This is a genomic window from Olsenella uli (assembly GCF_016899935.1).
In the GTDB taxonomy this organism is placed as follows: Bacteria; Actinomycetota; Coriobacteriia; order Coriobacteriales; family Atopobiaceae; genus Thermophilibacter; species Thermophilibacter uli_B.
In genome coordinates this window covers 1-57671 of record NZ_JACJJK010000008.1, presented here as the reverse complement: position 1 = coordinate 57671, position 57671 = coordinate 1, and the positions used below count along the sequence as shown (strand labels likewise).

Here is a 57671-nt window from a genome sequence, read left to right as displayed (position 1 = left end):
TCATGGCCCCGTACAAGGGAACGCTCCTCGCCATCCTCGTGGCGGCTCTCTGCGACATGACCGGCATGCTCTTCATCCCCACGCAGCTCTCGGCCATGGTCAACGTGGCCGTGAACACTCGTGACATGAGCGCCCTCATGGGTCACGGCGTCGCCATGCTGATCGCTGCGTTCGTGGGCTCCGGCGGCTACCTCACGACGGTCTACCTCACCTCGCGCCTATGCGCCAAGATCGGCCGCGACCTGCGCACGCGCGTCTACGAGGCGTCGCTTGCCTTCTCGGCGTCGGACTTCAACGCCTTCGGCACGGGCTCCATGATCACGCGCACCCTCTCGGACGCCAACGTGGTCCAGCAGACGCTCCTCATGTCGATCCTCATGATCTTCCCGGTGCCCATCGCCTGCGTGATCGCGGTGGCGTTGGCCTTCTCCACGGACGTGGTGATGGGCTGGGTCCTGCTTGCCGTCACGCTCGCGGTCGTCGCGATCTGCGTGGCGGCCGTGGCCAAGTCCGCGCCCATCTTCACGCGCCTGCAGGGCTTCATCGACAACATGAACACGCGCCTGCGCGAGTCGATCACTGGCGTGCGCGTGATTCGCGCCTTTGGCAAGGAGGCCCACGAGCGCGGCCGGCTGGACGAGACGTTCGCCGACTTCGCCACCAACGCCATCCGCGTGAACGTGGTCTTTGCGCTCACCGACTCCGTCACGTTCTTCCTGATGAACGCCGTCGAGGCCGCGATCATGTGGGTCGGCGCGGACCGCGTGGGTGCCCACGCCATGCAGATCGGATCGATCTCGGCGCTGGTGGAGTACGCGATGCTCATCATGATGTTCCTCATGATGGCGCAGTTCGCGATCCTGCAGGTGCCGCGCGCGCTGGCCTGCCTCACACGCGCCGCCGAGGTGCTGGGCGTGGACCCGGAGATCGCCGACGACCCCGCGCCGCGCTCGCTCGCCTCGGGCGAGAAGAACGCCGAGGTCGCGCGCTTTGACCACGTGAGCATGCGCTTCCCCGACGCCGACGAGGAAACCCTGCACGACCTCACGTTCTCCCTGCGTCGTGGCGAGGTCACCGCGATCATCGGCAACACGGGCTCCGGCAAGTCCACGATCGCGCGGATGCTCCTGCGCTTCAACGACGCCACGGGCGGTAGTCTGAGCTTCGGCGGCGTGGACGTGCGCCGGCTCACTCAGGCCGACCTGCGCCGCCGCATCGCGTACGTGCCGCAGAAGGCGTGGCTCTTCTCGGGCACCATCGCCGAGAACCTGCGCCACGGTGACGCCGCCGCCCCCGACGAGCGCCTCTGGCACGCGCTCGACGTGGCCCAGGGCGGCTTCGTGCGCGAGCTGCCCGACGCGCTCGGCACGCGCGTGGCCCAGGGCGGCACCAACTTCTCGGGCGGGCAGCGCCAGCGCCTGGCCATCGCCCGCGCCCTCGTGCGCGAGGCGGACCTCTACGTCTTTGACGACTCGTTCTCCGCGCTCGACTACAAGACCGACGCGGCGCTGCGCCACGCGCTCGCCGGCGAGCTCACGGGCGCGGCGACGCTCATCATCGCCCAGCGCGTGAGCACGATTCACGACGCGGACCAGATCGTGGTTCTGAAGGACGGCGAGGTCGTGGGCCTGGGGCGCCACGACGAGCTCATGCGGAGCTGCCCCACCTACCGGGAGATCGCGGACTCGCAGACGAGAGGGGGCGCCGCCCATGAGTAGCGAGAAGAACCAGGAGCTCGACCAGGCCGCCGAGCTCGAGCGCGGGGAGGCCGCCCTGCCGCCCGAGGAGGAGCTCGAGGTCCCGACCGACGCCCTCGGCACCGCCCGGCGCCTCTGGGACGCCGCGCGCGGGCAGCGCTGGCGCCTCGTCGTGGCGGCGCTCTGCTCGGTGCTCTACGTCGCCGGCTCGCTCGGCGCCACCGCCTACAGCGCCCACCTGATCGACCTGCTCTGGGCCAACATCCAGGCCGCCTTCGCGGAAGGGGAGAGCTTCGTGGCCGCCATCGGCAACGGCGGCGAGGAGATCCTCGCGTTTCTCGGCATCTGGACGGCCGCGTGGCTCTTCTACACCGTGCAGGTGCTCGTCATGGCGAGCTTTGCGGAGCGGCTGAACCTGGGCCTGCGCCGTCGCATCGGCGAGAAGTGCGCCCGCCTGCCGCTCGCCTACTACGACGCCCACCAGCCCGGCGACACCATCAGCCGCGTGACCAACGACCTCGACAAGGTCTCCGAGGTGCTGCAGCGCGGGCTCCTCCAGCTGCTGATCGCCGTCACCATGGTCGGCGGCGCGATCGTGATGATGAGCACCTACAACCTCATGCTCACGGGCGTCTTCGTGACGTTCGCGCTGGTGGCGAGCGTCGTCACCAAGGTCGTGACCGGTGCCACGCTCAGGGTCGCCGCCGCGCGCCAGGCCGCGCTCGGCGAGCTCACCGGGCGCGTCGAGGAGGCCTACTCGGGCCGCGCCGTGATCAAGGCGTTCGGACGCGAGGAGGCGAGCCTCACCGACGTCCGCGCGGCCGCCGAGCGCCTCGCGCAGACGTCCGGCACCGCCGACTTCGTGACCAACGCGATCGCGCCCGCCATCCGCTTCCTCATGCGCCTCTGCCAGGTGACCGTGGGGCTTCTCGCCGGCGGGATGCTCGTCATGGGACAGATCTCCGTGGGCGTCTTCCAGGCGTTCTTCCAGTACGTGATGCAGGCCTCCGAGCCCTTCACGCAGCTCTCGCTCACGGTGAACATGCTTCAGGGGGCGCTCGCCGCCGCCGAGCGCGTGTTCCGCCTGCTGGACGAGGCCGAGGTCGTGCCGGACCCGGCCGAGCCGGCGGCGCTGCCGGAGCCGGTGCGCGGGCGCGTTGCCTTCGAGCACGTGCGCTTTGGCTACGCGCCCGACCGCCCGCTCATGCGCGACGTGTCGCTCGTCGCGGAGCCGGGGCAGAAGGTGGCCATCGTCGGCGCAACGGGCGCGGGCAAGACGACGCTCATCAATTTGCTCATGCGCTTCTACGAGGTGGACGGCGGCCGCATCACGCTCGACGGTGTGGACACCCGCGAGCTCACGCGCGCGGAGCTGCGCCGCCAGTTTGGCATGGTGCTGCAGGACGCGTGGCTCTTCGAGGGCACCATCGCAGAGAACATCGCCTACGGCAAGCCTGGCGCCACGCGCGAGGAGGTGGAGGCGTCCGCCCGCGCGGCGCGCGTGGACTTCTTCGTGCGCACGCTGCCGCACGGCTACGATACGCTGCTCGTGAACGACGCCGAGAACATCTCCCAGGGCCAGCGCCAGCTGCTCACCATCGCGCGCGCGATGCTCACCGACCCGGCGATCCTCATCCTCGACGAGGCCACATCGAGCGTGGACACCCGCACCGAGCAGGCCATCGTTCGCGCGATGGAGGCCATCATGGAGAACCGCACGAGCTTCGTGATCGCGCACCGCCTCTCCACGATCGTGGACGCGGACCTGATCCTGGTGATGGAGGCGGGCACGATCGTGGAGCAGGGCACCCACGAGGAGCTGCTCGCCGCCGGCGGCGCCTACGCCGAGCTCTACCGCAGCCAGTTCGCGTAGCGCCGCCGCTGCGCCGTCCTTCTCGCCCGTCGCCCTTCTCGCCCGCCCTTTTCGCCGAGACGGAGCGTTTGCAGAAAACCATCTAGAAATTGGCGATGTTTTCCGCAGATGCTCCGTCTCGGTGCACAGCTGCGCAGACGGGCGAGAAGAACCTCAGACGTGGGCTCTCGCGCGGACGATGCGCAGCTGGCCCGTGGCGTAGTCGAGTCGCGAGCTGCGCGTGACAACCTCTGGGGCGACGGTCGGCCAGCTGTTTGGGTCGCGCGGCACGTCGAAGCGCTCAAGCAGCGCGCCCAGCCGCGCCGGGTCGCGCGCGTCATCGTACGAGAAGCGCAGGATCGCCGGGTGGAGCGCCGTGAGGTGCGACTCGCGCAGCCGTTCGTCCTGCATGACGCGCAGCGCGTCGCGGCCGCCCATGAGCTCGGGGCGTTTCGTCTTCTGGCGCCCGTCCAGCTCGCCGATGATCAGGCGCCCGTCCTCGGTGAGCCACAGGAAGTCCACGCGGAACCACCTCCCGGGCTCCACGGGGTCCTCGATCCAGACCTGCAGCTCCGGCATCGCAAAGCCGAGCTGGTACATGTTGGCCCGGGCGATCGACTCGCCGCCGCTCTCGGCGCGCGCGTCGGCGAGCACGGCGGCGCGAATCGCCGCGCGGACGCCGCGACGGCCCCGATACTCCTCTCCGAGAAAGCTGGCCAGCCTTCGGGCCGTGGTATGCCCCGTCTGCAGCGCCGCATCCGCTATGGCGAGCGCGTCAGGGAACTCAAACGACGCCAGGCAGTCAAACACCGTGCGCCAGAACGGCACGAGCGGCAGGTCGTCATGCACCTGGACGGTGTCGTCGGCAATGTGGTGGCGGACGATTCCGGGGCACGAGCGGTAGCTTGCGCCCGAGGGGGTCGCCACGTGCACGTCGGAGAGCAGGTCCCACGTTACGGGCAGCCCGTAGGCAACGGCCGCCGACGCGCCGCAGAAGCGCCGCGTGGGGTGGAGGGGCGCGAGGGCACGCATCAGGTGCAGGGTCTTCTCGGGCGGCTCGAGGCGCTCCCAGGCTTCGCGCCACAGGAAGAGACCCCGGACGGGCTCCACGATCTCGGCGCTGCGGTACCGCATGGCGTCGCGCAGGGAGCGGCTGTCCGGGGAGCAGCAGCGTCCCTCTCGCTGGGCCTCGTCCAGCAGCGCGACCACGCGATCGTTGATAGACGTTCCCATAGGTTGCCTCCTTCATATGAGACATTATCACATATGAAGTTTAAAGCAACCAAACAAGTAATTGCATAAACTCTACGAGACGTTGCTCCGCCTCGATAGATAAATCGCCGAGGCGGAGCAAATGCAGAAAACCGTCTAGAAATCGGCGACGTTTTCTGCAAATGCTCCGTCTCGGCGAAAAGGGACGATTATGTGGGCGGTTTAGCGCCGGCGCGCGGGGCGGGCGAGAAGAACGCCTAGTCGCAGGCGCCGCAGGACTCGCACTTCTCGCTCTTGGGTGCCGCGCCCGTGCCGCGCTGGTCGGTGTTGTAGAAGCCGGAGCCCTTGAAGACGATGCCGGACGGGTCGAAGACGCGCTCCGCCTCGCGGCCGCAGCTGGGGCAGCTCACCGTGGGGTGGGCGCTCATCGGGTGCTCCACCTCGAACGTGATCCCGCAGTCTGGGCAGTGATAGTCGTAGCGTGCCATGGTACCCTCCGAACGTGACGCGTGTTCAAACGTCTGATACTTTACCCAACCTTGTGGCGATTTCATCCGGGATTGCCGAACTCAGAACTATGATGTGCTTCGTGAGCGAAGGGGAGCCGAAGGGAGAGCGATGGAGATAGCGGGTGCGATCTTTGACTGCGACGGCACGCTCGTCGACTCGATGGCCATGTGGACGAGGTGCTTCGCCTGGCTGTGCGAGCGTCACGGGGTGAGCGAGGTCCCGCAGGATCGCGTGGAGGCGCTGTCGCTGCGTGACGGGTGCGCGCTGCTGCACGACGAGTACGGCGTGCGCGCGTCCGTCGACGAGCTCTACGAGGAGATCTGCGCGCACGTGCGCGACGGCTACGAGCACGAGGTCACCCTCATGCCGGGGGCCCGGGAGTTTCTGGACGAGCTCGCCGCTGCCGGCGTGCCGATGGTCCTGGCGAGCTCCACGCCCGTGCGCGAGCTGCGCAGCTGCCTGGCGACCCACGGCCTGACGGGCTACTTCCAGGACGTGGTGAGCACCGAGGACGTGGGCGGGCGCGACAAGGAGTTCCCGGACGTCTACCTGGAGGCGGCACGCCGGCTGGGCACGCCGCGCGAGAGCACGTGGGTCTTCGAGGACGCGCCCTTCGGCGTGCGGACGGCGCGCCGGGCCGGCTTTGCCGTGGTGGGGCTCATGAACGACCACGACGGCCGGCGCGAGGAGGACGTGCGCCCGTGGTGCGACGTCTTCGCCCACGGCTTCGCGGAGCTCTCGGTGCCGCTGCTGCGCGACTACGAGCGCCCGGCGGCCGAGCACGGGGCGCCGATGCGCGCGCTCGTCGTGGCGGGCTCGCCCGAGCCGAGCTCGCCGGCGCTTCTCGCCCGCCTGGCCGACGAGGCGGACTACGTGGTCGTGGCCGACGGCGGCGCGGACGCGTGCCGCGCGGCCGGCGTGGCCCCCGACCTCTTCTGCGGCGACGGCGACTCGGCCTCCGGCGAGGGGGCGGCCTGGGCCCGGGCCGCGGCCCGCGCGACGGTGAGCTTCCCTTCCGAGAAGTACGCCACGGACCTCGCGCTCGCGCTCGACTGTGCCCGCCACGAGGCGGCCCGCCGGGAGGCCCCGCTCGCCCTCACGCTCACCTGCGCCGCCGGCGGCCGTCCCGACCACGCGCTCGCCGTGGTGGGCCAGCTCGCGGGCGCGGGCGCGGCCTCGGCGCGGCTCGTCGAGGACGGCTTCGAGATGCGGATCGTCTCGGCGGCGGGGGAGCGACGCTGGGAGCTCGGGCCGGACGCGGTCGACCGCACGTTCTCGGCCATTGCCGTCGCGCCGGACACGCGCATCGACGAGCGCGGCATGCGCTGGGAGCTCACCGATAAGCCGATGGAGCTTCTCGGCGACCTGGGCGTCTCCAACGTCGTTACCGCCCCGGACGCGAGCGTCACCTGCCGCTCCGGCGCCGTCGCGGCGTTCCTGCTGCACGACGTCCCCCAACACCTTGCGCGCGCCGACACAAACGCCACAAATGCTTGAGGTTTTGCGTTGCGGTCGCGCGAGCGTGTGCTATAGTTGGCGAGCTGTGTAAAAGCGGGCGCGAGAAGAGCGCCGCGCCCCCGAGGAGGTACGCATGTCCAAGGTCTGTGAGTTCTGCGGCAAGCACGCCGTCGCCGGTCGTTCCATCAGCCACTCCCACCGCGTGGTGAACCGCACGTTCAAGCCCAACATCCAGCGCGTCACCGTGGTCGTCGACGGTCACCGTCGCAAGGCCAACGTGTGCTCCCGCTGCCTCAAGTCCGGCAAGATCGCCCGCAGCTAGCCGGCGCGACACCGCACGTGCAGGGGCCGTCCTCGGACGGCCCCTTTTTCTATGCCGCCGCGAGCGCACGTTCACGCCGGCCCGCCTGCGCTATAATCGTCACATTGAGACAGCTCTCCCTACTCGAGAGGAGTTCGCATGTCAGGTGTTGTTCCGGGTACGCTCAGGGTCTCCAACGACTGCATCGCCGACCTCGCCGGCTACGCCGCGCTCGAGTGCTACGGCGTCGTGGGCATGGCCGAGATCGACGAGCAGGCCGGCGTCGCGCGCCTCCTGCCGTCCTTCCGCCTGCGCAAGGGCATCGACGTCGCCGCCTCCGCGGGCCGCGTCACGGTGGACCTCCACGTAATCGTGGAGCAAGGGGTCAACATGTCCTCCGTCGTCGGCAACCTCACGAGCTCCGTCAAGTTCCTGCTCAAGCAGATCGCCGAGCTCGAGAACGTGGACGTGAGGGTCCACATCGAGGGCCTGCGCAACGCGCGCTAGCACCTCCCGCACCGTAGGCCCGAAAGAGAAAAGGTCCTCGAAGATGATTTCGTCTGTCGTCCGCACGTGCTTCCCCGTCGCCGCCAAGGTCGTGGCCGACCGCGCCGAGGAGATCAACAAGCTCAACGTCTTCCCCGTCCCCGACGGCGACACCGGCACCAACATGTCGCTCACGCTGGGCACGGTCGTCCGCGAGGTGGAGGCGCTGCCGGCCGACGCCTCGATGGAGGACGTCTCCAAGGCCATCACGCACGGCTCGCTCATGGGCGCGCGCGGCAACTCCGGCGTCATCACGAGCCAGATCTTGCGCGGCATCGCCGAGGGCCTCTGCGACGCCAAGAACCCCGAGCACGCCACGCCGGGCGACGTAGCCCACGCCTTCCGTCGCGGCGTGAAGGTCGCCTTCAAGGCCGTGCGCAAGCCGGTCGAGGGCACGATTCTCACCGTCCTGCGTGACGTCTCCGCCAAGGCGGACCAGCTCGAGAAGAACCGCGACCTCGCCACGCGCGACATGCTCGATGCCCTCGTCGTCGAGGCCTACGAGTCCGTGGCGCGCACGCCGGAGCTCCTGCCCGTCCTCAAGGAGAACGGCGTCGTGGACTCCGGTGCCTTTGGCTTCGCGGTCTTCATGGAGGCCTTCGTCAACGCCGCCACCGGCAAGGCCGGCGAGCTCACCGACTTCAAGACCACCGTCGACGCCAAGGCCGACGTCTCCGCCAAGGTCCAGATCGAGCTCAACGACGACTGGGAGGGCTCGGAGTTCCGCTACTGCAACGAGTTCCTCTTCAAGGCCGAGAAGCCCTTCGACGTTGACAAGTCCCTCGCCTACCTCGCCACGCTCGGCGACTGCGAGCTTATCGTGGGCGCCTACCCCGACTTCAAGGTCCACGTGCACTCCAACGAGCCCAACCGCGTGCTCGAGTACATGCTCCAGTTCGGTCAGGTCTACGAGGTCTTCATCCACAACATGGACATGGAGTCCCACGACCGCACCGCCAAGATCGCGGCCGACCAGGCCGAGGCGGCGGGCGAGAAGAACGCCGGGCCGCGCAAGAAGCTCGGCTTCGTCGCCGTGGCGGCCGGCTCGGGCGAGGAGGAGATCCTGCGCTCGCTGGGCGTGGACGTGGTCGTCTCCGGCGGCCAGACCATGAACCCCTCCACGGCCGACATCCTCGCCGCCATCGAGGAGGCCAACGCCGAGAGCGTCATCGTGCTGCCGGGCAACGGCAACATCCGCATGGCCGCCGAGGCTGCGGCCTCGGCCTGCGAGGACGCGCACGTGGCCGTGGTCCCCACCAAGACCGTGCCGCAGGGCTTCTCGGCCATGTTCGCCGTGGACCCGGAGGCCACGCTCGAGGACAACGTGGCGGCCATGACCGAGGCCATCCAGGACGTCCGCGGCGGCGAGGTCACGACCGCCGTGCGCGACTCCCAGGCCGCCGACGGCAGCCCCATCCACGCCGGCGACGTCATGGGCATCCAGGACGACTCGATCGACGTCGTGGGCTCCGACGTGGCCGAGGTCACGCTCGAGCTCATCAACAAGATGCAGGACGAGGAGGAGGGCGACTCGCTCACCATCCTCGCCGGCCAGGACATGGACGACGAGGCCTTCGAGGCGCTCGTCGCCCGCATCGAGGAGGCCCAGCCGGACCTGGAGGTCGACCCGCACCGCGGCGAGCAGCCCCTCTACCCCGTGATCTTCTCGATCGAGTAGGCAGTGGGGGAGCGCCCCGCCATAGCGACCGCAGCGGAGAGGGTGCAGCGAACCTGCGCCCTCTCTGACTCTGTGGAGCGCCTGCGCTACGTCAAGGGCGCCCGCGCGGAGGCCCTCGCGCGCCTCGGCATCCGCCGCGTGCGCGATCTGCTGCTCCACGTGCCCCATCGCTACCTGGACTTCACGCGCGTCGAGAAGATCGCCCGCGCCGACGTGGGCACCGACGCCACCGTCGTGGCCCGGGTGGACCGCGTGCAGACCAAGCGCCCGAGGCCGCGCCTGCAGATCGTGGAGCTCTCGGTGATGGACGAGACGGGCGTGCTCGTGGCCACGTTCTTCCGTCAGCCGTGGGTCGCCGAGCAGGTGAGAGAGGGCGACGTGGTCGCGCTCTCGGGCAAGGTCACCTTCGGCTACGGCTTCAAGCAGATGAAGGGCCCGTTCTACGAGGTCGTCACCGGCGGCGGCTCCGGCGACTACGCGCGCGTGCTGCCGGTCCACCCCGTGACCGAGGGCCTCTCGGCGAGCTGGATGCGCCGGATTGTGGCGGCGGCGCTCGCCGACGCGGGCGACGTCTGTGACTGGCTGCCCGCCCCGCTCGCCGCCCGCCGCGGCCTCATGACGCTCGGCCGGGCCCTGCGTGACGTGCACTTCCCGCCCTCCGTGGCCCAGGGGAACCTCGCCCGTCGGCGGCTCGCCTACAACGAGCTGCTCTGCCTGCAGCTCGCCCTTCTTACGCGCCGCCAGATCGAGCTCGCCGGCGTGGAGCCGACGGCGCACGTGACCGACGGCCCCCACGTCGAGGCGCTTCTCGCCGCGCTGCCCTTCTCGCTCACCGATGAGCAGGACGCCGCCGTGCGGGAGATCCTCGCGGACATGGCCACCCCGCGCGTCATGAACCGCCTGCTTCTGGGTGACGTGGGCACCGGCAAGACCGCCGTGGCCGCCGTGGCGCTCGCCGCCTGCGCCGACACCGGGACCCAGGCCGCCGTCATGGCGCCGACCTCGGTGCTCGCGCGCCAGTACGCGGAGAAGCTCGGCCCCGTGCTCGACGCCGCGCACGTGAGCTGGGCCCTCGTCACGGGGGCCACGCCCGCCGCAGAGCGCTCGCTGACCGAGCGCGCGGCCGCCGCCGGCGAGCTGACGGTGGTCTTTGGCACGACGGCCCTGCTCTCCGACGCGCTCGAGTTCTCGACGCTCTCGCTCGTGGTGATCGACGAGCAGCACCGCTTCGGCGTGGGGGAGCGCGCGGCGCTTCGGCGCAAGGGGGCGGGCGCGGACCTGCTGGCCATGACGGCCACGCCGATCCCGCGCACGCTCGCGCTCTCGCTCTACGGCGACGTGGACCTCTCGCGGATCCGCCGGCGCCCGCGCGCCGGGGCGGGCGTTACGACGCGCGTGATCTCTCCCGCCAACCTCGACCTCGCGTGGGGCGCCGTCCGTGACGCCGTGGCCGCCGGGCACCAGGCCTACGTGGTCTGCCCGCTTGTGGACGACGCCGACGACGGCTCGTCCCTCGACGACGTCCCGGAGGGGCTGCGCGCCGCCGCCTCGCGCCCGCGCGCGGCGGTCCCCACCCTGGAGGAGCTGCGGACCCAGGTCCTGCCGGGCATCGCCTGCGACCTGCTCCATGGTCGTATGCCGGCGGCCGAGAAGGACCTCGCCATGGAGCGCTTCCGCGAGCGCGCGACGCAGGTGCTCGTGACCACCACGGTCGTGGAGGTGGGCGTGGACGTCCCCAACGCCACGGTGATGGTGGTGCTCGACGCGGACCGCTTTGGCCTGGCGACCCTGCACCAGCTGCGCGGTCGCGTCGGCCGCGGTGACGTGGCGGGTGCGGTGTTTCTCAGCTGCGCCGCCAAGCGCGACAGCCGCGCCCGCGAGCGCCTGGCCGCGCTCGAGGCCACCTCGGACGGCTTCGAGCTCGCGGAGCTCGACCTGCGCCTGCGCCACGAGGGCGAGGTTCTGGGGTATCGTCAGAGCGGCGGCGTGTCGCTCGAGGTCTCGGACCTCGACGCCGACCGCGACCTCGTGGAGTGGGCGCACGCCGACGCCCGCGAGATCGCCGACGCCGACCCGCGCCTCGCCACGCCCGCGCACCGCGCGATGGCGCTCGAGGTGCGCGACAGGTACGGGGCCTACTTCGAGGAGCTGGAGCGAGCATGAGGATCGTCGGGGGGAAGTGGCGCGGCCGCCGGATCGAGGCGCCCGAGGGACGCGGGACCACGCGGCCCACGACGGACCGCATGCGGGAGAGCATCGCGTCGCAGATCCTCTCGGCGCGCGGGCTCGACCTCGCGGGCTGCTCGGTGCTGGACGCGTTCGCCGGCTCGGGCGCGATGGGGCTCGAGCTGCTGTCGCGCGGCGCCGCCCGGGCGACGTTCGTGGACCGCGACCGCCGCGCCGCCGCGCGGATCCGGCGCAGCGCGGAGGCGCTCGGGGCCGGCCGCAACGAGGTGCGCGCGCTTGCCGGCGACGTGTTCGCGCTCGCCGCGCGCGGTCTGGCGGGCGCGCCCTTCGACGTCGTGTTTCTCGACCCTCCCTACGCGGTGGACGCGGGGCGGGTCACCGCGCTCGTGGACGAGCTCGCCTCCTCGGGCCAGCTCGCGCCCGGCGCCGTGGTAGTCTACGAGCACGCCGCCGACGCGCCCGGACTCGACTGCCCCGCCCTGGGGCCCGCGCGTTCGCGGACGCACGGCATAACGACGGTCGACCTCCTGGTCGCACGCATGGGGGAGGACGAGAAATGAGCAGCGAGACCATCAGCCACGTCGTCGTCCCGGGCACCTTCGACCCGGTGACGCTCGGCCATATCGACGTCATCCGCCGCACGCGGCGCCTGTTCCCGCAGGTCACGGTTGCCGTGGCGGCCTCCGTTAACAAGCACGGGCGCGGCACCACGTTCTCGCTCGACGAGCGCGTGGAGATGATCCGCGAGGCGCTCGTCTGCGAGGGGCTGCCGACCGACATCGAGGTCGCGCCCTTCACCGGGCTGCTCGTCGAGTTCGTCAAGGGGCTCGGCGCCGGGGGCGTGGTCAAGGGCCTGCGCGCGATGACGGACTTCGAGTACGAGCTCCAGCAGGCCGACCTCAACAGCCACCTCTCGCCGGACCTGGAGAGCGTCTTTGTCATGTCGAGCCCGCAGTACGGCTACGTCTCGTCGTCAATCGTGCGCGAGATCGCGTCAATGGGCTCGGACGTGAGCACGCTCGTGCCGGCCAACGTGAACGCGCGCCTGCTCGAGCGCTACGGGCGGTAGCGGCGCGGCGTTCTTCTCGCCCGGCGGTTCCCGGAATCCCCGCCCTTGTCGCAGTGGGTTCCGATAAATGCCGCCCTTGTCGCGACGGACTCCGGGAATTGCCGCCCTTGTCGCAGCGGGTTCCGGGAATCGCCGCCCTTGTCGCGCCAGACTCTAGAAATCGTCGCCCGTGCGCGGCCAGAGGGCCGCGACCCTGCGCACGCCCGGGCTTTTCTGGAACGCCGCGCGACAAGAACCCCGATTCCCGGAAGCCCCCGGTACAAGCCCGGCGTTTCCCGGACCCGCGTGCCGCGCCGTCCCCGCGAAACCGCCACAACCTGCGGATGCGCGCGGCCGCAGCTTTCTCACCGCGCCTCCAATCTGCTACTATGGCCTTTGATGGAGCCTCTGCGCCCAGCGCCGATGAGTCACGCGAAAGGAACCATAGATGCAGCCAGGTGAGGAAATCGAGAGCTTGGTGGACGAGCTCGAGCAGATCGTGAACGAGGCAAAGTCCCCCCTCATGGACAACGGCCAGAAGAAGATCGTGGACGCCCAGGACGTCTACGAGATTCTGGACGAGATTCGCCGGGTCTTCCCGCAGGAGTTCTCCGACGCGCGTCGCATCCTCAAGGAGGAGCAGGAGATGCTCGACCGCGCGCAGCAGCAGGCCAACTCCATCATCGCCGACGCCCAGCAGCAGGCGATGATTCTCGCGGGCGACCAGGAGGTCGTGCGCCTCGCGCAGCAGCAGGCCGACGGCATCCGCGACCAGGCCGCCCAGTACGAGCGCGACACCCGCTACAACGCGGAGGAGTACGCCGACACGGTGCTCGCCCACCTCGAGGAGAACCTCAAGAGCCTCACGAGCTCCGTCACGCGCGTGCGCCAGACGCTCGACGAGAACTCCGGCCCGCGCAACACCACCAACAACGTGCCCTGGTAGCCGCGATCATGCAGCCGCTTCCCTTTGTCATCGACGACCGGCTCTCGGGCGCGGGGGATACGCTCCCGCTCGCCGGCCACCTCGACGTCGCCGGCTACGAGCTGGGCGACCACGAGTTCTCCCTGCCGGGCGGGCTCGACTACGACCTCGTGCTCACCAACGCCGGGGAGGGCATCCTCGCCACGGGGCTCGTCCGGGCGCACGTGGTCGGGACGTGCGACCGCTGCCTCGAACCGGCCGAGTTCGACGTGGCGGCCGAGGTCGACGGCTACTACCTCTTCGAGGAGCCCGAGCGCCTCTCCGACGACGAGGACGAGGCGGACTTCGAGCTCGTCGCGCCCGACAACACGATCGACCTCTCCGGGGCGCTGCTCTCGGCGCTCGTGATGGACACGCCGTTCGTCGTGCTGTGCCGCGAGGACTGCGCCGGCCTCTGCCCGGTTTGCGGCGCCAACCTCAACGAGGGGGACTGCGGTCACGTCGCCGAGCTCGAGGCCCGGCGCGAGGCCGAGCGCCTCGAGTCGTCGCCCTTCTCGGCGCTGGCGGGGCTCGACCTATCCGGCGCTGAGGACGACGGGACGCCCGCAGAGTGAAGAATTGCTGAGCACGTGCCCTTTTTCTGGACTCGTGCTATAGTGTCTCCTTGCGTGAATTGGTAATGAGCGCCTCCGTGGGCGAGCGGCGGGCGCCTTCGTGACAAGAGAGGTTTGACATGGCAGTACCCAAGCAGAAGAAGGGCCGCGGCGCCACCCACTCCCGTCGTTCGGCCAACAGCAAGCTCGGCGCGCCGGCGCGCTCCGTGTGCCCGCAGTGCGGCGCCCCCAAGCTCCCGCACCACGTGTGCCCCAACTGCGGTCACTACAAGGACCGCGAGGTCATCGTCACCGAGTAGCACCGCTCACAGACGACGTGACGGGGTCGGCCCTTCGGGTCCGGCCCCGTTTTGCGTGCGCCGAGGTCCTTCTCGCCGGACGCGGGCCCAGGAATCGGCGCCTCCGTTCCGGCCGCCTCCAAGAATTGCCGCCCTTGTCGCAGAGCGTTCCGAGAATCGGCGCCCCTGTCGCAGAGCGTTCCCGGAATCGCCGACCCTGTTCCGATTGCCTCCAAGAATCGGCGTCTTCGTCACAAGACGCTCCGGGAATCGGAGCCCTTGTCCCGGCGCCTTCCGAGAATCCCCGTCCTTGTCCCGGCCGCCTCCAAGAATTGCCGCCCTTGTCGCGTGGCCGTCTAGAAAACGCTGCCCTTGTCATCCCAGCGTCCAGCAATGCGCGCCCTTGTCCCGCCGAACCCACTTTGGGTGGTGCAAGGCTGACGATTCTTAGAAACGGCCGGGACAAGGCCGGCGATTTCAAGAGGATGCCGGGGCAAGGGCCCCGATTCCCGGAAGACCCCACGACAAGGTCGGCAATTCCTAGATGCCCTCGGAACAAGGTCAGCGATTCTCGGAAGATGCCGGAACAAGGGAGCCAATTCGTAGAGGTGCTCGCAACAAGGGTGACGATTCCTGGAGCGCCCTGTGACAAGGGTGGCGATTTCTAGAAGACACTGGGACAAGGTCGGCGATTCCTGGGGCGCCCTGTGACAGGGCGCCGATTCTCGGAACATCCTGAGACAAGGTCGACGATTCCGGGAACGCTCTGCGACAAGGGCGTCGATTCTTGGAGGCGGTCGGAACACGAGCGGCAAATCCTGGAACGTCTCGGGTCACGGTTCCCAAATATCGGAAGCGCGCGTGACGGGCGCGGCAATTCCGGGAACGCGTCGGGCAACAAGCGCGGGCGACGCGCGCGACGTGGCATAATGGAGGGCGATAAGAACGCGCGAAAGGGGAGACATGACCACCATCTGCGTAGACGTCATGGGAGCGGACAAGGAGCCCGAGGTCCTGCTCGAGGGCGTGGCCCAGGCGCTCGAGGACGATTCCGAGCTCGAGGTGCTCGTCGCCGGTGCGGCCGAGGTGGTCGAGCCCTTCGCCGCCGCGCACAGCCGCGCGCGGGCGCTCGTGACGACCCAGGTCATCGCGATGTCCGAGCACCCGGCCAACGCCGTGCGCCAGAAGAAGGACGCGAGCATCGTGCGCGCCGCCGCCGCCGTGCGCGCGGGCGAGGCCGACGGGCTCTTCTCGGCCGGCTCCACCGGCGCCGTGCTCACCGCCGCCACCTTTGGCGTGGGACGGCTCAAGGGCATCAAGCGCCCCGCGCTCTCGCTGCCGTTCCCCGGCGTCTCCGGCAGGCCGACCGTGTTTCTGGACATGGGCGCCAACGCCGACGTCAAGCCCGACGTGCTCGTGCAGTTCGCGCACATGGGACGCGCCTACAGCCACGCCGTCCTGGGCGTGGAGAGCCCGCGCGTGGGGCTTCTCTGCAACGGCTCCGAGGACACCAAGGGCTCGGAGATGGCGCTCGCCTACCACGCGGCGCTCGAGGCCGGCAACTGCGGCTTTGCGGGCAACGCCGAGGGCACGGACCTGCTCGCCGGCACCTTTGACGTGATCGTGGCGGACGGCTTCACCGGCAACGTGGCCCTCAAGTCCATCGAGGGCACGGGCAAGTTCGTCATCAAGCGGCTCAAGGCCGCGATGGAGGCGTCGCTCACCAACAAGATCGGCATGGCGCTGCTCGCCGGGTCGCTCAAGTCGCTTGCCGCCGAGATGTCCGGCGACGAGTACGGCGGCGCGATCCTTTTGGGCCTGCGCGCCCCGGTGGTGAAGGGCCACGGCGCCACGAGCGCGCAGGCGGTCCGCAAGGGCACGCTCGCCGCGGCCGCCGCCGTGCGCGCGGGGCTCTGCGAGAAGATCGCGGACGCCTGCGAGATCGCCGGCTAGCGCCGAGGCGCCGCCGCGCCCGACGGGGTAGAATCTGAGGGACACGCAACCAGGGGCGCCCGCGCCCCGCACGCAAGGAGGAACCATGGACCGCGACGCTATTCTCGCCAAGGTCATCGAGGTCGTCGACGACACGCTCTCGCTCGGGGAGGACGTCACGCTCGACGAGACCACCAACCTCAAGGAGCTCGGCGCCGACTCGTTCGACCTGCTCGAGCTCGTGACCGCGCTCGAGGACGAGTTCTCCATGACCTTCGCGGACGACGCGGTGGGCTCGATCGTCACGATCGGCCAGGTCGTCGACGCCATCGCCGCCGCCCGGTAGCGGGGGTCCGATCGTTGAAGATGCACCAGCGCGTGGCCGAGGCCGAGCGGGTCTGCGGCCACCACTTTGAGAACCAGGACCTGATCGTCTCCGCCCTCACGCACCCCTCGGCCGCCGAGGGGCGCCCGGTCTCGGCGTCCTACGAGCGCCTCGAGTTCCTGGGCGACTCGATCCTGGGCGCCATCGTGGCCACGGACCTCTTCGCGCGCTTCCCGGACATGGACGAGGGCGCCCTCACGCAGGCCAAGATCAGCCTCGTCTCGGGCAAGATGCTCTCGAGCGTGGCCGCGCGCCTGGGCCTCGCGCCGCTCATCGTGATGGGCGAGTCCGAGCGCGGCACCGGCGAGCGCGGCATGCACTCCGCGCTCGAGAACGTCTACGAGGCGCTCGTGGGCGCGCTCTACCTGGACGCCGGCTACGTCGTCACCCACGCGTTCGTGATGGCGACGCTCGGCCCCGAGGTCTCCCCGGCGCTTGCCGAGAAGCCCATCAGCCCCAAGTCCCGCCTGCAGGAGATCACCCAGCGCGAGTGGCACTGCGGCCCCGAGTACAAGCTCGTCTCGGAGGAGGGGCCGGCCCACGACCCCACGTTCACCTCGGTCGTCCTCGTGGAGGGGCGGCGCATCGGGCGCGGCTCGGGCTCCTCGAAGAAGGCCTCGGAGAGCGCCGCCGCCGTCGACGCGCTCGTGCGGCTCGGCTACGCCGAGGCCGGGGACTTCACGGGCGCCGGGACCACCAACTAGCACGGGGGAGCGCACGTGTACCTGAAGTCGCTGACACTCAAGGGGTTCAAGTCCTTCGCGGACCGCACCCACATGGTCTTCGACCCTGGCCTCACCGTGGTCGTGGGCCCCAACGGCTCCGGCAAGTCCAACGTCTCCGACGCGATCCTGTGGGTCCTGGGCGAGCAGAGCGCCAAGCAGCTGCGCGGCCAGGCCATGGAGGACGTGATCTTCTCGGGCTCGTCGGCGCGCTCGGCGGTGGGCGTGGCCGAGGTCACGCTCGTGCTCGACAACTCCGACCACACGCTGCCGATCGACTTCAACGAGGTCGGCATCACGCGACGGATGTATCGCTCCGGCGAGTCCGAGTACCTGATCAACGGCGCGCCGAGCCGCCTCATGGACGTCCAGGACATCCTGCACGACTCCGGCCTCGGCAAGGACACGCACTCGATCATCTCCCAGGGCAAGCTCGACTCGATCCTCTCGAGCCGCCCGGAGGAGCGCCGCGCCCTCATCGAGGAGGCGGCCGACATCTCCAAGCACCGCCGCCGCAAGGAGCGCAGCCAGAAGAAGCTCGTCTCGATGGACGAGAACCTCGCGCGCGCCAAGATGCTCTCCCGCGAGATCGCCCGCCAGCTGCGCCCGCTCGAGCGCCAGGTGGACAAGGCCCAGCGCGCCAAGCAGCTCGAGGAGGAGCTCAAGGCCCTGGAGATCCAGCTCGCGGTCGACGACCTGCGGCGCCTCCAGGAGGAGTACGCACGGCTCGAGGCGCGCGGCAAGGAGGCCGACGCCGCCTGCGAGCTCGCCCAGTACCGTCTGGACGAGAAGAGCGCCGAGCTCGAGAAGCTCCAGTCGCTGCTCGAGCAGAAGGGCCTCTTCGTGGGCGACCTCGGCGAGCAGCGCCGCCGCATGCAGGACCTTCTCGGCCGGATGGACGCGGACATGCGCCTTCTGGAGGAGAAGGGCAAGAACATGGTCGCGCGCCTCTCCGACATGCGCATGCAGCTCTCCACGATGGAGAAGCAGCGCGCCGACGCCGCCGAGGAGCACGAGGGCGTCGCCGGCGACCTCTCCGACGCGCGCGTGCGCGAGGGGAGCCTGCGCGAGGAGGTCGAGGGGCTCTCGCGCGCCGCGCGCGAGGCGAGCGAGCGCCGGCGGGCCCTGGACGAGGAGCTCTCCGGCATCACGGCCGAGGAGCGCGCCGCGCGCGCCGAGGCGGACCGCGAGACGCTCGCCTACGCCAAGCTCGAGGACCAGATCTCGAACGCCGAGGTCGAGGACCAGATGTTCGCCTCGCGCCTCGAGCAGCTCGAGGAGACCGTGCGGACGACCGAGGAGGCCGTCGCTGAGCGCGCCGGGCGCGTGGAGGACCTCGAGGCCGCGCTCGAGGCCGCGCGCGAGCGGGAGGGCAGCCTCTCGACCGCCATCACCGCGCAGGCGGGGGCCCTGAGCGCCGCGCGCGGCGAGCACGCCGAGGCCCAGCGCGCCCTCTCGTCGGCGACCGCGACGCTCGAGGCGCTGCGCGCCGTGGACACCGACGTGGAGTCCGCGAGCCCGCTCGTGGCCGCGCTCGCCGCCGACGAGCCGCGCGTGCGCTGCCGCCTCGCCGACCTCGTGGACGCCGACCCGGCGGTGGAGTCGCTCGTGGAGCGCCTGCTGGGCGACGACCTCGCCGCGCTCGTGGTGGACGGCGTCGACGACGTGACGGCGCTCGTCGAGCGCGCCCGCACGATGGCCGACAAGGACGGCGCCGCCGCGATCGTCTCGGCGGCGCTCGCCGGGCGCGCCCCCGTGCCCGCCGACGCGCCGGGCATGCCGCTCGTCTCGCGCCTGCGCGCCTCCGACGCCGCGCGCCCGCTGCTCGAGGCCCTTCTCGGCAGCGTGCGCCTGGTGGGCTCCGCCGCGGAGGCCGTGCGCGCCCACGCGAAGGCGCCCGGGGCCACCTACGTCGCCGAGGACGGGGCGCTCGTCCTGCCGGACGGCCGCGTCCGGGTGGGGAGCGTCACCACGAGCGAGTCCGGCGCGCTCGAGCGCAAGCGGCGCATCCGTGAGCTCGTGGGCGGCATGCCCGCGCTCGAGGAGCGCCTCGCCGAGGCGGCCGACGCCGTCGCGGAGGCGGAGGCGTCCCTCGCGAAGGCCCGCGAGGAGCAGGCTGCCGCGAAGGGCGAGATCGCCCGGGTGCGCGCCGAGCTCTCCTCGACGACCGCCGAGCGCGGCCGGCTCGAGGCGCAGCTCGCGAACGCGACCTCCGAGCGCGCGCAGGTCACCAAGAGGCGCGCCGCGTCCGCCGAGCGCGCCGCCGCGGCCCGCGCGCAGATCGAGGAGCACCGCTCCGCCGCCCGCGCGGCGCGCGAGCAGGCCGACGAGCTCGCCGGGCGCCTCTCCGAGCGCACGGCCGAGCACGAGGCGGCGGTGCGCGACCAGGGCAAGGCCTCCAAGGCGCTCTCCGACGGCCGGCTCGAGCTCGCGATGACGAGCGAGCGCCGCGCCGGGCTCGAGCGCCGCGACCGCGAGCTCTCCGCGCGCGTGTCCGAGCTCGACGCGCGCATCGAGGCCACGCGGCGCTCCTCGCGCGCGCTCGAGGTCGTGCGCCTGCGCGTGGACCCGCTCCACGACCGCTACGACGCGATCCGCGAGCGCGCCCTCGAGTGGGCGGCGCGCCTCAAGGACCGCGCCTCGCTCGCCGAGGCGGACTCCGACTCGCTTAAGCGCACGATCGGCGACGCCCGCGAGGCCGTGAGCGCCGCCACGGCGGAGCTCGAGGACGCGCGGGGCGCCGCGACCGGCGTCAAGGTGGACCTCGGCAAGCTCGAGGTGCAGGTGCAGACCTCGGTCAACGCGATCGTGGCGACCGGCGCCGTCCTCGACGACGCCCTCGAGTGCCCGCCCCCCGACGACCGCGACGAGGCCGAGCGCCGCGTCGCCGCGCTGCGCTCGCAGATCGAGTCGATCGGCCCGGTGAACGCCGTGGCGATGGACGAGTACCTGCGCCTCAAGGAGCGCTACGACTACATCGACGAGCAGGTCACCGACCTCGAGGACGCCCGCGTGGCCCTGCGCAAGATCACGGCGGCGATCGACCGCAAGATGCGCAACCGCTTCCTGACGGTCTTCGAGCGCGTCAACGCGAACTTCTCGGAGATCTTCGCGCTGCTGTTCCCGGGGGGGCAGGCCCACATCGAGATGACCGACCCGGACAACCCCTCCGAGACCGGCATCGAGATCGTGGCCCAGCCGCGCGGCAAGAAGCTTGCCAAGATGATGCTCATGAGCGGCGGCGAGAAGTCCCTCACGGCGCTCGCGCTGCTCTTTGCCGTCTACAAGGTGCGCACCGTGCCGTTCTACGTCTTCGACGAGGTGGAGGCCGCCCTCGACGACTCCAACCTCTCCAAGCTGCTCGACGCCATCGAGCAGCTCAAGTCCACCACGCAGCTCATCGTCATCTCGCACCAGCGCCGCACCATGGAGCAGGCCGACGTGCTCTACGGCGTCTCCATGCAGGCCGACGGCGTGAGCCACGTGGTGTCCCAGCGTCTCGACCGCGATACCGGAAAGGTGGTTGATGCATAGATGGGTCTTCTCGACAGCCTGAGGGCCGGCCTCAAGCGCTCCCGCGAGGCCATCAACGAGATCTTCTACATGGGCGGCGAGGTCGACGAGGACTTCTGGGAGGACCTCGAGGACACGCTCGTGATGGGCGACATGGGCGCCGAGGTGGCCCTGCGCGTGGCCGACGACCTGCGCGAGCAGGCGGCCCGCGAGAACCTCACCCGCGCCGGGCAGCTGCGCGACGCGCTCGCCCGCCGCCTCGCCGCCGAGTTCCCCGCAGCCGGCCGCGACCCCTTCACCGACCTGCCGAGCTGCGTGCTCTTCGTGGGCATCAACGGCGCCGGCAAGACGACCACGGTCGGCAAGCTCGCCGGCCGCGCCCGCGAGGCGGGCACGCGCTGCCTCATCGGCGGGGCGGACACCTTCCGCGCCGCCGCGATCGAGCAGCTCGAGGTCTGGGGCAGGCGCGCCGGCGTCGATGTGGTGACGCGCGAGCGCGGCGCGGACCCGGCGAGCGTCTGCTACGAGGTGGTCGAGGAGGCCGAGCGGCGCGGCTCCGAGCTCGTGCTCATCGACACCGCCGGGCGCCTGCACACCTCCTCCGACCTCATGCGCGAGCTCGCGAAGGTCGTGAACGTCACGCGCAAGCGCAGCTCGCTGCCCGTCTCGGTGGTGCTCGTGATCGACGCCACCACCGGCCAGAACGGCCTCAACCAGGCGCGCGAGTTCAACGACGCGCTCGAGCTCGACGGCCTCATCGTGACCAAGCTCGACGGCACCGCCAAGGGCGGCATCGCCCTTGCCATCTCCAGCCAGCTGGGCCTGCCCATCTACCGCATCGGCGTGGGCGAGACCCTCGACGACCTCCAGACCTTCGACGCGCTCGAGTTCTGCCGCGCGCTCGTGGGTGAAGGGATGTAGCCATGTTCAACTCTCTCTCCGACCGCCTCCAGGACACCTTCGAGCGCCTGCGGGGCAAGGGCCGCCTCACCGAGGACGACATCAACGTCGCGATGCGCGAGATCCGCATGGCCCTGCTCGAGGCCGACGTCAACTACCGCGTGGTCAAGGAGTTCGTCGGGCGCTGCAAGGAGAAGTGCCTCTCCGCCGACGTCCTCTCCTCGCTCACGCCGGCACAGAACGTCGTGCGCGTGGTGCTCGACGAGCTCACGGCCCTTCTCGGCTCCACGGACTCGCGGCTCACGCTCGCGCAGAACCGCACGCCCAACGTGATCATGCTCGTGGGCCTGCAGGGCTCCGGCAAGACCACGGCGGCGGCCAAGCTCGCCTACCTGCTCAAGTCCCAGGGGCACAGCCCGCTTCTGGCCGCGTGCGACACGCACCGCCCGGCGGCCGCCGACCAGCTCGCCACGCTCGGCGGCGAGATCGGCGTGCCGGTCTTCCGGGGTGACGGGCGCGACGCGGTGGCCGTGGCGGAGGGCTCGATCCGCGACGCGGTCGACCGCCTCTGCGACGTCGTGATCGTGGACACGGCCGGCCGCCTGCAGATCGACGAGGAGATGATGGAGGAGGCCGTCGCGATCAAGCGCGCGGTGCGCCCCGACCAGATCCTCATGGTCGTCGACGCGATGACCGGCCAGGACATCGTCAACGTGGTCACGGAGTTCGCCAACCGCGTGGACTTTGACGGCGTCATCATGTCCAAGCTCGACGGCGACGCCCGCGGTGGCGGCGCGCTGTCGGTCCGTGAGGTCACCGGCAAGCCGATCAAGTTCGTCTCGATGGGCGAGAAGCCCGACTCGCTCGAGGTCTTCCACCCCGACCGCATGGCCAAGCGCATCCTCGGCATGGGCGACGTGGTGGGCATCATCGAGCAGGCCCAGAAGGTGGCCGACGAGCAGCAGGTGGCCGACGCCGAGCGGATGCTGCGCGAGGGCTTCACGATGGACGACCTGCTCGCCCAGATGCAGCAGATCCGCAAGATGGGCGGCCTCCAGAAGCTCATGGGCATGATCCCGGGCATGGAGCGCGCGATGGCGCAGGTCCCGCAGGCCGCGAGCGACGAGCAGCTCACGCGCATCGAGGCGATCATCCGCTCGATGACCAAGGAGGAGCGCGCCCGCCCGAAGATCATCAACGGGCAGCGCCGCCGCCGCATCGCCGTCGGCTCCGGCCGCAGCGTGCAGGAGGTCAACCAGCTCATCAAGCAGTGGGGCGAGATGAACAAGATGATGGGCCGGATGCGCGGGCTCGCCGCCCAGGGCGGCGGCAAGAAGGGTCGGCGCGCCATGCAGCAGATGATGCGCAACATGGGCGGCGGCGCGGGCCTGCCGTTCTAAGTGCCGCTGCTTGCTGCTGCACCCGTTTCCAGAAATCCCGACCTACGCAGGCCGACAAGAACGCGTAGGTCGGGATTCTTGTCCAAACGGACGGTTTTCTCGACCTGCGCGCGCCGCGATGCCGCGACCGACGCGCGTAACTCGGCAGTACCGGTAATCCCGAGCTGCGCGAGCTGTTGGACAGAAGCGACGCAGGGGTGCCGGCGGCCGCGCTCCCTACCAGTGCACCACCACGACATCGCCGACCTTTACGAGGCCGTAAAGCGACTCGGCCTTGGCGTAGGGCAGGTTCACGCAGCCGTGGCTGCCGTTCCACTGGTAGATGGTCCCGCCAAAGCTGGAGCGCGGCGCGTCGTGCAGGGCGACGAGGTTGCCCACGAACGGCATCCAGTAGCTGACCGGGGTCTTGTAGTCGGGCTCGTTGTCCCCGTTGTAGTCGAGCCCGATCAGCACGGTGTCGCGCTGCATGTTCTCGTTGATCGTGTAGACGCCGGTAGGCGTCCCCCAGCCCATGGACGTGTTGCCGGTGACGCAGTCGGACTCCCAGACGACGGAGCCGTCGTCGCCGTACATGCGGACGTGCTGCTCGGAGAGGTCGATGTCGATGTAGCGCTGGCCCCAGTCGCGCCCGCCCGCGTCGGGGACGACCGTGCCGCGCTGGTCGAAGGGCACCTCGATCGCCTGGGGGGACTCGTCGCTCACGGCGGCCACGAGCGCGTCCGCGACGCCGGACTCGTTGACCTTCCAGCCGTAGGTGCCGCCCTCGACGGTGACCTCCTTGCCGTCCGCGCGGGTGTAGGTCCGCGTGGCGCCGACCGTGTTGAGCCGCGACACGCTCTCGCTCGCCCAGCTGGCGGCGGCGTCGGTGCTGAGGGAGACGGAGAGGTCGTCGGCGACCGTCACCCAGCCGGCGATGACCTCGGGCGTCACCTCAGCCGCCGTCTCGCCGTCGAGCGTTAGGGTGGTCCCGGCGCCGCCGAGGTAGGCGTTCGCGGCGTCGACGGCGGCGTGGAGGGCGTCGTCGGAGCCGGAGAGCACGTCGTCGCCGAGTGCAATCTCCTCCTGCTGGGCGGTGAAGGCCTGCGAGAGGGCGTCGACCAGGGCGTCGTCGTCGAGGTACTGGGCCGTGATGGAGGGGTCGAGGCCAAAGGTGCCGGCCTCGGCGTCAAAGATGACCGCCTTGCCGCCCAGGCTCGCGGCGCTCTCCTGCGCCGCGCTCTCGAACGGCTCAAAGAGCGCGAGCAGCGCGTCCCGGTCAAAGACGACCGCGCTCGCGGCGCTGACGGGGCGCTCGGGCTGGGTCAGGGCGACGGGCCACGTCCAGGGGTTGCTCGCGTCGATGGCCTCCCGCGCGTAGGCGTCGCCGTCGTAGGCGAGGTCGATTTGGTCGGCGGAGACCGTGAGGTCGACGCCGTCGCCGCTCACGTGGGCCTGGTAGCCGGAGAGCGACCCGGCCTTCTCCTCGGCGACCTCGCTCGCCAGGCGCAGGGAGACGTCGGTGCCGTCGAGGACGGTCCCGGGCATGAAGACGATGTGGAAGGCGACCACGCCCCCCAGGTAGACGAGCGCCACCAGGGCGAGAAGGACGACGGGGACGATCCAGACCAGCTTGTGCCGTCCCCGGGCCTTGCCCGGGGAGGAGGGGTTCATGTGACTTGCCATTGCTCACCTTGGTGACGGAACCGTAGTGGTTTCATGCTTTTGCTCTTCAGTATCCTAACCTAGGAAGCGCCCGGTGTTGGCGAGTATTGGCAAAGTTGACGGGAGCGTGACGATGGCACGCCTGATTCATGTGTCCGACCTCTCCGACGAGCGCCTCGACGTCTACGCTCGCCTGACGGACCACCAGCTCAGAAACGCCCTCGAGGTGGGGCGCGGCGTGCTGGTGGCCGAGTCGCGCATGGTCGTGGAGGTCGCGCTGGAGTGCGGCGCGACCCCGCGCTCGCTGCTCGTCGACGAGCGCGACCTCACCGCGAGCGAGGCCCTTCTCGCCCGCGTGGCTGACGACGTCCCGGCGTACGTGCTGCCGCACGACCAGGTGGCGCGGCTCACGGGGTTCCGCCTCACGAGGGGGCTCCTGTGCGAGATGGACCGCCCGGCCCCGCGCACGGTCGAGGAGGTGACCCGCGACGCCCGCCGCGTCGTCGTCCTTGAGGACCTCGTGGACGTGACCAACGTGGGCGCGCTCTTCCGCAACGCCGCCGCGCTCGGCGCGGACGCCGTCGTGCTCTCGCCCCGCTGCGCGGACCCCCTCTCCCGGCGCGCCGTGCGCGTGTCGATGGGCTGCGTGTTCAAGCTGCCGTGGGCCCGCGCCGAGACGGGCGCCTGGCCCGTCGGCACGCTCGACGACCTGCGGGCGCGGGGCTTCACGTGCGTGGCGCTCGCCCTCGAGCCCGGCGCCGTCCCCCTCGACGACCCCGCGCTCGCCCCCGCCGACCGCCGCGCGCTGCTCTTTGGCAACGAGGGCCACGGTCTCTCCCGCGCCGCGCTCGACGCCTGCGACCGCACCGCGATCATCCCGATGGCGCGCGGCGTGGACTCGCTGAACGTCGCCGCCAGCTCGGCGGTCGCCCTCTGGCAGCTCTTCCGGTAGGGCGTGCGCGGGTCCTGCCGGCCGCCCGCGCGCCCCGTAACGCGCGTGGAAACGCGCGGGACCTCGCGGCCCCCGGTGTTTACAATGGCGTTTCTGGGTATCTCTAGACCCAAGGACCACCCGAGGCGAAGGGCTAGCTCACACGATGGACATGAACGACAACAGGCGTCGCCGCTCGATGCTGCTCTACATCCTGATCGCGATCGTCGCGTACCTCGCGATCAGCCAGACGCTCTACCCCAACCTGCGCGCCGCGCAGGTCACTTCCGTCGACTACAGCGAGTTCGTCGACATGGTCGAGAAGGGCGAGGTGACGCAGGCCGAGTCGGTCTACGGCAACCCCGAGCTGAACTTCGCGACCGGCGAGGGGGAGAGCCAGAAGCTCTACTCCACGGTGCTCTTCAACGGTACCGAGGAGTCGACCGCCCAGCTGCTCGACGCGCACAACGTGACCATGGTCTCCGAGATCCAGGACACCTCCGGCGACCTCTGGCTCATGCTGCTCGTCTCCTACGGCCTGCCGATCCTCATCTTCCTCGGCATCGGCTGGTGGCTGAACCGCCGCATGAAGAAGGCCATGGGCGACGACGGCCCGTCGATGAACTTCGGCGGCGGCGCGTTCGGCGGGGGCGGCCTCGGCAAGTCCAACGCCAAGGAGATCAAGGGCGAGGAGACCGGCGTCACGTTCAAGGACGTGGCCGGCCAGGACGAGGCCAAGGAGTCGCTCGAGGAGATCGTGAGCTTCCTCAAGAACCCCGACAAGTACACCGAGATTGGCGCGCGCTGCCCGCGCGGCGCCCTGCTCGTGGGCCCTCCGGGCACGGGCAAGACGCTGCTCGCCAAGGCCGTCGCCGGCGAGGCGGGCGTCACGTTCTTCCAGATCGCGGGCTCGGCCTTCGTGGAGATGTTCGTGGGACGCGGCGCCGCCAAGGTGCGCGACCTCTTCAAGCAGGCAAACGAGAAGGCCCCCTGCATCATCTTCATCGACGAGATCGACGCCGTGGGCAAGCGGCGCGACACCTCGCTCTCCTCCAATGACGAGCGCGAGCAGACCCTGAACCAGCTCCTCTCCGAGATGGACGGCTTCGACAACCACAAGGGCATCGTCGTGCTGGCGGCCACCAACCGCCCCGAGACCCTCGACCAGGCGCTGCTGCGCCCGGGCCGCTTCGACCGCCGCATCCCGGTGGAGCTGCCGGACCTCGCCGGCCGCGAGGCCATCCTCAAGATCCACGCGGACGACGTCAAGATGGAGCCGGGCATCGACCTCGCCGTCGTCGCGCGCTCCACGCCGGGCGCCTCGGGCGCGGACCTCGCCAACATCATCAACGAGGCGGCGCTGCGCGCCGTGCGCATGGGCAGGCGCCGCGTGACGCAGGAGGACCTGCTCGAGTCCGTCGACGTGGTCATCGCCGGCGAGAAGAAGAAGTCCACGGTCCTCTCCCCGCACGAGAAGGAGGTCGTCTCCTACCACGAGACCGGTCACGCCATCGTGGCGGCCATGCAGAAGGGCTCGGCGCCCGTCTCCAAGATCACGATCGTCCCGCGCACCTCGGGTGCGCTCGGCTTCACGATGCAGGTCGAGGAGGACGAGCACTTCCTCACCACGCGCCAGGAGGCCAAGGACAAGATCGCGGTGCTCTGCGGCGGCCGCGCGGCCGAGGAGCTCATCTTCGGCGAGATGACCACCGGCGCCTCCAACGACATCGAGAAGGCCACGCAGCTCGCGCGTGCCATGGTCACGCAGTACGGCATGTCGGACAAGTTCGGCATGGTGCAGCTCGGCCAGCCCGCGAGCCGCTACCTGGGCGGCGGGCAGCAGCTCACCTGCTCGGAGGGCACGGCGCAGGAGATCGACGCCGAGGTCCAGGCGCTCGTCGAGGAGGGCCACCAGAGCGCCCTCAAGACCCTGCGCGACAACCGCTTCAAGCTGCACGAGATCGCCCACTACCTCCAGAAGAAGGAGACCATCACGGGCGAGGAGTTCATGAACATCCTCACCCGCGACGACGGCTTCGCGCCCAAGATGCCCACGCCGGCGCCTGCCGAGTAGGGCCCGGCCCGCGCGCCAACCCCGTCGTCCCGTCCGGGAATCGCCGGGGTTGGCGCGCGGGCATCCGAGAAACGCCGCCCTTGTCACAGCGCGTTCCGAGAAACGCCGCCCTTGTCGCAGCGCGTTCCGGGAATCGCCGTTCTTGTCGCGCATCTTCCAAGAATCCCGGGGTTTGCCCGCTCATGTGTCCGAGAATCGCCGCCCGTGCGCAACGCCAGCGCGCACGGGCGGCGATTTCTAGAACGCCCCGCGACAAGGGCGGCGTTTTCCGGAAGGACGCTTACGCCCCGCGCCGCTCCGGCAGCTCGCCCGCCCGGTAGGCGGCGAGCAGGGCCCGCAGGTCGGCGATCTGCTCGCGAATCTCCTCCCCGGTGTCGGTGTCGCCCACGGTGAGCGGGCGCGGCTCCAGCTCGAAGCGGTCGTCGTCGCTCATGATGTCCGCGTTGAGGTCGAGCACGTCCGCGATCGAGCCGAACGGGCGGTGCGCCTTGATGCGCATGCCGCGCGGGTCGGAGATGAGCGTGTAGCCGCCGATGCCGGTGGTCTTGTGGTAGGCCTGGCAGAACCCGCCGTCGATGACCAGCAGGTGCCCGCCGGAGCGCACGGGCTTCTCGCCCTCCGAGGCGTGGACGGGGGTGTGGCCGTTGATGATGTGGCCGCGCTCGGGGTCAACGCCAAACTCCTCGAGGATGCGCCGACAGACCGCCACGTCGTCGGTGAGCGCGTAGTAGGGGTCGCGCGGCTCGGCCCAGGTCGCGCGGTCCGTGAGGTAGGTGCGCTCGAAGGTCTTCATGAGGCGGCCGGAGAGCGGCGAGTAGCGGCCGCACCACAGGTACCACATCCAGTCGAGCGAGACCTCGTCGCTCTCCTGCCACGCGCGGCGGGCGAGGCGGTCGGCGTAGTCGTAGTAGGCCTTGCCGGCCAGGAGCTGCCCCTGGTGGTTCACCGGGTGGAAGGTGCCGTCCTCGTTCATGGGAACGCAGGCGTGGAAGAGGACGTCGTCGTTGTGGACGAGGTAGGCGCTGCCGTGCTCGTAGAGGAAGTTCACGTGCGCGCCGAGCTGGTGGGAGGTGCGCACGGCGGCGAGCAGGTTGTCCATCACGCGGACCTCGTCGTCGGAGAGCGCGTAGGGGTCCGACCAGTCCACGGTGGGGAAGTCGCGCGTGACGAGCTCGTGGTCCTTCTCGCCCATGCGGACCGTGCCGCGCGCCGCGTCTACGCGCCCGAGCAGGAGGCGGTCCTCCATGTGCCAGTTGGGGTGGCGCAGGATGGTCTGCCCCTCGAGCTTGAAGAGTATCGCCGAGATGGCCTTCTCGAGCGGGCTCATGGCCTCGCCCGAGCGGTACGTCGCCTCGGCGAACAGCGCCAGCTCGCGCAGGGAGATGCCGTAGGCGCTCTCGAGGATCTGCAGGGAGTCGTAGCGGATGTTGTTGCGGATCACGGCCGCCAGGCACGTGGCCGAGCCGGCCGCCGCCCCCATCCAGACGATGTCGTGGTTGCCCCACTGCAGGTCGACCGAGTGGTACTCCATGAGGCGGTCGAGGATCTTGTCGGCGTGGCCGCCCCGGTCAAAGACGTCGCCGACCACGTGCAGGTGGTCCACCGCGAGGCGCTTGATCAGCGACGCCAGGCTCACGATGAAGTCGTTCGCCGAGCCGGTGTCCACGATCGTGTCGATGATGCGGCGGTGGTAGCCCTGGCGCTCGTCGCCCTCGCCGGGGGAGGCGTGGAGCAGCTCGTCGATGATGTAGGCGTACTCGGGCGGCATGGCCTTGCGGACCTTGGAGCGCGTGTAGGAGTCGGAGAGGTAGCGAGCCAGGCGCACGAGGCGCATGAGCGTGATCGCGTACCACTCCTCGGTGACGACGCCGGCCGCGGCGAGGCGGCGGAGCTTGCGGTGCGGGTAGTAGATGAGCGTGCAGAGGTCGGCCTGCTCGCCGCCCGTGAGCTCGAAGCGGAAGATGTCGGCCACGCGCTCGCGGATGACGCCGGAGCAGTTGTTGAGGATGTGCTTGAAGGCGTCGTACTCGCCGTGGACGTCGGAGATGAAGTGCTCGGTGCCCTTGGGCAGGTTGAGGATGGCCTCGAGGTTGATGATCTCCGCGAGGGCGGAGCGCACCGTGGGGAACTTCTCGGAGAGCAGCTCGAGGTACTTGCGGTCTGGCATGCGGGCCCCCTCTCGACGCGTGGTCTTCCCATGGTGCGCGCCCGGGAACGATTCCGGCAACCGGTTTTCGGCGAGAAGGGCGAGAAGGACATGGCGGGCGGCGGCGCGTGCGCTCGTAGTCCGGGGCGAACAGCTCTCGGGGCGCCGGTCCCCCGGGCACAAAGACGTAACAAACTTGTTCACGTTTTTCTCTTGACGTGGCTGCTCGGGGGGGGGGTAGTCTGCGCCTAGATGCCGTTGAGAGGAGATTTGATGGACGTCAAGACGATTGCGATCATCATCGCGCTCGTGATTGCGGCGATCGGCTTCTACCAGAAGGTCCAGCACCGCAAGGAGGGGAGCACCCTCAGCAGGGCGCGCGACTTCGTCGAGTATTCCGAGACGTTCACGCTCAGGCACCTTGCCGACGGGGAGCTCACCTCCGCGTTCAAGGCCGCACAGCCCGGCGCCAAGGCGGGGGTCACGATGCACGGCAACGCCCAGCAGGTGGTGTTCGAGGGGCCCTTCGGGGCGGTGCTCTCCCGGACCGAGAACACCGACGAGAAGTCCGTGTACGTCTTCAAGTTCACCAACTGGAAGTCCCGGTATGGGTCTCCCCTTTACGCGGAGGACATGAACCTCCTCCTGACGGCGGTGGAGAAGATCTTCGTCTCGCTCGACCCCAACACGCAGGTCTCCACCAAGAAGGAGGACATCACGACGAAGCGCCCCATCTTCTAGGGCCCTTCGTCGAGGCGGCGTCTTTGGTCCAGGGAAAGGTGATTGACATGGAAAGCGTACCTCCGATTGTGGTGCTCGTGCTCTTTGTTGTGGGCGTCGCCGTGGTGAGGGGGCTCATTCGCAAGGGCGTGGGGGCCGGTGTCGACGCCGCGCGCAAGCACATCGACAAGAGTGCGGGAAAGTACCAGTCCTCCGAGGCGGAGAACCTGAGCGACCGATTCAAGCGATAGGGGCGCGCCATGGGTGAGCTCATTCTGCTGATTGCCGTGATCGTCGGAATCTGGCTCCTGAGAGACGTCGTCGGGAACGTCGTGAACAGCATCGGGGACCGTGCGGCGAACGCTGCCGCCGACGCTGCGGCCAGAGGCGGCGCCCCTGACGCGGCTCGGGAGGCTGGCGGCGGGGCGCCGCGCGGCGAGCGAGAGGAGGCGTCCGATGGCTGACGCTTCAAGAAGGGGCGGGCCCGGGCCGTCCGTGCGCGGCGGGATCTCCCGGCGCGCCGCCGTCACGTTGGGGCTTCTCGGTCTCACGTCAGGCGTCGTGGGCTGCGGAAACGCTGCCGTTGACACGTAGGGCGTCCGGATCCCCGGCGGTTGCGGAGGGGTCTGACGACGCGCGGGAGGACTTCGCGTCCGCCCGCGACGAGGCCGAGGAGTCGTGGTCCGCGCGGCAGGACGCCATCGCGTCGGCACAGGAGGCGGACGAGGAGTTCCGGGCGGGCGTCGTCAAGAACCCTGACGACCTGACGGCGTTCGAGGCGGCGCTCGCCGACGCCTCCGCCGTTGAGGACGCCCACAGCGAGTATGAGGACGAGCCCGAGACGTCCGAGGGGCTCGCCGAGGCGACCGAGCGGCTGGAGGCAGCCGCCGACGCCTACGGCGCGGCGGCCCAGGAGCTCTCCGACGCCCAGGGCGCGGTCGAACTGCGCAAACCGGGGGAGGGTTCGTTCACCTACACCGACTGGGACGGCTACACCTACCGGATCGACTACGACCCCAACCCTGCGATAACGGTCGACTCGACGGAGGGCAAGCCGGGGCAGGTGGGCCTCTACTTCGACTTCTCGGTGTGCTCCGTGACGCTTAGCAACACGACCCCGGGCAAGAAGGCCCCGGGCATGGTACTCACGCTCAACCCACTCTACAACGTGGACGACTTCTCCGACTTCATCATCATCGATGATGGGGGAAGTCTTAAGTACGAGGTCGCGACGTTCGGACCGTTGTCGCAGCCGGCGACGTTTGACGCCGCCCCGACGATGGACGAGATCGAGGAGCATGTCTACGAGACTCGCTACCTCAACCCCTTCGACAACGCCGTGACGGGCATCAACCCCGATTATGGCGAGGTCTCGCGCATGGACTTCTCCGCCTGCGCGACGCACGTGAGCTACGGAACGACGATGTACGACGCGGGCGACGACCTCGAGGTCGGCGAGACGCGCGAGCTGACGTGCGTCTTTATGAGCTCTGCCCTCACCGGCGGCAAGCAGAAGTGGAGCGTCGGCAACATCTCCGAGGGTTACGTGGACAAGTTCAGGAAGATCGTCGGATGGGCGATTCATCCCGAGAGCGGCACGTATGCCCCCAAGGACGCGGCCGTCTTCGCGGGATACTCCAAACCGGGGACCATGTTTGCCTACGGGACGTGGCTGTATGGCTACGACCCGGTGAGCGGCTAGGTCTGTCCCAAGTTCTTCTCGTCGTATTTCGCCCCTTCGCCCGCATCCGTGCTACCATGCTGAGCCAAGGCGTTGACGGGGAGAGTACCCGGGGGCGCGCGGCCCAGAGAGAGCGGGGACGGTGGGAGCCCGCGGCCGCGTCCCGGAGAAGATCACCCCCGAGCCGCGGCCCCAAAGCGTGTCGGGAGGAGGAGGTTCTTCTCGCCGCGCGAGTAGGCGTCGCCGGAGTGGCCGCCGACACAGGCCAGCCGAGTAAGGCGGATGTCCGCTCGCTGGGTGGTTCACAAGCGAAGTGCCTTGGAAGCGCTTCGTCCCAGCACGTGGGACGGGGCGCTTCTTGCGTTCCGGAGGACGGGAAGAGAGGAAAGCGTGGCCAAGAACGAGTACAAGAAGACGACCAACCTGCCGAGCACGGGCTTTCCCATGCGCGCCAGCCTGGCCGTCAACGAGCCCAAGCGCCTGGCGATGTGGGAGGAGAACCACGTCTACGAGCAGATGATCGCCAAGAACGAGGGGCACGAGAAGTTCGTCCTGCACGACGGCCCCCCGTACGCCAACGGCCCCATCCACCTGGGCCACGCGCAGAACAAGATCTCCAAGGACATCATCAACCGCTACTGGTCCATGCGCGGCTACCAGACGCCGTACGTCCCCGGCTGGGACTGCCACGGCCAGCCGATCGAGCACAAGGTGGAGACCATGCTCGGCACGGAGAAGTTCAACCAGCTCCCCACCGAGAAGGTCCGCGAGCTCTGCCGCACGATGGCCGTCGAGCAGGTGGACACCCAGCGCCAGGGCTTCAAGCGCCTGGGCGTCCTCGGCGAGTGGGACAACCCCTACCTCACCTACGTGAACGACTACGACGCCACTGACGTGGAGATCTTCAAGGCCATCTTTGACGCCGGCGCGATCGTGCAGGGCTCCAAGCCCGTCCACTGGTGCAGCCACTGCCACACGGCGCTCGCCGAGGCGGAGATCGAGTACGGCGACGAGGTCAGCCCCGCCATCTTCGTGCGCTTTGAGATGACCACGGTGCCGGAGGGCCTGGAGGAGTGGGCCGGCAGGCTCTTCGTGGACATCTGGACCACCACGCCCTGGACCCTTCCCGCCGACGACGCCGTGATCCTGCACCCCGAGGCCGCCTACGTGGCGCTCGTGCACGACGGCCACGCGGAGATCGTGGCCGAGGCGCTGGCTGAGCGCCTGGTGGGGAAGTTCGGCTACGGCGAGGTTGAGCTCGTGCGCGGCGAGGACGGCGAGCCCTGGCGCGCCACGGGCGAGCAGCTCGCGCACAACCGCTACAAGCAGCCGATCTTTGGCGACCAGGGCGAGACGGGCGAGTTCATCTACGCCGACTACGTCACCCTGGACGACGGCACGGGCGTCGTGCACTGCGCTCCCGGCCACGGCGTGGACGACTACCTCGCCGGCCAGAAGTTCGGCATCCCCACGGTCATGCCCGTGGACGACGACGGCCGCTTCTTCGTGGGCGACAAGATCGGCACGGGCGGCCCGTGGTCCGGCATGGACGTGAACGAGGCCAACCCCAAGATCATCGAGTGGCTGGACGAGCGCGGCGTGCTGATCCTCCACGAGGACATCTCCCACAGCTACCCGCACTGCTGGCGCTGCAAGGAGCCCGTCATCTTCCGCGCCACGAGCCAGTGGTTCGTCTCGATGGACAAGCCGCTGCGCGGCGGCAAGAGCCTCCGCGAGCAGGCGCTCGAGGAGCTCTCGAAGGTGCGGTTCTACCCGAGCCACGCGATCAAGCGCATCGGCTCGATGGTTGAGGGCCGCCCGGACTGGTGCATCAGCCGCCAGCGCAACTGGGGCGTTCCCATCCCGGCCTTCACCTGCCAGGACTGCGGCGAGACCGTCATGAACGACGACACGCTCGACGCCGTGATTAAGCTCTTCCGCGAGAAGGGCTCCGACGCCTGGTTCACCGACGACCCCGCGAGCTACCTCGGTGACGCCTGCGTCTGCCCCGCGTGCGGCGGACACCACCTCAAGGCCAACAAGGACATCCTGGACGTGTGGTGGGACTCCGGCGTCTCCCACACCGCCGTCTGCCGCCACCGCGACAACCTCACGTTCCCGGCGGACATGTACCTCGAGGGCTCCGACCAGCACCGCGGCTGGTTCATGAGCTCGCTCATGACCTCGGTGGGCGCCTACGGCGTGGCGCCGTACAAGTCCGTGGTCTCCCAGGGCTTCACGCTGGACGGCCAGGGCCGCAAGATGTCCAAGTCGCTCGGCAACGTGATCGACCCCAACAAGGAGTGCGACACCCGCGGCGCCGACATCCTGCGCCTGTGGGTCACCTCGGTGGACACCTCCAACGACATCCCCTGCGACGGCCAGATCCTCGACCACGTGGGCGAGGCGTACCGCCGCTTCCGCAACACGCTGCGGTTCCTGCTGGGCGAGATTGAGGGCCAGTTCGACCCGGCGACCGACGCGGTGCCCTATGACGAGCTCCTCAGTTACGACAAGCTCACCCTCGCGCGCCTCTGCCAGGTTCACGACCAGGTGAGCGCCGCCTACGAGGGCTACCGCTTCAACCAGGTCTACCGCACGCTCTACGACTACGTGATCACCGAGCTCTCCAACGGCTACCTCAACGCCACCAAGGACCGCGTCTACTGCGGCGAGAAGGACGGCTTCGAGCGCCGGAGCGCCCTCACCGTCTGGGCGCAGATCCTCTCGATGCTTGTCCACGACCTGCAGCCCATCCTCGTCTACACCACCGACGAGGTCATGAGCTACCTGCCGGCGTCCCTGCGCGACGGCCAGGAGTACGCCGCCCTTCTCGACTGGTACCAGGCGCCCTGGACCGCCGAGCAGTACGAGCCGTATCTGGCGGCCTACGACGCCGTCGTGGAGGCCCGTGCCGCGTTCACCAAGGCCTACGAGACCGCGATCGCCGACGGCACGCTGCCCGAGAAGACCACGCAGGCCGCCCGCGCCGCGCTGACGGCGCCGGCCGAGACCCTCGCGCTGCTGACCGGGCCGCTGGGCTGCGACCTGGCCGAGCCGTTCGTGTGCTCGCACGTGGACCTCGCGGAGGGCGACGAGCTCTCCTGCGCCGTGGAGCCGGCGGCGGGCGAGAAGTGCCCGCGCTGCTGGAACTTCCGCGAGCTCGGCGAGGACGGCCTCTGCGAGCGCTGCCACGACGCGGTGGCCGCGCTCGAGGAGTAGGGCTTGTCCGGCTCCGACACCACGAACTCCGCCCGCGCGCGGCGGCTGGCGCTCTTCGCGCTGGTCGCCGCTGCGGTCGTGGCGCTCGACCAGCTGAGCAAGGCGGTGGCCCGCGCCGCGCTCGTCCCGGGCGAGCCGGTCACGCTGATCCCGGGCGTGATGGATCTCTCGCTCATCTACAACACGGGCGCCGCGTTCTCGATGGGGGAGGGGGCGGGCCCGCTCTTCGTGCTCGTCGCGCTCGCGATGTGCGCCGCCGGTGCCTACGTGGCCTGGGCGCGCTCGGACGTGCCGCTCCCGCTGCTGCTCGCGGTGGCGTGTGTGGTCGGCGGCGGCGTCGGCAACGCGATCGACCGCGTGGCCCTCGGCGCCGTCACGGACTTCTTCAAGACCACGTTCATGGACTTCGCGATCTTCAACGTGGCCGACATCTTCGTGACCTGCGGCGTTCCGGTGGCGCTCGTCCTGTGGTGGCGCTGGGACGTTGCCCGCGAGCGCGCCGCAGCGGGGGAGTAGGCGCCGTCCGGCGGGCGGATTTCGCCGAGTCTGTACTTTTTTGGCCTCCAGCCGAGTACAGACTCGATTTTCGATTAGGTTTTCGCTGGTAGCGAAGTCGTCCATCGAGTCTGTACTTTGCGATGCGGCAAAAAACTACAGACTCGGCGATCGTGCGGCGTAAAGGAGGCATCAGATGGCCCAGCGTCCCGTCAACCTGCTTGTGGGGCCCGAGTCCGACGGCATGCGGCTCGACGCCTTCCTCGCCGCAGCTCCCGACATGCCCTCGCGCTCCGCCTGCGCGCGCCTCGTGGAGGACGGTGCCGTCACCATCAACGAGACGCCGGCCACCTCCAAGTCCGAGAAGGTCCTGCTCGGCGACCGGGTGCGTGCCCTCGTGGAGGAGCCCGAGGACGCGGGCGGTCCGCTCGCGCCCAACCCCTACATCCCCCTCGACATCCGCTTCGAGGACGACCACCTCATCGTCCTCTCCAAGCAGGCGGGCCTTGTCTGCCACCCGAGCCCGGGCCACGTGGACGACACGCTGGCCAACGCGCTCGTCGCCCACTGCGGCTACGCCCACCTCGGCATGCTCCAGGGCGAGGAGCGCCCCGGCATCGTCCACCGCCTCGACATGGAGACCTCCGGTCTCATGGTGGCTGCCAAGGACGACGCCACCCAGAAGGCCCTGCAGGACCTCATCCGCCTGCGCGTCCTGGACCGCCGCTACGTCACGCTCGTCCACGGCCCGATCGCGCACGACGAGGGCACCATCGAGACCGGCATCGCCCGCTCCACGCGTGACCGCCTGCGCATGGCCGTCTCGGACGCCCCCGGCGCCCGCGAGGCCATCACGACCTTCCGCGTGCTCGAGCGCTTCGAGGCCGGTCCGCGCGACGACGGCTACACGCTCATCGAGTGCCACCTCTACACGGGGCGCACCCACCAGATCCGCGTCCACCTGCGCCACGTGGGCCACCCGCTCGTGGGCGACCCGCTCTACGGGCGCGGCGACCTCCGCCAGAACCTGGGCCTCGCGCGCCAGTTCCTGCACTCCTGGCACATCCGCTTCGACCACCCCGTAACGGGAGAGACGGTGGAGCTTGCCGACACCCTGCCGCCCGACCTCCTCGATGTACTAGAATCGCTTGGCGAAAGGTCCATGGGCCGGACGCCGGCGGGGGAGGCCATCTGCCCGCGCCTGGCGCCCGACGGACGAGCCTCCGAGCGCGAGGGATAAGATGGAGTTCAACCGGTTCGGCCTGACGCCGATCGTCATTTTCAACTTTCTCATCTGGCTCTTCTTCACCGCAGCCTACCTCTACCAGATCATCTACGTGCTGCGGGTCATCGTGCGCGGCACGGTGCGCCTGCCGGAGGCCAAGCGGCGCCACTCCTACGCCTTCGTGATCGCGGCGCACAACGAGGAGGCGGTCATCGGCAACCTCGTGACCTCCATCCTCTCCCAGGACTACCCGCGCGAGCTCATGGACGTGTTCGTGGTGTGCGACGCCTGCACGGACGATACCCACGCCGCCGCCGAGGCGGCCGGCGCCACCGTCTGGGATCGCAACGACCTCGCCCGCCGCGGCAAGAGCTGGGCGCTCGACTACGCCTTTGACCGCATCCTCAACGACTATGGCGACAAGTACGAGGCCTTCGTGATCTTTGACGCCGACAACCTCGTGTCGCCCGACTACATCTCCGTCATGAACCAGGCCTTCGACGCGGGCTACCTCGTCTGCACCGGCTACCGCAACTCCAAGAACTTCGACTCGAGCTGGGTGAGCGCCGCCTACGCGCTCTGGTTCATGCGCGAGGCGAAGTTCCTCAACAACGCCCGCATGATGTCGGGCACGAGCTGCGCCATCTCCGGCTCCGGCTGGCTCGTCTCCGAGCGCATCGTGCGCGGCATGCACGGCTGGGACTTCCACACCCTGACCGAGGACATCCAGTTCTCCACGTTCTGCTGCGCCAACAACGTCCAGATCGGCTACGCCCCGGCGGAGTTCTTTGACGAGCAGCCCGTCACCTTCAAGGCCTCCTGGACCCAGCGCATGCGCTGGACCAAGGGCTTCTACGAGGTGTTCTTCTCGTATGGCCGAGATCTTGTGAAGGGCATCTCCAAGGGCCAGTTCGCGAGCTACGACATGCTCATGACCATCGCCCCGGGCATGATCTTGACGCTGCTCTCCTTTGCGGTGAACGCCACCTACCTCATCATCGGCTCGCTCAGCCACGGCTTCATCGCCACCCAGACCGAGCTCGACATGTGCGTGGGCTCGCTGATCATGACGTTCGTCTCGATGTACGTGGTCTTCTTCGTCCTGGCGATCATCACGACCGTCTCGGAGCGCTCCCACATCCATGCCAAGAAGCGCTGGCGCGTGCTCACGAACATCCTGACGTTCCCGCTGTTCATGATGACCTACATCCCGATCACGGTGGCGGCCCTGTTCAAGAAGGTCGAGTGGGTCCCCACCAAGCACGACATCGCCGTGAACGTGGAGGACGTCGTGGGCAATGCCTAAAAGGGGTCAGACCCCTTTTAGGCACGTTTTCTCGGCAAACGGTGCCTGATGGAGCCGTGAGCGGATGTTACAATGGCGTGAACTCACACGACACCGCCGAGGCGGGGAGAGGAGCCGGCACATGGCAACGTTCTTCGAGGGGGAGTCCCACACCTTTTCCGAGTACCTGCTCGTCCCCGGCTACTCCTCAGCGGAGAACATCCCCGACAACGTGTCTCTCAAGACGCCGCTCGTGAAGTTCCGTCGCGGCGAGGAGCCCGCGCTCAGCCTCAACATCCCCATGGTCTCGGCCATCATGCAGTCGGTCTCCGGCGTGGACATGGGCGTGGCGCTCGCCATCGAGGGCGGCCTCGCCTTCATCTACGGCAACCAGACGCCCGCGGCCGAGGCGGCCATGGTCAAGGCCGTCAAGGATCACAAGGCCGGCTTCGTGGAGTCCGACTCCACCCTCACGCCGGACATGACGATGGAGGAGGTCATGGCGCTTAAACAGCGCACCGGCCACTCCACCATGCCCGTCACCGACGACGGCTCCTCGCGCGGCAAGCTCCTCGGTATCGTGACCAGCCGCGACTACCGCCCCACGCGCGACGACCACCAGAAGAAGGTTCGCGAGTTCATGACCCCGCGCGAGAAGCTCATCGTGGGCGACAAGGACATCACGCTCAAGAAGGCCAACGACGTCATCTGGGACAACAAGCTGAACGCCCTGCCCGTCGTGGACGAGAACGACCACCTGGTGGGCATCGTCTTCCGCAAGGACTACGACCAGCACAAGTCCAACCCCAACGAGCTGCTCGACGCCAACAAGCGCTACATGGTGGGCGCCGGCATCAACACGCGCGACTACGCCGAGCGCGTGCCGCTGCTCGTGGAGGCCGGCGCGGACGTGCTCTGCATCGACTCGTCCGAGGGCTTCTCCGAGTGGCAGAAGCGCACGCTCGAGTGGATCCGCGCCAACTACGGCGACTCCGTCAAGGTGGGCGCCGGCAACGTCGTGGACGAGGACGGCTTCCGCTTCCTCGCCGACTGCGGCGCGGACTTCGTGAAGGTGGGCATCGGCGGCGGCTCGATCTGCATCACGCGCGAGACCAAGGGCATCGGTCGCGGCCAGGCCTCCGCCGTCATCGACGTCTGCCGCGCGCGCGACAGGTACTTCGAGGAGACTGGCGTCTATGTGCCCGTCTGCTCCGACGGCGGCATCGTCTACGACTATCACATGACGCTCGCGCTCGCCATGGGCGCCGACTTCATGATGCTCGGCCGCTACTTCGCGCGCTTCGACGAGTCCCCGACCGAGCGCGTGAACGTGAACGGCCAGTACATGAAGGAGTACTGGGGCGAGGGCTCCGCGCGTGCCCGCAACTGGCAGCGCTATGACCAGGGCGGCGCCTCCAAGCTGGGCTTCGTCGAGGGCGTGGACTCCTACGTGCCCTACGCGGGCTCGCTCAAGGAGGGCGTGGGTCAGACGATCTACAAGATCAAGTCCACGATGTGCAACTGCGGCGCCAAGACGATCAAGGAGCTGCAGGAGAAGGCGCGCCTCACGCTCGTGAGCTCTACCTCGATCGTCGAGGGCGGCGCGCACGACGTGGTCGTCAAGGACTCGCAGCACTCGGTGAGCTACCGGTAATCGCCGGCGACAAGAACCTCGATTCCGCAGCCGCCCCGGCGCCTCACGGCCCGGGGCGGTCGTTCTTCTCGTCCGCGCCTTCCCGCCCGAGGTTATGCGCAATCTTGTAGGGTATGCGCGCCGTTGAAGGGTATGCGCACGGTTAAGGTCTTCATAATTGCAGGTAGCTGAGCCGGGCGAGAAGAACCTCCACTCGCGGCCTGCGCATAACCTTCGCGCGTGCGCATAACCTACGCCGCCGCGCCCGTTCTTGTCGCCAAGCGGGCCCGAGCTGCTACAATGACGCAGTTGACCATCGCATACGAAGGAGCCACGCAGATGAGCGACGCCGACAAGAACTTCGAGGTCCCGGCCTACGACGCCGAGGAGATCGAGACCCGCTGGCAGGCCGAGTGGGACGCCGAGGAGCTCTACAAGACCGACGAGGACCCGAGCAAGCCCAAGAAGTACGTCCTCGAGATGTTCCCGTACCCCTCGGGCGACCTGCACATGGGCCACGCCCGCAACTACACGATCGGCGACGCGATGGCGCGCCAGGCCCGCATGCGCGGCTTCGACGTGCTGCACCCGATGGGCTTCGACGCCTTTGGCCTGCCTGCGGAGAACGCCGCGATCAAGCACAACACGCAGGCGAGCGTCTGGACGCACAAGAACATCGACCAGGCGGTCAAGACCATGCGCCGCATGGGCTTCTCCTACGACTACGACCGCATGTTCAATACCTGCGACCCCGAGTACTACAAGTGGGGCCAGTGGATCTTCCTCAAGATGTGGGAGAAGGGCCTCGTCTACCGCGACAACTCGCCGGTGAACTGGTGCCCGGGCTGCCAGACGGTGCTCGCAAACGAGCAGGTCGTGGATGGCAAGTGCTGGCGCTGCGGGTCGGTGCCCGAGAAGCGCGCTCTCTCCCAGTGGTACTTCAAGATTACCGACTACGCCCAGGAGCTGCTCGACGACCTCAAGAAGCTCGAGGGCAAGTGGCCCGAGCGCGTCCGCGCGATGCAGGCCAACTGGATCGGCCGCTCCGAGGGTGCCGAGATCGACTTCGCGCTCGCCGACAAGGACGGCGTGACCCCCACCGACACCAAGATCACCGTCTTCACCACGCGCCCGGACACGCTCTTCGGCGTGAGCTTCTTCCTGCTGCCGCCCGAGAGCCCGCTCGCCGCGGAGCTCGTGGCCGGCACCGAGCACGAGGCCCCCTTCCTCGAGCTCAAGGCCGCCGCTGAGAAGGTCTCCTCGGTGGACCGCCAGGGCTCGGAGCGCGAGAAGCACGGCGTCTTCACCGGCCGCTACGTGATCAACCCGGTGAACGGCCGTCCGGCGCCCATCTGGGTCGCCGACTACGTCCTCATGGACTACGGCACCGGCGCCGTCATGGGCGTGCCCTGCGGCGACCAGCGCGACTTCGATTTCGCCAAGAAGTACGGCCTGGAGATCGCCCCGATTATCTGCGAGAAGGACGACCCGCTGTACGAGCGTCTCAAGGACGAGCGCGAGCTCGTCGTGACCTCGGTGGACTGGGACCACGCGATGGAGGCCGAGGGCTATCTCGTGCAGTCCGGCCAGTTCACCGGCATGAAGGGCGGCAAGCACTCCGAGGCCGTGGACGCCATCATCGACTGGCTCGGCGAGCAGGGCCTCGGCCGCAAGACCGTGCAGTTCCGCCTGCGCGACTGGCTGATCAGCCGCCAGCGCTACTGGGGCAACCCGATCCCGATGATCCACTGTGACTGCTGCGGCGACGTTCCGGTGCCCTACGAGGACCTGCCCGTCACGCTGCCGGACGCGCTCGACCTCGGAGCCGGCGAGACGCTGGCCGCCTACGCGCCGTTCTACGAGACCACCTGCCCCAAGTGCGGCAAGCCGGCCAAGCGCATCACCGACACCATGGACACCTTCACGTGCTCCAGCTGGTACTACCTGCGCTACTGCGACCCGCACAACGAGAAGCTGCCCTTCTCCAAGGAGGCCGTGGACCGCTGGATGCCGGTGGACAACTACATCGGCGGCATCGAGCACGCGATCCTGCACCTGCTCTACAGCCGCTTCTTCACCAAGGTCCTGCGCGACCTCGGCATGATCGGCATAGACGAGCCCTTTGAGAACCTGCTCTGCCAGGGCATGGTCAAGGACGCCAACGGCGACACCATGTCCAAGTCCAAGGGCAACGTCGTGCCGCCGTCCTCGGTGATCGAGCCCTACGGCGCGGACACCATGCGCTTGGCCATTCTCTTCATTGCGCCGCCCGAGAAGGACTTCAACTGGGACGAGGAGGCCGTCGCCGGCGCCAACCGCTTCATCAAGCGCGCGTGGCGCGTGGTCTGGCTGCTCTCGCAGAGCGCGGCGGCCGGCTCCGTGGACGCGGGCGCGCTTGACGCGGCGGGCAAGGACCTCTGGCGCACGCTCAACGGCATGGGCCTCAAGTGCACATCCGACTTCGACCGCGGCCAGTTCAACACCGCCATCTCCGCCGTCATGGAGATCACGAACGCCGCGTCCAAGTACGTGAACGAGGTCGCCGTTGAGCAGCGCGACCCGGCGCTCTGCTTCGCCGTGGCGCACGCGATCGTGACCATGCTCGCGCCGATTTGCCCGCACTGGGCCGAGGAGCTCTGGCACAAGGCACTTTGCCAGGAGGGCTCGGTCTACAACGCGGCGTGGCCGGAGTTTGACGCCGAGGCCGCCAAGGCCGACGAGGTGGAGATCGCGGTCCAGATCAAGGGCAAGGTCCGCGGTCGCATCATGGTCGCGGCCGACGCCACGGACGCCGAGGTCGAGGAGGCCGCCCGTGCCGCCGTGGCCGAGCAGCTCGCCGGCAAGGAGATCAAGAAGGTCATCGTTATCAAGGGCCGGCTGGTCAACATAGTGGCGGTGTAGGTCCTCACGCAGGCAGGGGAGACCCGCCGACATTCCTCCGAGAAGTGCACTTCGTGAAACTTCTCTCCGGAACATCGGCGGGCCTTCTGCGTGTCGGGTCTCACGCGCTGCCGAGAGGTTCTTGTCGGCAGGTTGGGTTTGACGGGCTTGGAGTGCCCGGGAGTGGGTACAATAGGCTCGACGGCAGCCTACGTGTGGTTACCTAGGCAGTGCCGTTACTTGAGTCCGGCCGCCTACGTGCTAGCGCTGGCGGCCTTCTCGTTCATCGGACATACCTCGCACCTCTCGGACAAGCCTTACTATTGCCAGAGCCAGGGACACACATCCTGTCAGACATCCTGTCAGAAGAGCAACGACCTCAGTCATATCCATAGGCATCACCTCCCCTCGCGGGTACGGCGCTGCCTTCGGTACGCGGTGTGACCGCCGAGCCGTAGGGAGGGTTCTACCCGTCGTAGCGGCGTACGGCGAGAAGCAATCGGTGGACGGTGCCTCTGGGCTACGACGCACGAAGCGCTTTATGAATGGACGGGGGCGCCGCAGTTGGGGCAGAAGTAGCCGCCCACGCTGAGCTTTGTGCCGCAGTTCGGGCAGAACCGCGTCTGCCCTGCGATTGCCGCGTTGATTATGCGCCGAACGTCGGCTCGGTCCGTGTTCCCTCGATTCCATTGCTCCTGCGTCGCCTTGCTGACGTAGATTGGCGGATCGAAGAGCGACGCCCGCATCTTGTCTAGGACGGAGCGGCGCTTTGTGTCGTAGACGATTCGGTGGGCGAGAAGTACTATGAGTGCAACAAAGAAGGCGAGCGACAGTGCGAATGTGATTAGATTCCCCTCGCCCCTGACCAGCTCGACGATTGCTAGAGGAAGAGAGAGGCTCAGGAACGCGCAGAGCACGGTGCAGATGGTCCACACCCCGTGCTCTGCGAGTCTCCACGGCTTCGGGACGGTCGACCAGGGTTGTACGAGGCCGCAGGAGCCGCAATTCACGACCGAGCCAACGTAGCCATAGTCGTGCTCGACGTTAATCTTGTGCGCAGTTCTCTCGTCGACGGCGTCGAGCTCCGCTAATGCGCTGGCGCGCGTCCGCTCCTGCGTGGCGGACTTCTTCGTCGCGGAGCTGAACGTGTGGTACATGCCGCTTGCCGACGCCTTAATCTCAGTGAAGTATACCTGCTCATGCCAGCAATACCAGCAGCGGTAGACGATGGGCCGCCGCGCCGTGACGTTCGCGGTGTACTCGATGATGCCCGTGGGTATGCGGACGGCAAGCATGGGCGCCCCTCTCCGTGGAATGTTTGAGTTAATGATACGGTACACCATGGGGGGCGGAGCTTGCGACGTATCCGTGACCATGGTTCTTGTCGGCTTGGATTCCGGCCCCCTTGGTTCGAGGACGAAGCAGCGCCAGCTCATCGACATGCGCAAAAATGGGCGACTTGGCAGGGGAGAGGCCCTTCTCGTGCACAAAGGGGGCGACTTGGCAGGGAATCACGCGCCAAGTTGGCGCTTTTGTGCAGCGGGCGAGAAGAACGCCCAGTTGGAGGTTTTTCTCGCCCTGCCAAGTCGGCAGCTTTTTACGTTGCGGCGGCAGCGCTTCTGCCAAACCGGCCCGTTTGTGCACCGCCTCGGCCCCTGTCCACCCTCTTGTGGGCTTCTCGTGGAGGGTCGCTTGACGGAAGGCGAGAAACACCGTAGACTAGCTGCGTATTCGAAGCTGTAACCGCAGGAAGTGGGGTGGATCTTCTCGCCCCGCTTCCTTTCTGTATGAAGACGGGAGGGGAGCCATGCCCAAGTCCGGCATCGAGCAGCAGATCATCGACGCCCTGGAGGCCCGCGCGGCCGAGCGCGGCGTCGACGTCGTTGACGTGGAGGTCGTCGGCGCGACCAAGGCGCCGTGCGTGCGCGTGCGCATCGACCACGCCGACGAGTCTCTGCCCACCATCACGCTCGACGAGGTGACCGAGGAGACCGAGTGGATCTCCGCCGCCCTCGACGAGCTCGACCCGATTCCCTCCAGCTTCACCCTCGAGGTCTCGAGCCCGGGCATGGCGCGCCCGCTGCGTCGCCCGCACGACTTCGAGCGCTTCGCCGGGTCTACGGTGGCGCTCTCGCTCGTCCCCGGCGAGGGGCGGCGGCGCTACACCGGCACCCTCCTCGGCATCGAGGACGGCACGGTGAGCCTCGAGGTGGACGGCGCGCGCGTGGACATGCCGTTCGACGACGTCAGGAAGTGCACGATCAAGCCCGACTTCCCCGCCTAGGGAAGCTCCGGAGAGACGAAAGGAACCCACATGGCCTCTGAGATGATGGCAGCCCTCGAGCAGCTCTGCGAGGAGCGGCACATCGACCAGCTCGACCTCATCACCCGCCTCGAGCAGTCGCTCGCCAAGAGCTACGCCGACGTGCTCCACCTGCCCTTCGGCGCGCGCGTCACGATCGACCGCGCCACGGGCAAGGTCTACGTCTACGAGCTCGTGCCCAAGGGCGAGGAGGACCCCGAGACCGGCGAGTACAGCGAGTTCGACGAGGTCGACGTCACCCCGGCCGACACCTCCCGCATCGCCGCCCAGCACGCCAAGGCGGAGATCCGCGCCATCGTGCGCAACGCCGCGCGCGTCCAGATCTACGAGGAGTTCTCCCAGCGCGTCGGCGACATCATCACCGGCACCGTGCTGCAGTCCACGCCCGACTTCACGATCATCAAGATCCGCGAGGGCGTCGAGGCGGAGCTGCCCCACTTCGACCAGCGCCGCCACCCCGACGAGCGCAACGAGCGCCCCGCCGGCGAGCGCTACAGCCACAACCAGCGCATCCGCGCGATCATCATCGACGTGCGCGACCCCAACTCCACGCAGCCCGTCGTGCGCGGCGAGCGCCAGCGCCCGCCCATCGTGGTGTCCCGCACCCACCCCGACCTGCTGCGCCGCCTCTTCGAGCTCGAGGTCCCCGAGGTCTACGACGGCGTCGTGGAGATCCGCAGCATCGCCCGCGAGCCGGGCGTGCGCTCCAAGGTGGCCGTCTCCTCCAACGACGACCGCCTCGACCCAGTGGGCGCCTGCGTGGGCCCCAAGGGCAGCCGCGTGCGCACCGTTGTCTCCGAGCTGCGCGGCGAGCGCGTCGACGTGGTCCTGTGGAGCGACGACCCGGCCCGCTGCGTGGCCTCGGCGCTCTCCCCGGCGCGCGTCTCCCGCGTGGTGATCGACCCCGAGACCGGCTACGCCACGGTGATCGTCCCCGACGACCAGCTCTCCCTCGCGATTGGCAAGGAGGGCCAGAACGCCCGCCTCGCCGCGCGCCTCACCGGCCTGCACATCGACATCAAGAACGAGTCGCTGGCCGCCGGCATCCTGCGCGACCTGCCGCGTGCGACCGTCGAGGACGAGCCCTCCGACGACGGCGAGTCCCACCGCTGCGAGTACGTGGGCCCCACGGGCATCCAGTGCCGCAACATGGCGCGCCCGGGCTCGCGCTTCTGCGGCGTCCACGAGGAGCTGGCCGCCGCCGAGGTCTCCTCTGACCCGGACTCGCTCATCTAGCACGCAAGGCAGGCGCCCACACGACTCTCTGAGGCGACACGCCTCATGCTTGGAAGGTAGGTCACATGGCAAAGACGCGCGTACATGACCTCGCGAAGGAGTACGGCATCTCCAGCAAGGAGATGCTCGGCCACCTCCGCGACCTGAAGATCCCGGCGAAGTCGGCCTCCTCGACCCTCGAGGACGCCTACGTGTCGATGGTCCGCAAGAAGCTCAAGCCCATCCTCGAGGCCCACGCCGCCGAGATCGAGGCGCAGAAGCGCGCCGAGGAGGAGGCCAAGGCCGAGGAGGCCCGCATCGCCGCCGAGAAGGCCGAGGCGGAGCGCATCGCCGCCGAGGAGCGCCGCGAGCGCGAGCGCGCCGAGGAGGAGCGCCGCCGCGCGGCCGCGGAGGCCGAGCGCAAGGCCAAGGAGGAGGCCCGCGCCGAGGCCGAGCGCAAGGCCAAGGAGGAGGCCGAGAAGAACCGCGTGCGCGACAACGCGCCGAAGTCCGTCCCGTCCTTCTCGTCCCTGCTCGACCAGATCGCGCAGCAGGAGCAGATCCTGAAGCAGCAGGCCGAGGAGGCCGCCCAGAAGAAGGCCGCCGGCCAGGGTCGCGGCCAGCACCGCGGCGAGCGCGCCCGCACCGAGTCCCGCTCGGCGGCGCCGGCCTCCGCTCCCGCCCCCGCCTCCGACGCGAACGGCCGCCGTCGCGGCAAGAAGGGCCGTCGCGGCGACGAGGGCGAGGACCGCTACAGCCGCATGGCCCGCGAGGCCGAGGCCTACAACCGCAGCCGCGTGCTGGAGGAGGCCCGCGTGGCCGTCGAGGAGGCGTCCCGCGAGTCCACCGGCCGCCGCAAGCGCCGCAAGGAGCGCCGCCAGAAGCAGGCCGAGGAGCACGCGATGGAGCAGCGCATCGAGGAGGCGCTCGCCAACGACCAGGACCTCTCACAGCTCGACACCGTGAAGGTCCCGCAGGGCTCCACCGTCCAGGAGCTCGCCGAGCTTCTCGGCGTGCCCGCCAACGACATCATCAAGCGCCTCTTCCTGCTGGGCACCCCGCTCACGCTCACCGAGTCCATGTCCGACGAGCTCATCGAGCTCGTGGCCGACGACCTCGGGCGCGACGTCAAGGTCATGACCAAGGAGGAGGAGAACTCCTTCACCTTCTACGACGACCCGGCCGACCTCAAGCCGCGCCCGCCGGTGGTCACCGTCATGGGCCACGTCGACCACGGCAAGACGTCGCTTCTGGACGCCATCCGCCACACGGGCGTGGCCGAGGGCGAGGCCGGCGGCATCACGCAGGCCATCGGCGCCTCCCAGGTCACGATCAACGGCCGTCAGATCACCTTCATCGACACCCCGGGCCACGAGACCTTCACGGCCATGCGCGCCCGCGGCGCCAAGGTGACCGACATCGTCATCCTGATCGTGGCCGCCGACGACGGCGTCATGCCCCAGACCGTCGAGTCGATCAACCACGCCAAGGCGGCCGGCGTGCCCATCATCGTGGCCGTCAACAAGATCGACAAGCCCGGCGCCAACCCCGACAAGGTGCGCCAGGAGCTCACCGAGTACGGCATCATCCCGGAGGAGTGGGGCGGACAGAACATGTTCGTCAACATCTCCGCCAAGAAGAAGATCGGCATCGACGAGCTGCTCGAGACCGTCCTGCTCCAGGCCGACGTGCTGGAGCTCAAGGCCAACCCGGACACCTTCGCCTCCGGCAACGTCCTCGAGGCCAAGCTCGACCGCGGCCGCGGATCGGTGGCCACGGTGCTCGTTACCCGCGGCACCCTGCGCATCGGCGACGCGCTCGTGGCCGGCATGTCCTACGGCCGCGTCCGCGCGATGCTCGACCCGAAGGGCAACGCCGTCACCGAGGCGGGCCCCTCCGACGCCGTGGAGATCCTGGGCCTCCAGAGCGTGCCGATGGCCGGCGACGAGTTCCGCGTCTTCCGCGACGAGCGCGACGCGCGTGACCTCGCGGACCAGCGCGCCCTCAAGGCCCGCATCGAGGAGCAGAACCGCGTGAAGCACGTCACGCTCGAGAACCTCTTCGACACGATGGCCGACGCCGAGGTCAAGGAGCTCAACCTCATCATCAAGGCCGACGTCCAGGGCTCGATCGAGGCGCTCCAGGACTCGCTCGACAAGATGGACCAGTCCGAGGTCCGCATCAACACGATCCACTCTGCCGTCGGCGCGATCACCGAGACCGACGTCACCCTCGCGGACGCCTCCAACGCCATCATCATCGGCTTCGGCGTGCGCCCGGAGGCCAAGGCCAAGTCCGCGGCCGAGCGCGACGGTGTTGAGATTCGCACCTACAGCGTCATCTACAAGGCGATCGAGGACATCGACGCCGCCCGCATCGGCATGCTCAAGCCCACCGAGGTGGAGGTCCAGACCGGCGTCGCCGAGGTCCGCGACACCTTCAAGGTGCCCAAGGTCGGCATCGCCGCCGGCTGCATGGTCCAGGAGGGCGAGATCTCCCGCGACGACCAGGTCCGCCTCGTCCGCGACGGCATCGTCGTCTACGAGGGCAAGATCGCCTCGCTGCGCCGCTACAAGGACGACGTCAAGAGCGTCAAGGCGGGCTTCGAGTGCGGCATCGGCCTGGAGAACTTCCAGGACGTCAAGCCCGGCGACCAGATCGAGGGCTTCCGCATCGACCAGGTGGCCCGCACCGAGTAGGCGCCTCTCTGGGGCGGGGCCCGCGCGGCCCCGTCCCGCTTGGAGCATGAGACATGAAGCAGAACCAGCACTCGAGAAGAACCAACGAGCAGGCGCGCGTCAAGCTCGCCAACATCCTGCTCTTCGAGATATCCGACCCCGACCTCGCGCTCGTCACCATCACGGGCGTGGAGGTCTCGGTCGACAAGTCCTACCTGCGCGCGTACGTGAGCTGCGACGCGGAGCGCTACGACGAGGTCACCGCCGCGCTCGCGCGCGCCAAGGGCCGCATCCGCTCGCTTCTGGGCCGCGCGCTCGGCTGGCGGGTGACCCCGGAGCTGGACTTCCGCATCGACACCACGACCGACGAGGCTGAGCGCATCGGGCGCGCCCTCGAGGACGTCCCGGCGACGCTCGCGGTGGAGAAGGACGAGTTCGGCTACCCGCTCGAGCCGTCCGGCGAGAAGGACGAGGGGTAGGGGAGCATGCTGTGTGACGAGGCGACCGTCGTCGCCCAGGCCCCCAGCTTCGACGCGGTGACGCGGCTCGTCGAGGCCGCCCGCACGATCGCCGTCTGCGCGCACACCTCGGCCGACGGCGACGCCCTCGGCTCCGAGCTCGCCCTCGTCGAGCTCATCGAGCGCCGCTGGCCCGAGAAGCGCGTGAGCGCGCTGCTCGCCGACGACGACGTCGTGCCCCGCATCTACCAGTTCCTGCCCGGCGCCGAGCGCCTCGTGCGCGCCGTGGACTACCGCGAGGACCCCGACCTCTTCGTCTGCGTGGACCTCTCGCAGCCGGGCCGGCTCGCCGACGCCCGCGCCGTCCTCGAGCGCTCCGGGCGCGTCGCGGTGCTGGACCACCATCCGTCGGCCGAGGCCTTCTGGGACGCCGGCGTGGTGCGGCCGGACGCGGCGGCGACGGGTGTGATCGTGGCGGAGTACGCGCTCCACCTCGGCGCCGAGCTCACGCCCACGATGGCCCAGAACCTGCTCTGCGCCCTCGTCACCGACACCGGGCGCTTCCAGTACCAGAACGCCAACGGGGAGGCCTTCCGCGTCGCGAGCGCGCTCGTGGACGCCGGCGCCTCGCCCTCGGAGGTGTCGCTGCACGTCTATCAGAGCGACCGGCTGAGCTACCTGCACCTCTCCGCCACGGTGATGGGGCGCATCACGACCTTCGAGCAGGGCCGGATCGCCTACAGCTACGCCACGATGGCCGACCTCGAGGCCAACGCCGTGCCGGTGGCCGAGTGCGACGGCCTCGTGGACATCGTGCGTCGCGTGGACGGCTGCGAGGTCGCGCTCTTCCTCAAGGAGGTGCCGGGCGGCAAGGTGCGCGGCAACCTGCGCGCCAAGTCCGACCGCGACATCTCGGTCGTGGCCCGCGAGATGGGCGGCGGCGGCCACCCGGCGGCGGCCGGCTTCACCGTGGAGGGCGACATCGACCGCGCGCTCGCGGTGGTCCTTCCCAAGCTCCGCGCCCTCTACGCGACCGACGGGGAGGCGCGGTGAGCCGCCGCCCGAGCGCGTTCTCTGCGCTCGTCGCCATAGACAAGCCCGCCGGCCTCACGAGCCACGACGTCGTCTCCCGGGTGCGCCGCGCCGTGGGCGAGCGCCGCGTGGGGCACGCCGGGACCCTCGACCCGGCCGCGACCGGCGTGCTCGTGGTGGGCATCGGGCAGGCGACCAAGCTCCTCGGCCTGCTCACGCTCGACCGCAAGGGCTACCGCGCCACCGTCTCGCTCGGCGCGCAGACCACGACCGACGACGCCGAGGGCGAGGTCGTAGCCGCCGCCGACGTGCCGGCGGAGCTGCTCGACCCCGCGCGCGCCGCCGCCGAGGTCGCGCGTCTCGTGGGCGAGCATGAGCAGGTCCCGCCGCGCTTCTCGGCCGTCTCCGTCGGGGGGCGCCGCGCCTACGACGCCGCCCGGGCGGGCGAGGAGCTGGAGCTCCGGCCGCGTCCCGTGACGATCTTTGGCGCCGAGCTCGTGGAGGTCCGCCCCGAGGAGCGCGCCTGGGTCGTCGACCTCGACGTCTCCAAGGGCACCTACGTCCGCAGCATCGCGCGCGACCTGGGTCTGGAGCTGGGCTGTCTCGCGCACGTGGGCGCGCTCAGGCGCACCTTCTCCGGGCCCGTGACGCTCTCCGACTGCGTGGAGCTGGACGAGCTCGCCGAGGGAGGCGCCGCTCTCGTGCGCGAGCGGGCGCTCGACCCCGTCGCGACGCTCGGGCTCCCGGCGCGCGACCTCGCGCTCGAGGAGGTCGCCGACGTCACGTGCGGCCGGCGCATCCCCGTGGGCACGCTGCGCTCCGGTGCCGCCCCCTCGCCCGGGGCGCGCGTCGCGCTCGTCTTTGGCGGCGCGCTCGTCGGCATCTGGCGTCGCGAGGGCGCGCGGCTCGTCTGCGAGTCCAACTTCCCCCAGGGCATCGAGGGAGTCCGCTGATGGGCGAGAAGAACCTCGAGCAGCAGCTCCTCGCGCTCTCGCCTGACAATCCCATCGGGGGCGTCGGAGGTGTTCCTCCGAAAAGTGCGCTGCGCGGAACTTTTCTCCGGAACACCTCCGACGCCCTGGTGGGCGTTGCTCGGAGAGTGGGGCTGCACGGGTTCAAGAAATCTGTTTGCGTGATCGGGGCGTTCGACGGGGTGCACGTGGGGCACCGGGCGCTGGTCGCGCGGGCGCGCGAGGAGGCGCTCGCGCGCGGCGACGAGCTCGTCGTGGTGACCTTCTCGCCCGACCCGTCCGTCGTCCTGTGCCCGGAGCACCCGCAGAAGCTGCTGCTCTCTGACGAGGCCCGCCTTCGCGCCCTGCGCTCGGTCGAGGGCGTGGACCGGGTGGTCGTGCTCGACTTCACGCCCGAGCTCGCGGCTCTGCCGTATGAGCGGTTCGTGCGTGAGACGCTCGGCGAGCTCATGGACCTGGACGTCATCGTGGTGGGGTCGGACTTTCGCCTGGGCGCCGGCGGCGCGGGCACGGTCGAGGCCCTCGCCGAGCTGGGGCGCGCGGACGGCTTTGGCGTCGTGGGCATGGCGCTTCTCGACGAGGGCGGCGCGCCCGTGACGGCCACGCGCATCCGGGGCCTCCTCGGCGCCGGTCGCGTGGAGGCGGCCGCCGGCCTGCTCGGGCGCTGCCACGTCGTCCCCGGCGAGGTCGAGCACGGACGCGGGGAGGGGACGGGCTTCGGCTTCCCCACGGCCAACGTGCGCGTGCCCGCCGAGCTGTGCCTGCCCGCCGAGGGCGTCTACGCCGGCTACGTCATCTGCGACGACACCGCGTGGCCAGCGGCGATCAACGTGGGCAAGCCGAGGTCCTTCTCGCCCGGCGAGGAGGGCGCCCCCTTCCTGGAGGCCACGCTGCTGGGGTTTGAGGGCGACCTCTACGGCGCGCGCGTGGAGGTCGCCTTTGCGCGCTGGCTGCGCGAGCCGAGGTCCTTCTCGTCCGTGGGCGAGCTCGAGCGCGTGGTGCTCGGAAACGTGTCCTGGGTGCGTGCTACGCTTGGCGAGCGGGGAATCTCTCTGAGGGGGGAGGCGTTCGCGTGATCACCGACGAGGACAAGGAGAAGGTCCGCCAGGCGACGGACTTCGTGCAGCTCGTGGCCGAGACCGTCGAGCTCAGGCAGCGCGGGCAGGAGTTCTGGGGGTGCTGCCCCTTCCACGGGGAGAAGAGCCCCTCGTTCAAGGTGAACCCGCAGACGGGGCTCTGGCACTGCTTTGGCTGCGGGGACGGCGGCGACGTCTTCTCCTACGTGCAGCGGCGGGAGAACCTGGACTTCCCGGACGCGATCCGCTACCTCGCGGACCGCGCCGGCATCGAGCTCACGGAGGAGCGCGGCGCCCGGCGGGGCCCGCGCAAGACGCGCCTCATGGAGGCCCTCGGCGCGGCCGAGGAGTTCTACCACACGATGCTCATGCGCGGCAGGGGGGCCGGTCCCGACGAGGCGCGGCGCTACTTCGCGGGACGCGGCTTCGGCTCCGCCGTGTGCCGGCGCTGGGGGCTCGGCTTCGCGCCCGGGCGCGGCGCGCTCGTGGCCCACCTGCGCGAGCGCGGCTTCACGGCGGCCGAGATGGTCGCCGCCGACCTGGCGCAGGAGCGCTCCGGGCGCCTCGTCGACCGCTTCTACGAGCGCGTGATGTTTCCCATCCACGACGAGCAGGGCCGCACGATCGCCTTCGGCGGGCGCGTCATCGGCGCCAAGCGCGACAACGTGGCCAAGTACGTGAACACGCGCGACACCGCCGCCTTCAACAAGGGCAAGCACCTCTTCGCCTACGACCGCGCCAAGGAGGGCATGGCGGCGACGGGGGAGGCCATCGTCTGCGAGGGCTACACCGACGTCATCGCCATGCACGAGGCGGGCTTCACCAACGCGGTGGCCGCCCTCGGCACGGCCTTCCGGCTGGACCACGTGCGCCTCATGGAGCGCCAGCGCGTGAGTCGCATCGTCTGCCTGTTCGACGGCGACGCGGCCGGCCAGCGCGCGGCCGAGCGGGCGATCCGCTACCTGGACAAGACCTCGGCGGCACTCATGTGCGTGGTGCTGCCGGACGGCCAGGACCCGATGGAGTTTCTCGCCGCGCACGGGGCCGACGAGCTGCGGCCCATCCTCGCCGCCGCGCGCCCGCTCATGGACTTCGTCTTTGAGAAGCGCCTGGAGGGCTACGACCTCTCGGCGCCGGGGCGGCGCGTGCGCGCGCTCGAGGACATGGCCGGGGTGCTCGCCCCGCTCAAGCGCTCCGTCCTGCTCGACGAGTACGCGACGCGCCTGGCCGACGCGCTCGGCATGGACGTGGCCGAGACCAAGCGCGCCATCCGCGAGGCCCCCGTGCGCGAGCTCGACGAGGAGCGCCCGGCGAGAAGGACGCCCGCGCCCGCCCCCGCGCGCCGGGAGGCCCCGGCGCCGACCCCCGACGGCGAGGCCCCCGACGACTACGTCCCGCTCGAGGCCTACGATGCGGCGCCCGCAGCCCCGGAGCCCGCCGGGGGCGGGGACGCCCCGGTCGGCACGGTGCGGCTCTCGGCCGACGAGCGCATGCAGCTCTCCGCGGAGCGCGAGCTGCTCAGCGCCATCGCGCAGCGCCCCGACGCGATGCGCCCCTTCGGCGCGCGCATCGCCGGGCTCCTCTGGTGCGACGAGCGGCACGAGGCCATGGCGTGGGCCATGCTCTCCACGCCCGAGGGCACCTCCCCGGCCGAGGTCGTCGCCGCCGCGAGCGCCGTGGTGGCCGACGCCCCCCGCATCCTCTCCGGCGGGCGCGTCATGGACGAGGACGAGCTCTCCGACGAGCAGAAGCTCGAGTTCATCGTCGACACCGCCGAGCTCTGCTCGTGCCGCCGCCGCATCCGGCAGATTCGCGCGCAGCTGCGCTCGGCGGAGGGCGAGGAGTCCGAGCGCCTCTTCTCCGAGGCGACCGAGCTCCAGCGGCGCTCGGGCGAGCTCTCCGCGCGGCTCTCGTCCGGATTCTCCGAGTAACTTTTGGGTATAATCTCGAAGGTTTATGCGTCGAAAGGATATCCGTGGCTGCCAAGAAGACGAACGACGACATCAAGCTCTCCGACGACCTGGCCAAGGTCGTGGACGGCCTCGTGGCGGGCGCCTCCTCCTCGAGCGTGAGCGAGGACGACATCCAGCTCGCCATCAAGGACATTGACGTCGACTCCGACGAGCTCTCCGACCTCTACGACGCCCTGCGCACCCGGGGCGTGGAGGTCAGCGCCTCGCCCGCGACCGAGGGCGGGGAGGACTTCTCCGCCGACGTCTCGGTCGGGGACGGCTTCGACGACGAGGACACGGACTCCGTCGACTCCTTCGACGACGAGGAGGGCGAGGAGTCCGAGAGCGTCGCCGAGGCCAAGATCGTCAAGGAGGCGCTGCGCTCCGTCCCCAAGGCGCGCGTCGCCAAGCCCAAGCGCTCCTCGCGCGCCCGCGCGCGCCGTCAGGACACCTCCACGGCCATGCTCACCGGCGACCCGGTGCGCATGTACCTCAAGGAGATCGGCAAGGTGGACCTGCTCACCGCCTCCGAGGAGGTCAACCTCGCGATGAAGATCGAGGCGGGCACCGACGCGACCGAGAAGCTCGAGGCGGCCGAGGCCGGCGAGCTTGAGCTCACCCGCGCCGAGCAGCGCCGCCTCATGCGCATCGAGCAGGTGGGACTTGACGCCAAGCAGCAGCTCATCTCCGCCAACCTGCGTCTCGTGGTGTCCATCGCCAAGCGCTACGTGGGTCGCGGCATGCTGTTCTTGGACTTGATCCAGGAGGGCAACCTCGGCCTCATCCGCGCGGTCGAGAAGTTCGACTACACCAAGGGCTTCAAGTTCTCCACCTACGCTACCTGGTGGATTCGTCAGGCCATCACCCGCGCGATCGCCGACCAGGCGCGCACCATCCGCATCCCGGTGCACATGGTCGAGACCATCAACAAGCTCATCCGCGTGCAGCGCCAGCTGCTGCAGGACCTGGGCCGCGACCCCACCCCCGAGGAGATTGGCGCCGAGATGGGCATGAGCCCGGACCGCGTGCGCGAGATCCAGAAGATCTCCCAGGAGCCCGTCTCCCTGGAGACGCCGATCGGCGAGGAGGAGGACTCCCAGCTCGGCGACTTCATCGAGGACTCCACCGCCGTCGCGCCGCCGGAGGCTGCGTCCGACTCGATGCTGCGCGAGCAGCTCGACCAGGTGCTCGACGGACTGGCCGACCGCGAGCGCAAGGTCATCAAGTTCCGCTTTGGCCTGGAGGACGGCCACCCGCGCACGCTCGAGGAGGTCGGGCGCGAGTTCGGCGTGACGCGCGAGCGCATCCGTCAGATCGAGAGCAAGACCCTGGCCAAGCTGCGCCACCCGAGCCGCAGCGGCCGCCTCAAGGACTACATGGAGGACTAGGCATGTCTCCCCACCAGAAGCGATTCAAGATCGTCTCCCTCGTCATCCTGTTCGTCGCGCTGGTCGAGGTCGTGTGCGGCGTCCTGCTCCTGCTGGGCTCCCCGCTCGCTGCGGGAATCCGCGTGAGCCTGGGCGACGGCGCTTCCTACGACGGCGCCACCGCCGCCGAGGTCCTGGGCGTGCTCGCCGTGGTCGTGGGCCTCTACTGCCTCATCGTGGGCGTCACAGGCGCGCGGGCGGCCAACAGCCCGCGCAACGTCGGCAAGTTCAACGCCCTGTGCGCCGTGATGCTCGTCGCCTCGCTCGTCCAGGTGGGGCTCGGCGTCACCACCGGCCAGGTCGGCTGGGTCGAGGTCCTTCTCGCCGTGCTCGGCGTCCTTGGGCTGGTCTCTGCTCGCACGGCCCACAACGAGGCGCTCGACCGGTAGGGGAGTTCCCGGTCCGATGCTTTTCGCCGCCCTCGTGTCCTGCGGGGGCGGCGTTTTTCTGCCGCCGTGACCTCGCGCGGAGGGGCGCGGCAAAATTACTCCAAAATGAGGCTTGCGCGACGCGAGCGCATCTGTATACTGTTCTCTTGTGCGCACGATACATTCCCCGGTGGCGCAGTGGTAGCGCAGCTGACTGTTAATCAGCGTGTCGTAGGTTCGAATCCTACCCGGGGAGCCAGAGACTGAGGGACCGGGGCCGCGAGCCCCGGTCTTTTTGTGTCGCCGTTGTCCGCAGCGTCATTATTGCGCAACACGGATCCCGTCCCGTTGGGCTACCATGTGCAGAGGGACGTGCGTCCCGCTCTCGGATGTCACAAGAGGGATCGGAGCCAACATGGGATTTCTCGATAGCATGCAGTCGACGTTCAACCGCGGCGTCGCCGCCGCCGGCCGCACGACCGACTCGGTCAAGCTCAAGGCGCAGATGACCGACGCGCTCAAGCGTCGCCAGAGCTTCGCCGCCCAGCTCGGCGCGAGCCTCTACGACCTGACGAAGAACGACCCGTCTTTCCGCGCCGGCCGCGAGGCGCTCTATGACGGAATCGCTGCCATCGACATGGAGCGCGCGCAGATTCAGGCTGAGCTCGACCGCATCGAGCGCGAGAGCCACGCCGCCCAGACTGCGGCGACGCACTTCTCCTGCCCGTTCTGCGGGTCCCAGGTGAGTGCCTCCGACGTCTTCTGCTCGGGCTGCGGCAAGCCCATGGCCGAGATCCAGTCCGCCCTCGCTGCGTCCCAGGCCGCTGCTCAGGCCCCCGCCGCCCCGGCCAACTGGGCCGGCCCGAAGTGCCCCGTCTGCGGCGCCCCCATGAACGAGGGCGACCTCTTCTGCATGAACTGCGGCAACAAGCTCGACGCGCCCGCAACCGCGCCCGCCCCCGCTCCCGCGCCTGCACCCGCACCCGTGCCCGCTCCGGAGCCTGTTGTCGCTCCCGAGCCGGAGCCCGTTGACGAGCCCGTCCCGGCGCCGGCCCCCGAGCCTGTCTCTTATACACATCT

General features: G+C 69.4%; 47 protein-coding genes and 1 tRNA gene (1 of these 48 running past the window's edge). 42 read left to right on the top strand and 6 right to left on the bottom strand.

Annotation, left to right across the window (positions count from 1 at the left end; all coding sequences use genetic code 11):
• Together H6A07_RS08030 and H6A07_RS08025 are read left to right on the top strand one after the other, a co-directional pair.
• Positions 1–1718, top strand: partial view of an ABC transporter ATP-binding protein gene (locus H6A07_RS08030; protein WP_342636578.1) — the 3' portion only. Its footprint begins 70 nt before the window's first position; only the last 1718 of its 1788 coding nucleotides appear in the window; the start codon falls outside the window, past its left edge; it ends in the stop codon at positions 1716–1718.
• On the top strand, positions 1711–3570 hold the full coding sequence (locus H6A07_RS08025; protein ID WP_204814406.1) for an ABC transporter ATP-binding protein: 1860 nt from the start codon (positions 1711–1713) through the stop codon (positions 3568–3570). Before H6A07_RS08030 ends, H6A07_RS08025 begins: the two co-directional genes overlap by 8 nt.
• 153 nt (positions 3571–3723) lie before the next feature.
• Here the strand turns inward: H6A07_RS08025 and H6A07_RS08020 are convergent, their stop codons facing one another.
• Both H6A07_RS08020 and H6A07_RS08015 read right to left on the bottom strand, forming a co-directional pair.
• Positions 3724–4782, bottom strand: a complete 1059-nt coding sequence (locus tag H6A07_RS08020) for a hypothetical protein (protein WP_204814405.1) — start codon at positions 4780–4782, stop codon at positions 3724–3726.
• Between the two features lie 236 nt (positions 4783–5018).
• Entirely contained in the window at positions 5019–5249 is a 231-nt protein-coding gene (locus H6A07_RS08015) for an FmdB family zinc ribbon protein (protein ID WP_204814404.1), read from the bottom strand.
• 130 nt (positions 5250–5379) lie between these two features.
• Here H6A07_RS08015 and H6A07_RS08010 point away from each other — a divergent pair, with 130 nt between their 5' ends.
• From H6A07_RS08010 to ffh, 16 genes are all read left to right on the top strand, one after another.
• Positions 5380–6768, top strand: a complete 1389-nt coding sequence (locus H6A07_RS08010) for a thiamine diphosphokinase (protein WP_204814403.1) — start codon at positions 5380–5382, stop codon at positions 6766–6768.
• A gap of 94 nt (positions 6769–6862) precedes the next feature.
• On the top strand, positions 6863–7051 hold the full coding sequence (gene rpmB, locus H6A07_RS08005; protein WP_075576473.1) for a 50S ribosomal protein L28: 189 nt from the start codon (positions 6863–6865) through the stop codon (positions 7049–7051).
• Between the two features lie 138 nt (positions 7052–7189).
• A complete protein-coding gene (locus H6A07_RS08000; RefSeq protein WP_087226713.1) occupies positions 7190–7537 on the top strand; it encodes an Asp23/Gls24 family envelope stress response protein in 348 nt (115 codons plus the stop codon).
• Between the two features lie 43 nt (positions 7538–7580).
• Positions 7581–9254 carry a DAK2 domain-containing protein gene (locus H6A07_RS07995; RefSeq protein WP_204814402.1) on the top strand — a complete coding sequence of 558 codons (1674 nt, stop codon included), beginning with the start codon at positions 7581–7583 and terminating at the stop codon, positions 9252–9254.
• A gap of 3 nt (positions 9255–9257) precedes the next feature.
• A complete protein-coding gene (gene recG, locus H6A07_RS07990; RefSeq protein WP_204814401.1) occupies positions 9258–11417 on the top strand; it encodes an ATP-dependent DNA helicase RecG in 2160 nt (719 codons plus the stop codon).
• Positions 11414–12001, top strand: a complete 588-nt coding sequence (gene rsmD / locus H6A07_RS07985; protein ID WP_204814400.1) for a 16S rRNA (guanine(966)-N(2))-methyltransferase RsmD — start codon at positions 11414–11416, stop codon at positions 11999–12001. The genes recG and rsmD overlap by 4 nt, the downstream gene beginning before the upstream one ends.
• Entirely contained in the window at positions 11998–12510 is a 513-nt protein-coding gene (coaD, locus tag H6A07_RS07980; RefSeq protein ID WP_204814399.1) for a pantetheine-phosphate adenylyltransferase, read from the top strand. Before rsmD ends, coaD begins: the two co-directional genes overlap by 4 nt.
• 427 nt (positions 12511–12937) lie before the next feature.
• Positions 12938–13435 (top strand): ATPase, encoded by a 498-nt coding sequence (locus tag H6A07_RS07975; RefSeq protein WP_204814398.1) that lies wholly within the window; start codon positions 12938–12940, stop codon positions 13433–13435.
• Between the two features lie 8 nt (positions 13436–13443).
• A complete protein-coding gene (locus tag H6A07_RS07970) occupies positions 13444–14028 on the top strand; it encodes a YceD family protein (RefSeq protein WP_204814397.1) in 585 nt (194 codons plus the stop codon).
• 119 nt (positions 14029–14147) lie between these two features.
• Positions 14148–14327, top strand: coding sequence for a 50S ribosomal protein L32 (gene rpmF, locus H6A07_RS07965; RefSeq protein WP_204814396.1), 180 nt, complete (start codon positions 14148–14150; stop codon positions 14325–14327).
• 942 nt (positions 14328–15269) lie between these two features.
• Complete coding sequence (gene plsX / locus H6A07_RS07960) at positions 15270–16259, top strand: phosphate acyltransferase PlsX (protein WP_204814395.1); 990 nt, start codon at positions 15270–15272, stop codon at positions 16257–16259.
• An 85-nt stretch (positions 16260–16344) separates the two neighbouring features.
• Positions 16345–16584 carry an acyl carrier protein gene (locus H6A07_RS07955; protein ID WP_204814394.1) on the top strand — a complete coding sequence of 80 codons (240 nt, stop codon included), beginning with the start codon at positions 16345–16347 and terminating at the stop codon, positions 16582–16584.
• Positions 16585–16598: 14 nt separating this feature from the next.
• Positions 16599–17327, top strand: coding sequence for a ribonuclease III (gene rnc, locus H6A07_RS07950; RefSeq protein ID WP_204814393.1), 729 nt, complete (start codon positions 16599–16601; stop codon positions 17325–17327).
• 15 nt (positions 17328–17342) lie between these two features.
• A complete protein-coding gene (smc, locus tag H6A07_RS07945) occupies positions 17343–20879 on the top strand; it encodes a chromosome segregation protein SMC (protein ID WP_204814392.1) in 3537 nt (1178 codons plus the stop codon).
• A complete protein-coding gene (gene ftsY, locus H6A07_RS07940; protein WP_204814391.1) occupies positions 20880–21779 on the top strand; it encodes a signal recognition particle-docking protein FtsY in 900 nt (299 codons plus the stop codon).
• A gap of 2 nt (positions 21780–21781) precedes the next feature.
• Positions 21782–23158, top strand: a complete 1377-nt coding sequence (ffh, locus tag H6A07_RS07935) for a signal recognition particle protein (RefSeq protein WP_204814390.1) — start codon at positions 21782–21784, stop codon at positions 23156–23158.
• Between the two features lie 216 nt (positions 23159–23374).
• Here ffh and H6A07_RS07930 read toward each other — a convergent pair whose 3' ends face one another.
• A complete protein-coding gene (locus tag H6A07_RS07930) occupies positions 23375–24820 on the bottom strand; it encodes a L,D-transpeptidase (protein WP_204814389.1) in 1446 nt (481 codons plus the stop codon).
• 112 nt (positions 24821–24932) lie between these two features.
• Between H6A07_RS07930 and H6A07_RS07925 the strand changes: the two genes are divergently transcribed.
• On the top strand, positions 24933–25751 hold the full coding sequence (locus tag H6A07_RS07925) for a TrmH family RNA methyltransferase (RefSeq protein WP_204814388.1): 819 nt from the start codon (positions 24933–24935) through the stop codon (positions 25749–25751).
• Between the two features lie 145 nt (positions 25752–25896).
• Complete coding sequence (ftsH, locus tag H6A07_RS07920; protein ID WP_204814387.1) at positions 25897–27804, top strand: ATP-dependent zinc metalloprotease FtsH; 1908 nt, start codon at positions 25897–25899, stop codon at positions 27802–27804.
• A 280-nt stretch (positions 27805–28084) separates the two neighbouring features.
• Here the strand turns inward: ftsH and H6A07_RS07915 are convergent, their stop codons facing one another.
• Positions 28085–29971 (bottom strand): fructose-1,6-bisphosphatase, encoded by a 1887-nt coding sequence (locus tag H6A07_RS07915; RefSeq protein WP_204814386.1) that lies wholly within the window; start codon positions 29969–29971, stop codon positions 28085–28087.
• Between the two features lie 252 nt (positions 29972–30223).
• On the opposite strand from H6A07_RS07915, the gene H6A07_RS07910 reads away from it, so the two are divergent.
• From H6A07_RS07910 to leuS, 11 genes are all read left to right on the top strand, one after another.
• Complete coding sequence (locus tag H6A07_RS07910) at positions 30224–30691, top strand: hypothetical protein (protein ID WP_204814385.1); 468 nt, start codon at positions 30224–30226, stop codon at positions 30689–30691.
• Between the two features lie 47 nt (positions 30692–30738).
• On the top strand, positions 30739–30921 hold the full coding sequence (locus tag H6A07_RS07905) for a hypothetical protein (protein WP_204814384.1): 183 nt from the start codon (positions 30739–30741) through the stop codon (positions 30919–30921).
• A gap of 9 nt (positions 30922–30930) precedes the next feature.
• Complete coding sequence (locus tag H6A07_RS07900; RefSeq protein ID WP_204814383.1) at positions 30931–31134, top strand: hypothetical protein; 204 nt, start codon at positions 30931–30933, stop codon at positions 31132–31134.
• Positions 31127–31264 (top strand): hypothetical protein, encoded by a 138-nt coding sequence (locus H6A07_RS07895; protein ID WP_204814382.1) that lies wholly within the window; start codon positions 31127–31129, stop codon positions 31262–31264. Before H6A07_RS07900 ends, H6A07_RS07895 begins: the two co-directional genes overlap by 8 nt.
• On the top strand, positions 31254–32372 hold the full coding sequence (locus H6A07_RS07890) for a hypothetical protein (protein WP_204814381.1): 1119 nt from the start codon (positions 31254–31256) through the stop codon (positions 32370–32372). Before H6A07_RS07895 ends, H6A07_RS07890 begins: the two co-directional genes overlap by 11 nt.
• A 423-nt stretch (positions 32373–32795) precedes the next feature.
• Positions 32796–35573, top strand: a complete 2778-nt coding sequence (gene ileS, locus H6A07_RS07885) for an isoleucine--tRNA ligase (protein WP_239471165.1) — start codon at positions 32796–32798, stop codon at positions 35571–35573.
• 3 nt (positions 35574–35576) lie between these two features.
• Positions 35577–36089, top strand: a complete 513-nt coding sequence (gene lspA, locus H6A07_RS07880) for a signal peptidase II (protein WP_239471161.1) — start codon at positions 35577–35579, stop codon at positions 36087–36089.
• A gap of 175 nt (positions 36090–36264) precedes the next feature.
• Positions 36265–37308 (top strand): RluA family pseudouridine synthase, encoded by a 1044-nt coding sequence (locus tag H6A07_RS07875; RefSeq protein ID WP_204814379.1) that lies wholly within the window; start codon positions 36265–36267, stop codon positions 37306–37308.
• A gap of 1 nt (position 37309) precedes the next feature.
• The gene (locus H6A07_RS07870; protein WP_204814378.1) at positions 37310–38599 is read left to right on the top strand and encodes a glycosyltransferase family 2 protein; all 1290 of its coding nucleotides are present in this window, start codon (positions 37310–37312) and stop codon (positions 38597–38599) included.
• A gap of 121 nt (positions 38600–38720) precedes the next feature.
• Entirely contained in the window at positions 38721–40232 is a 1512-nt protein-coding gene (locus H6A07_RS07865) for an IMP dehydrogenase (RefSeq protein WP_204814377.1), read from the top strand.
• Positions 40233–40550: 318 nt separating this feature from the next.
• Entirely contained in the window at positions 40551–43112 is a 2562-nt protein-coding gene (leuS, locus tag H6A07_RS07860) for a leucine--tRNA ligase (protein WP_204814376.1), read from the top strand.
• A 518-nt stretch (positions 43113–43630) separates the two neighbouring features.
• Here the strand turns inward: leuS and H6A07_RS07855 are convergent.
• Together H6A07_RS07855 and H6A07_RS07850 are read right to left on the bottom strand one after the other, a co-directional pair.
• Positions 43631–44386 (bottom strand): zinc ribbon domain-containing protein, encoded by a 756-nt coding sequence (locus H6A07_RS07855; RefSeq protein ID WP_204814375.1) that lies wholly within the window; start codon positions 44384–44386, stop codon positions 43631–43633.
• Between the two features lie 28 nt (positions 44387–44414).
• On the bottom strand, positions 44415–44717 hold the full coding sequence (locus tag H6A07_RS07850; RefSeq protein WP_204814374.1) for a hypothetical protein: 303 nt from the start codon (positions 44715–44717) through the stop codon (positions 44415–44417).
• A 181-nt stretch (positions 44718–44898) separates the two neighbouring features.
• Here H6A07_RS07850 and rimP point away from each other — a divergent pair, with 181 nt between their 5' ends.
• The 11 genes from rimP (at position 44899) to H6A07_RS07795 (ending at position 56850) form a co-directional block, all read left to right on the top strand.
• Entirely contained in the window at positions 44899–45375 is a 477-nt protein-coding gene (gene rimP / locus H6A07_RS07845; RefSeq protein ID WP_204814373.1) for a ribosome maturation factor RimP, read from the top strand.
• A 30-nt stretch (positions 45376–45405) separates the two neighbouring features.
• The gene (gene nusA / locus H6A07_RS07840; protein ID WP_204814372.1) at positions 45406–46650 is read left to right on the top strand and encodes a transcription termination factor NusA; all 1245 of its coding nucleotides are present in this window, start codon (positions 45406–45408) and stop codon (positions 46648–46650) included.
• A gap of 65 nt (positions 46651–46715) precedes the next feature.
• A complete protein-coding gene (infB, locus tag H6A07_RS07835) occupies positions 46716–49328 on the top strand; it encodes a translation initiation factor IF-2 (protein ID WP_204814371.1) in 2613 nt (870 codons plus the stop codon).
• Between the two features lie 53 nt (positions 49329–49381).
• Entirely contained in the window at positions 49382–49786 is a 405-nt protein-coding gene (rbfA, locus tag H6A07_RS07830) for a 30S ribosome-binding factor RbfA (protein ID WP_204814370.1), read from the top strand.
• 6 nt (positions 49787–49792) lie between these two features.
• Complete coding sequence (locus H6A07_RS07825) at positions 49793–50818, top strand: DHH family phosphoesterase (protein WP_204814369.1); 1026 nt, start codon at positions 49793–49795, stop codon at positions 50816–50818.
• The gene (gene truB, locus H6A07_RS07820; protein WP_204814368.1) at positions 50815–51750 is read left to right on the top strand and encodes a tRNA pseudouridine(55) synthase TruB; all 936 of its coding nucleotides are present in this window, start codon (positions 50815–50817) and stop codon (positions 51748–51750) included. The genes H6A07_RS07825 and truB overlap by 4 nt, the downstream gene beginning before the upstream one ends.
• The gene (gene ribF, locus H6A07_RS07815) at positions 51750–52844 is read left to right on the top strand and encodes a bifunctional riboflavin kinase/FMN adenylyltransferase (protein WP_204814367.1); all 1095 of its coding nucleotides are present in this window, start codon (positions 51750–51752) and stop codon (positions 52842–52844) included. The genes truB and ribF overlap by 1 nt, the downstream gene beginning before the upstream one ends.
• Positions 52841–54775, top strand: a complete 1935-nt coding sequence (gene dnaG / locus H6A07_RS07810) for a DNA primase (protein WP_204814366.1) — start codon at positions 52841–52843, stop codon at positions 54773–54775. Before ribF ends, dnaG begins: the two co-directional genes overlap by 4 nt.
• A 44-nt stretch (positions 54776–54819) precedes the next feature.
• Positions 54820–56184 carry an RNA polymerase sigma factor RpoD gene (gene rpoD / locus H6A07_RS07805; protein ID WP_204814365.1) on the top strand — a complete coding sequence of 455 codons (1365 nt, stop codon included), beginning with the start codon at positions 54820–54822 and terminating at the stop codon, positions 56182–56184.
• Positions 56185–56186: 2 nt separating this feature from the next.
• A complete protein-coding gene (locus tag H6A07_RS07800; RefSeq protein WP_204814364.1) occupies positions 56187–56612 on the top strand; it encodes a hypothetical protein in 426 nt (141 codons plus the stop codon).
• Positions 56613–56775: 163 nt separating this feature from the next.
• A tRNA-Asn gene (locus H6A07_RS07795) sits at positions 56776–56850 on the top strand.
• Positions 56851–57671: the final 821 nt, after the last annotated feature.

What these genes read in the sequence shown, in the direction of transcription:
- H6A07_RS08025 (WP_204814406.1), top strand. Translation starts at nt 1,711, where the DNA reads ATGAGTAGCGAGAAGAACCAGGAGCTCGACCAGGCCGCCGAGCTCGAG.
- H6A07_RS08020 (WP_204814405.1), bottom strand. Translation starts at nt 4,782, where the DNA reads ATGGGAACGTCTATCAACGATCGCGTGGTCGCGCTGCTGGACGAGGCC.
- H6A07_RS08015 (WP_204814404.1), bottom strand. Translation starts at nt 5,249, where the DNA reads ATGGCACGCTACGACTATCACTGCCCAGACTGCGGGATCACGTTCGAG.
- H6A07_RS08010 (WP_204814403.1), top strand. Translation starts at nt 5,380, where the DNA reads ATGGAGATAGCGGGTGCGATCTTTGACTGCGACGGCACGCTCGTCGAC.
- rpmB (WP_075576473.1), top strand. Translation starts at nt 6,863, where the DNA reads ATGTCCAAGGTCTGTGAGTTCTGCGGCAAGCACGCCGTCGCCGGTCGT.
- H6A07_RS08000 (WP_087226713.1), top strand. Translation starts at nt 7,190, where the DNA reads ATGTCAGGTGTTGTTCCGGGTACGCTCAGGGTCTCCAACGACTGCATC.
- H6A07_RS07995 (WP_204814402.1), top strand. Translation starts at nt 7,581, where the DNA reads ATGATTTCGTCTGTCGTCCGCACGTGCTTCCCCGTCGCCGCCAAGGTC.
- rsmD (WP_204814400.1), top strand. Translation starts at nt 11,414, where the DNA reads ATGAGGATCGTCGGGGGGAAGTGGCGCGGCCGCCGGATCGAGGCGCCC.
- coaD (WP_204814399.1), top strand. Translation starts at nt 11,998, where the DNA reads ATGAGCAGCGAGACCATCAGCCACGTCGTCGTCCCGGGCACCTTCGAC.
- H6A07_RS07975 (WP_204814398.1), top strand. Translation starts at nt 12,938, where the DNA reads ATGCAGCCAGGTGAGGAAATCGAGAGCTTGGTGGACGAGCTCGAGCAG.
- H6A07_RS07970 (WP_204814397.1), top strand. Translation starts at nt 13,444, where the DNA reads ATGCAGCCGCTTCCCTTTGTCATCGACGACCGGCTCTCGGGCGCGGGG.
- rpmF (WP_204814396.1), top strand. Translation starts at nt 14,148, where the DNA reads ATGGCAGTACCCAAGCAGAAGAAGGGCCGCGGCGCCACCCACTCCCGT.
- plsX (WP_204814395.1), top strand. Translation starts at nt 15,270, where the DNA reads ATGACCACCATCTGCGTAGACGTCATGGGAGCGGACAAGGAGCCCGAG.
- H6A07_RS07955 (WP_204814394.1), top strand. Translation starts at nt 16,345, where the DNA reads ATGGACCGCGACGCTATTCTCGCCAAGGTCATCGAGGTCGTCGACGAC.
- ftsY (WP_204814391.1), top strand. Translation starts at nt 20,880, where the DNA reads ATGGGTCTTCTCGACAGCCTGAGGGCCGGCCTCAAGCGCTCCCGCGAG.
- ffh (WP_204814390.1), top strand. Translation starts at nt 21,782, where the DNA reads ATGTTCAACTCTCTCTCCGACCGCCTCCAGGACACCTTCGAGCGCCTG.
- H6A07_RS07930 (WP_204814389.1), bottom strand. Translation starts at nt 24,820, where the DNA reads ATGGCAAGTCACATGAACCCCTCCTCCCCGGGCAAGGCCCGGGGACGG.
- H6A07_RS07925 (WP_204814388.1), top strand. Translation starts at nt 24,933, where the DNA reads ATGGCACGCCTGATTCATGTGTCCGACCTCTCCGACGAGCGCCTCGAC.
- ftsH (WP_204814387.1), top strand. Translation starts at nt 25,897, where the DNA reads ATGGACATGAACGACAACAGGCGTCGCCGCTCGATGCTGCTCTACATC.
- H6A07_RS07915 (WP_204814386.1), bottom strand. Translation starts at nt 29,971, where the DNA reads ATGCCAGACCGCAAGTACCTCGAGCTGCTCTCCGAGAAGTTCCCCACG.
- H6A07_RS07910 (WP_204814385.1), top strand. Translation starts at nt 30,224, where the DNA reads ATGGACGTCAAGACGATTGCGATCATCATCGCGCTCGTGATTGCGGCG.
- H6A07_RS07905 (WP_204814384.1), top strand. Translation starts at nt 30,739, where the DNA reads ATGGAAAGCGTACCTCCGATTGTGGTGCTCGTGCTCTTTGTTGTGGGC.
- H6A07_RS07900 (WP_204814383.1), top strand. Translation starts at nt 30,931, where the DNA reads ATGGGTGAGCTCATTCTGCTGATTGCCGTGATCGTCGGAATCTGGCTC.
- H6A07_RS07895 (WP_204814382.1), top strand. Translation starts at nt 31,127, where the DNA reads ATGGCTGACGCTTCAAGAAGGGGCGGGCCCGGGCCGTCCGTGCGCGGC.
- ileS (WP_239471165.1), top strand. Translation starts at nt 32,796, where the DNA reads ATGCGCGCCAGCCTGGCCGTCAACGAGCCCAAGCGCCTGGCGATGTGG.
- H6A07_RS07875 (WP_204814379.1), top strand. Translation starts at nt 36,265, where the DNA reads ATGGCCCAGCGTCCCGTCAACCTGCTTGTGGGGCCCGAGTCCGACGGC.
- H6A07_RS07870 (WP_204814378.1), top strand. Translation starts at nt 37,310, where the DNA reads ATGGAGTTCAACCGGTTCGGCCTGACGCCGATCGTCATTTTCAACTTT.
- H6A07_RS07865 (WP_204814377.1), top strand. Translation starts at nt 38,721, where the DNA reads ATGGCAACGTTCTTCGAGGGGGAGTCCCACACCTTTTCCGAGTACCTG.
- leuS (WP_204814376.1), top strand. Translation starts at nt 40,551, where the DNA reads ATGAGCGACGCCGACAAGAACTTCGAGGTCCCGGCCTACGACGCCGAG.
- H6A07_RS07855 (WP_204814375.1), bottom strand. Translation starts at nt 44,386, where the DNA reads ATGCTTGCCGTCCGCATACCCACGGGCATCATCGAGTACACCGCGAAC.
- rimP (WP_204814373.1), top strand. Translation starts at nt 44,899, where the DNA reads ATGCCCAAGTCCGGCATCGAGCAGCAGATCATCGACGCCCTGGAGGCC.
- nusA (WP_204814372.1), top strand. Translation starts at nt 45,406, where the DNA reads ATGGCCTCTGAGATGATGGCAGCCCTCGAGCAGCTCTGCGAGGAGCGG.
- infB (WP_204814371.1), top strand. Translation starts at nt 46,716, where the DNA reads ATGGCAAAGACGCGCGTACATGACCTCGCGAAGGAGTACGGCATCTCC.
- rbfA (WP_204814370.1), top strand. Translation starts at nt 49,382, where the DNA reads ATGAAGCAGAACCAGCACTCGAGAAGAACCAACGAGCAGGCGCGCGTC.
- H6A07_RS07825 (WP_204814369.1), top strand. Translation starts at nt 49,793, where the DNA reads ATGCTGTGTGACGAGGCGACCGTCGTCGCCCAGGCCCCCAGCTTCGAC.
- ribF (WP_204814367.1), top strand. Translation starts at nt 51,750, where the DNA reads ATGGGCGAGAAGAACCTCGAGCAGCAGCTCCTCGCGCTCTCGCCTGAC.
- H6A07_RS07800 (WP_204814364.1), top strand. Translation starts at nt 56,187, where the DNA reads ATGTCTCCCCACCAGAAGCGATTCAAGATCGTCTCCCTCGTCATCCTG.